The following is a 46,226-nucleotide window of genomic DNA, read 5'->3' on the forward strand; positions in this document are numbered from 1 at the left end:
TGTTATTGATAACCTGCTATTGACAATAAAATTAATCAAATAGCGATAAAAACAAACACAACAACGCAATTATTATAAAGGAAACAATCATGCAAACCGTCTCTCCTCACGAGGCCGGATCGCGTTTATCTGTGATCCAACGTGTTCGCGCCTTGGGGCCGGGCATTATGATGGCCGCTGCCGCCGTGGGTGGTTCTCATCTGGTTGCCTCAACCAAAGCCGGTGCCATTTATGGTTGGCAATTGGCCGCATTAATCCTGCTGGTAAATCTCTTTAAATACCCTTTTTTCCGCGCAGGCGTGCAATACACCGCAGGAACCGGCGAAACCTTAGTAGAGGGCTATGCCCGCCTCGGCCGCGGATATCTGTGGCTTTTTATCGTGCTCAGCGCGGTATCCGGCGTGATCAATACAGCCGCACTGACTTTATTTAGCGCCAGTCTGCTGAGCTATTTTGTGCCGTTTGATCTCTCCCTGACCGCCCTTTCCATCATTATTGTAATGACTTGTTTGGTCATTCTAATTGCTGGCCATTACAAGGCGCTGGATTGGCTCTCTAAAGTGATTATGGCAACGCTCACCTGTGCCACCTTGGTTGCGGTGACTGTGGCAATCGGCAACCCTGTCGCGGTTGAGCCTAATTTTCAGGCTCCGTCCATTTGGTCAATCACGGCGATTGGCTTTATCGTGGTCACCATGGGTTGGATGCCCGCCCCGATTGAAATTTCTAGCATCACCTCGGTGTGGCTAAAGCGCAAAGCGCAATCTGAGCCCATCAATGCTAAAGCGGCGCTGTTTGATTTTAACGTCGGCTATATCGGCACCGCTGCATTGGCAATTGTGTTTCTATCACTCGGTGCCCTGCTGTTGCATGGCAGTGGGGTTGAATTAAAGCAATCGGGGATTGGCTTCTCGCATCAATTGGTTGGCCTGTATGCCGCCACGATTGGTGAATGGTCCCGCTATTTGATCGCGGTGGTCGCCTTTTTCTGTATCTTCGGCAGCACCATTACCGTGATCGACGGGTATGCGCGGGTCGTGTCTGAATCGCAGCGCTTATTGCGTCGCCAGCCACAAGCCTCGCCACAGGTCAATCAAGGCTGGATGTTAATCACGGCCGTATTAGCGCTCGGTATTGTCGCGTTTTGGACCGGTGCATTACTAACCATGCTCGATTTCGCCATGATTGCTGCATTCGTGACCACGCCGTTCTTTGCATTACTCAACTATATTTTGGTGACCAAACACCGCTTACCGCCTGAAGTGACCATGAGTAAGTCGATGCGCGCCCTGGCGATCGTGGGTCTGATGTATTTATTCGGCTTTTTAGCAGTATTTATCTGGTGGAAGTGGTTGATGTAACAAAGTTTACCTTGTTCACGCTTGAAGGGCTGGGTTAACATCCTTTTACAACTTCACCATCGGCGTTGAGCACGGATAAGGTATTATTTGCTTTATAAAAGCCAGTCATGGTTTAGGTTAAGGACGTGGGTAGCTTGAAAAAGTGAACGACTGCCCACATAACTGTCGTATTAAGAAATGGATTGTTAACCCAACCGGGAGAACGTTATGAACGATCGTATCGTTTCGCACAGCCAGTCACAGCAGAGTGCGTTATCTACTAACAAAGTGCTACGTAATACGTATGCGCTGCTATCGATGACACTGATCACCAGTGCTATCGCGGCCTTTATCGCTATCGCTGTCGGCATCGGCCCAATGATGTCGCTAGGTATGACCCTAGGTGCGTTGGCGATCGTGTTCTTTGTGCTACCTCGCACTATGAACTCCTCCGCGGGTATCGTGTGGACCTTCGTGTTCACCGGCCTTCTGGGCGCCTCGTTAGGCCCAACACTGACCTATTACCTGAGCCTGTCGAGTGGCCCAGGGATTGTGATGCAGGCGCTTGCTACCACAGGTATGGTATTCCTTGGCCTGTCGGCTTACGCCATCACATCGAAGAAAGACTTCTCTTTCATGGGCGGTTTCTTGGTCGCCGGTGTGATCGCGCTATTAGTCGCCATGGTCGCGAACATCTTCCTACAGATCCCAGCGCTGAGCTTGGCGATCAGCACCATCGCGGTACTGATTTTCTCAGCCTTTATTCTGTATGACACCAGCAACATCATTAACGGCGGCGAGACCAACTACATCCGCGCCACCGTGTCGCTGTATTTGAACATCTTCAACATCTTCGTTCACCTGCTGAGCATTCTTGGCATCATGAACGACGACTAAGTGCCACGCAAAAATTGTGTATGCACTACCAAAGCCGGCTATTGCCGGCTTTTTTTATGGCGATACGCACAAGCGTGATGAAGAAACCTGTCCGTAATAAACGTCAGTTGCACTCATTCCAGTCGCTCGCTATGCTTTGCAGCCTTATCAACGGCGAGAACATCCGCTGGGATGACGAACAAAGGCAAGACTATGTTGGTGTATGAAGGTGAAACCGTTGCAACGGATGCGCAAGGGTATTTAAAAAACGTAGACGATTGGCACGAAGCGCTGGTTCCCTTGTTGGCTGAGCAAGAAGGCATTGCACTGACCGAGGCCCACTGGGAAGTGATCCACTTTGTCCGCCATTTTTACCAAGAATACAACACCTCACCGGCGGTGCGTTTATTGGTAAAATCGATGGAAAAAGAGTACGGTCCGGAGAAAGGTAACAGCAAATACCTGTTTAAGCTCTTTCCGAAAGGCCCGGCCAAACAAGCGACCAAATTGGCAGGCCTCCCCAAACCCGCCAAATGTTTGTAACTAAGCCGCTTTAAAGACCGTCCTATGACCTACTGAATGGCAAACCCATCCACGGAACGCCATTCAGTATCTTCGTGTTTAACGTGATTCACACTCGCGGTGGGCGGCCCTTGATCTAACCACGCAATAAGAGCATCAACCGACTCTTCGCGGCCACATGCCAACACCTCAACGCGTCCATCTGGCAAGTTCTTCGCGTACCCAGTCAAAGACAGCTTTAATGCCTCGTGCGCGGTGTGATAACGAAAGCCAACGCCCTGAACGTGACCTGTGACATAGGCCTTGACGCATTTTTGAGACATCGGTCACCTCCACTGTATTTCCATTGCATAATGACATCTGTATAACGCTACATGAGACAGTCGTTTGACAGGATTACGTCATGAAAGAAGTAGCGTTTCGATGGATTGATAAATACCTCATCCACCTTCGGCTCCAAGAAAAATTTTACCTTATCTTTTTCCTTCCCCTCCTCGCAATGATAGTGATAGCGCTGACACTCGATGCAGCGTCGGACACGCGAGTGGCAACCAACATGCAAGCGGAAGGCCAAGCCATTCAAGCCCTTGTGGCGAAATACGATTTGCCGGCGCAAGAAGTACGCACGGTGCTACAAAACCAGCAAAGCGGGTTTACGCTTACGCCGTCGGGACAGCTTGACTATCAAGCCGATGGCACCTTGTTCACCTACCTTGGCACGCTCGATTGGAGCTTGCTCCTTGGCATGGTGGTGGTGATTGCGCTGTTGACCTATTACATCATGACCTTTATCGGCGGCGCGATGTACACCATGAATCAAGCTCTCTTAAAGCTAGCAGATGGGGAACTCAGCTACCGAATGAACTTCTTCCCAGTGCGAGATGAGTTCAGCCAGATCGCGATTACCATCGACAAAGTGCTTGAGCGTGAGCAAAACATGGTGAAAGCCATTCAGCAAAGCGCAGAGATGATGGATAGCTTGTCGTCGAGCCTGCAGCAGCGCAGCGACGAAAGTGAATCACTGGGTGAAAGCCAACGTCAGTATCTTGATTCACTCGCCAGTGCCACCGAAGAAATGGCGGGGTCGATTCGTGAAGTGGCGAGCCACGCTACCGATACATCTACCCAGACCCAAGAGGCCACCGAGGCAGCTCAGCAAGGGCGTCAACAAGTGCAGCAAACCATGGCGGCGATTAACGCGCTGGCCAGTGAAATTGCTCAAGCTGCTGATAAGGTGACCGAGTTGAATCAAAATGCTGAGCAAATTGGCAGCGTGGTGACCACCATCAACGCCATCAGCGAGCAGACCAACTTATTGGCCCTGAATGCGGCGATCGAGGCTGCCCGTGCGGGCGAGCAAGGGCGTGGCTTTGCGGTAGTCGCCGATGAGGTGCGCACCTTGGCAAGTCGCACTCAAGAGTCCACGGTCGATATTCAAACCATGATTGAGTCGCTGCAAACGCATACCACTGAATTGCGTCGCGTTATGGAGGGCACAGTCGAAAATGCGTCTGCCAGCGAAGCTGCGGTGCAAGAGATTGATGCCGAGATCAGCCAAATCGCCGCCCGTAGCAGCACGATCTCTGATCGCAGTACCGAAATTGCAGCCGCCGCCGAGCAGCAAGGCAACGTGGCGAGCACGATTTCACAAGATGTGGAACAAGTGCGCAGCCAGTCCACGCAAGTCGCACAAATGCTGCGAGATTCTGCTACCGAAGTCAGTGAACTTGGCACGCAAGCGCAGCAATTGAAAACCTTGGTGGCAGGGCTTCGCACCTAAACCTCTTGGTTCACCGCCCGCATGCTTCCTATTACGCGCCCGACTCTGGGCGCGTTTTTATTGCAATGACACCAGCCTTGCTCGACAATACCCGCCCTTTTTTGCTTTATCCGCAAGTCACGTCATGATGCAGGTGCCTTACTCAGCATTTTGACGTGTTTTGCACCACCAAATTGTTAGGAACGTCCATGACTGCCACTGTGTATCTCGCCAAAGGCCGCGATAAATCCATCAAACGCCGCCATCCTTGGATTTTCTCGCGCGGCATTGCCCGTATCGAAGGGAAACCTGCTTTGGGTGACACGGTCACTGTTTGTGATCATCAAGGTGAGTTTTTAGGGCTAGGCGCCTATTCACCCCAATCCCAAATTCGAGTTCGCATGTGGTGCTTTGAAAAAAACCCCATCGACAGTGACTTTTTCCTAGCCCGTATCCGCGCGGCAAAACCGCTGCGTACCATGCTCGCTGAGCGTGATGGGCTCACTGGTTATCGACTATTGGCCGCTGAGTCTGATGGCGTCCCCGGCATCACCGTCGACAAGTACGATAACTACTTGGTGTGCCAATTGCTTAGCGCCGGCGCGGATGCTCAGCGTGATAACCTCGTCACCGCCCTGCGCACCGAGTTTCCAGAGTGCCATATCTACGAGCGTTCCGACGTTGCGATTCGTAAAAAAGAAGGCCTTAAACCGCGCACCGGCGTTTTACACGGTGAGGAGCCACCTGCGTCCGTCATCATCGAGGAAAACGGCGTGGCGATTGAAGTCGATATTGCCAATGGCCACAAAACCGGTTTTTATCTCGACCAACGGGATAGCCGCGAACAAGCGGTGAAATACATGGATGGCAAACGGGTCTTAAATTGCTTTTGCTACACTGGCGGTTTTGGTTTGTATGCGCAAAAAGGCAATGCTAAGCAGGTCACTAATGTGGATGTCTCACAGCCCGCGCTCGACAAAGCGAAAGCCAATGCGGCGAGAAACGGCTTTGATCTCACCCGTGCTGAGTTTGTGAATGCCGATGTGTTCAAGCTGCTGCGCACTTATCGCGAACAAGGCGAACGCTTTGATGTGATTGTGATGGATCCGCCTAAATTTGCAGAGTCCAAATCTCAACTGACCGGCGCATGTCGCGGCTACAAAGATATTAATATGCTCGCTATGCAGCTTCTTAATCCGGGCGGTGTGCTGCTCAGCTATTCGTGCTCGGGCTTAATGGATGCGGGCCTGTTCCAAAAGATACTGGCAGACGCGGCATTAGATGCAGGTAAAAATGTGCAGTTTATTGAGCGCTTTGCACAAGCGGCAGATCATCCCACTCACAGTGCATATCCAGAAGGTTTTTACCTCAAAGGCTTTGCGTGTTTGGTGCAATAACACACGGTCTTTAACTGGTGTGCGGACGGGTGCAAAGCGCGTCCGTACTTCTGGACACATCTGTCTGATGAATCTACGTTTAAGTAAGTAGCGACCCGACAGGAGTGTTCAGATGCTAAGCCCCATTAAGCCCAACGACGAAGCTCAACGCCTCAAAAAATTACAAGACACTGGCGTGCTTGATACCGAAGACGAAGAGCGCTTTGATCGCATCACTCGCTTAGCTAAACGCCTTTTCGATGTCCCCATCGCCCTCGTCAGCCTCATTGACGATGATCGCCAGTGGTTTAAATCCTGCTTTGGCCTTAACGTACGCCAAACGCCACGCGATATCTCTTTTTGTGGTCATGCTATTTTGGGCGATCAACCCTTTGTGGTGAAAGACGCCAGTCTCGATCCACGCTTCGCTGATAATCCCCTCGTTGCGGGCGAGCCACATATTCGCTTTTATGCTGGATACCCGCTCTCGCTTGGCGACGGGAGTAACATGGGCACCCTGTGTGTGATTGATGATAAGCCGCGCCGTTTTAGCGATGAAGATCTGCGCTTTTTGAAGGATTTGGCCCTGCTCGCCGAGAGTGAGCTCTCCTCAGCGCAAACCGCATATACTGATGATCTCACGGGAATATCTAATCGACGCGGCTTTATGCAGCTAGCCAGTCGCGCCGTACAGCACTGTCAGCGCATGAATTCGCCGTATTCACTCGCGTTTATCGATTTAAACGATTTTAAAATCATCAATGATACTTATGGTCATTCCGAAGGGGATATCGCCCTTCGTCATATGGCTAATCTGCTGCGCGCCAACATGCGCGAATCCGATGTGTTTGCGCGGTTTGGTGGCGATGAGTTTGTGGTGTTTCTCTCCGGTGCTGGGCGTGAAGCCGCCGAGCAAGCACTCGACCGTTTTTCCGGTGTTGTGGAGCGGTTTAATCAAATCAATCGCCACACCTACCCTATCTCATTCAGTTATGGCGTGGCGACCAGTTCCATGTCGACGCCGCGCAGCTTGGATGATCTACTGGATGAAGCAGACACCAAGATGTACCAGCAAAAAAAAGCCAAGGTGTAAGCCAAAAAGCGGGGTGTCCTACCCCGCTTTCGGTTAATGCCCGTGCGAATACCAGCCTATCCCTCTTAGGAAGAAGACAGCGCCGCTGCAATGGTCTCCAAACTGCTCGGATCGTCAATCGTCGAGGGGACTTGGTAAGATTCGCCATCCGCCATCTGACGAATAATACGACGCAAGATTTTACCTGAGCGTGTTTTAGGCAACTTCTCCACGATAACCGCGTGTTTAAAGCAAGCGATCGCGCCAATTTGATCCCGCACACGCTGCACCAATTCCCGTTCTATCTCGCCACCCATAGAGACAAAGCCATCTTTCAACACCACTAAGCCGAGCGGCAATTGGCCTTTGAGCTCATCGTGCATGCCCACCACCGCACACTCGGCGACCGCGTCATGGCTGCCTAATACCTCTTCCATTTCGCCAGTCGATAAACGGTGCCCCGCGACGTTAATCACATCGTCAATCCGTCCCATCACAAACACATAGCCATCTTCATCCATGTAGCCACCATCACCGGAGACATAGTAACCGGGGAATTGGCTAAGATAGCCAGACTCAAAGCGATCGTGGTTGCGCCACACCGTCGGCAGGCAGCTAGGCGGCAGAGGACGCTTCACGGCAATGTATCCTTGCTGGTTTGGTGCGGCAATCTCGCCCATTTCATTGAGAATACACACCTGATAGCCAGGACTTGGCATGGTTGCCGAGCCGGGCTTGGTCGCAAAGCAGGTTAACCCTAATGGATTGCCTGCAATCGCCCAGCCAGTTTCGGTTTGCCACCAGTGATCAACCACGGGTCTCTGGGTCTTTTCTTCCACCCACTCCAATGTCGGTGGATCAAGCCGTTCACCTGCCATAAACACCGTGCGTAACGATGTCATCGGATAGCGCGCAAGGTGCTCACCGTTTGGGTCTTGCTTTTTAATCGCCCGAAAGGCGGTAGGCGCCGAGAATAAGATGCTGACGTTATACTCATCACACACGCGCCAAAACGCTCCCGCATCCGGTGTACCGACTGGCTTGCCTTCAAACATCACCGTAGTGCAGCCGTGTAGCAAAGGGGCATAGACAATATACGAATGCCCTACCACCCAGCCGACATCCGATGCGGCCCAAAACACTTCGCCGGGTTTGACGTTATAAATCACGCTCATGCTGTACTTCATCGCCACCGCGTGGCCGCCATTGTCACGCACTACGCCTTTGGGTTTGCCCGTGGTGCCGGAGGTATAAAGGATATATAAAGGATCGGTGGCATTGACGGGCACTGGCGCCGCAGGCGTCGCTTCAGCTAATAATGCCGCCCAGTCAGCATCACGCGGATTATCTAAATTGGCACGACACATGGCACGCTGATAGACCACCACATGGTCGGGTTTGTAACGACTGTCCATGATGGCTTGATCAACCATCGGCTTATAAGCCAAGGTTTTCGCGCCCTCGATGCCGCATGAGGCGGTGAGCACCACTTTGGGCTCCGCGTCTTCAATCCGTACCGCCAGCTCATTCGGGGCAAAGCCACCAAAGACTACCGAGTGGATCGCCCCAAGCCGTGCGCAAGCGAGCATGGCCACGGTCGCTTCTGGGATCATGGGCATATAAATCACCACGCGGTCCCCCTTTTCAACCCCTAGCCCTGCCAGCATGCCCGCAACTTTCGCCACGTAGTCACGTAAAGCCGCATAGGTATAGGTGGTTTTTTTGTTGGTAACCGGTGAGTCGTAAATAAGTGCAGTTTGTTCGCCCCGACCTTGTTCAACATGCGCATCGAGTGCCATATAGGCAGTGTTCATGGTGCCATCGGCAAACCAGCGCTCAATGCCATTATCGTCTTTGCTAAGAATGGTTTGTGGAAAGGTAAACCAATCGAGCTGCTTGGCCTGTGCCTGCCAAAATCCCTCGGGGTCACGACTGGCCCAATCCGCATGGTGTTGGTAACTTGCTTCTTGCATAAGCGGCTCCTTATCGCCCACCCTTGGCAGGCGATACGTTTGCAGGCAATGGATTCATTCCGCGTGCTTAGTTAATCACAAACAGCGACATAAATTCGTGCACCGGGGTTTTCTCCAGCGCGGCCTGGTCGCTACACAAGGCAGCGATTTTTTCACTCTGTGCGCGCGGGAAACGGGTCGCCAAGTTGGTGCGGAATTTTTGCTCCAGCACGGGGATCCCTTCTTCGCGACGGCGGCGGTGACCAATTGGGTATTCCACCGCGACTTGTTCAGTACTGCTGCCATCGGTAAAGAAAATTTGGATCGCATTGGCAATCGAGCGCTTGTCAGCTTCAAGGTATTCCGCGCTATAACGCGAGTCTTCTTTGATCACCATTTTTTGCCGTAGCGCATCAATACGCGGGTCGGCGTGATGGAAGGCGTCTTCGTAGTGCTCGGCCACTAGATTGCCGTATAGCAGCGGTACTGCCACCATATATTGCAGGCAGTGGTCACGGTCAGCCGGGTTAGCCAACTCCCCTTCTTTGGAAATGATGCGAATGGCCGATTCATGGGTGGTGATTTCAATACGTTCAATCTCATCCACCCGGTCTTTCACCTGTGAATGCAAGGTCACCGCCGCCTCTACCGCCGTTTGAGCATGAAACTCCGCTGGGAAGGAAATCTTGAACAATACGTTTTCCATTACGTAGCTGGCAAAGTCTTGTTTGACACTAAAAGCGTTGCCGTTAAACAGCACATCGTAATAGCCCCACTTAGGTGCGCTGAGCACCGACGGCAAGCCCATCTCGCCTTTCATGGTGATCATCGCCAACCGCACCGCGCGGGAGGTGGCATCGCCCGCCGCCCACGATTTGCGTGAACCGGCGTTTGGCGCATGGCGGTAGGTGCGCAGCGCACAGCCATCCACCCAAGCTTGTGAGACGGCATCAATGATCTGATCGCGATTACCGCCCAACATTTTGGTAACCACAGCCGTTGATGCCACACGCACCAATAAAACGTGATCGAGCCCAACACGGTTAAAGCTATTCTCAAGGGCGAGCACGCCTTGGATCTCATGCGCTTTGATCATCGCAGTCAATACATCGCGCATGGTAAGCGGCGGTTTACCTTCGGCCACGGCCACACGACTTAAGTAATCGGCGGTGGCCAAAATTCCACCTAGGTTATCGGACGGATGGCCCCACTCGGCGGCGAGCCAAGTATCGTTAAAATCGAGCCAGCGAATAATACAGCCGATGTTAAACGCGGCAGTGACCGGATCAAGCTCGTGGGAAGTGCCCGGCACACGCGCCCCGTGGCGTACTGTGGTGCCCGGCACCAGTGGGCCCAGGTGTTTAGTACATTCAGGGAAACGTAGCGCCAGCAAGCCGCAGCCAAGGGTATCCATCAAACAGTTACGGGCGGTGTTGTAGGCTTCTGCCGAGGCAATCGGCGTGCTATCGACATAGTCAGCAATTTGTACCAATAAGGCATCGGGGTCGGGGCGCTGGTTCAGTTCTACGTTGTTGCTCATGGTCAATTCCTTCTGTGATTTCAATCGGGTAAATGCGCGCTGATTAAGAGCGCTGATCGATAGGTAGCCAATCTTGGTGTTCAGGGCCGTCGTAATCGGCACTTGGTCGAATAATGCGGTTATTAGCGCGCTGCTCAAACACATGCGCCGCCCAGCCCGTTACTCGGCTCATCACAAAAATCGGAGTAAACAATTTGGTTGGGATCCCCATAAAGTGATAGGCCGATGCGTGATAAAAATCGGCATTGGGGAACAAGCCTTTCTCGCGCTTCATCACTTGTTCGACCCGCTCAGACACGTCGTACAGCCAAGCGTCTGGCGCGTTTTGCGCTAGCTGTTTCGACCAATGTTTGATAAGCGCATTGCGGGGGTCTGATTCACGGTAAATTGCATGACCAAAGCCCATCACCTTGTCTTTATTGGCGAGCATTTGCATTAATCCTGCTTCGGCTTCGTCAGGTGTGCGCCATTGTTCTAGCATCGCCATCGCCGCTTCATTGGCACCGCCATGCAATGGGCCGCGTAAGCTGCCGATGGCCGCGGTAATGCAAGAGTGCAAATCGGACAAGGTGGACGCACACACACGCGCAGTAAAGGTCGAGGCATTGAACTCATGCTCGGCATACAGCACCAGCGAACAATGCATCACAGATTCATGCAGTGGCGACGGCGTTTCATCAGTGAGCATTTTGAGGAAGTAACCGCCAATGCTTTTCACCTCCGGCTGATAGGTATCGACTCGTACACCATCATGCGAATAGCGATACCAATAGCAGATAATGGCCGGCAACATCGCCAACAGGGTATCGGTTTTATCCGCTTGCTCACTAAAGTCGGTTTCTTGATCCAAGTTACCCAGCATCGAGCAACCAGTACGCATCACATCCATGGGGTGCGCATTGGCAGGAATTCGCTCCAGCACGGCTTTTAAGGCGTCAGGTAACCCCCGCTTGCCGACCAAGGTTTCTGTGTAGTCAGCCAGCGCTTGGCGATTGGGGAGTTGGCCTTTGAGTAGCAGGTAAGCCACTTCCTCAAATTGGGCGTGATTGGCTAAATCGGTAATGTCATAACCGCGATAGGTTAATCCAGTGCCGGTTTGCCCCACCGTACACAAGGCGGTGGTGCCGGCACTTTGGCCGCGAAGGCCCGCGCCGGAGAGTGATTTATCTTTGGGTGCGACGGCGACATTTGTCATGATTGGCTCCTTTCCTTTGATGCCATCAGATTCAACCGCTGCATGAATCCGTGAACGTGGCGATAATTCCAGTGGTGTAACCGACGTTTTCACACCGAGAGTGTGCGTCTGTGATCACTCTTTTCCAAATAGGCGATCCAATTGCTGTTCGTAGGCGTGATACCCCAAGAAGTCATAGAGCGCATCACGGGTTTGCATGGTGTCTACCACGTTTTTCTGGTGGCCATCATCCAGCAAGTGTTGATACACATTGAGGGCGGCTTGGTTCATGGCACGAAATGCAGAGAGCGGATACAGCACCATGCTGACCCCGACGCCCGCCAACTCTTGGCTGGTAAACAGTGGGGTTTGACCAAACTCGGTGATATTCGCCAGCACCGGCACCTTTACTTGCTCGACAAAGGCTTGGTACTGCTCGAGTGTTTGCATGGCTTCGGGGAAAATCATGTCCGCCCCTGCTTCTACGTACGCTCTAGCGCGGGCGACGGCACTGTCCATGCCTTCCACCGCCAAGGCGTCGGTGCGCGCCATGATCACAAACTCAGGATCGGTCCGCGCATCCACCGCGGCTTTAATGCGGTCGACCATTTCAGCTTGGCTGACAATTTCTTTGTTGGGACGATGACCGCAGCGCTTTTGCGCCACTTGATCTTCCATATGTACCGCACCTGCACCGGCCCGCTCCATTTCGCGAATGGTGCGAGCAATATTGAGCGCGCCGCCAAAGCCGGTATCTATATCCACCAGTAAGGGCACGTCGGTTGCTGCGGTGATCCGGCGGACATCTTCCAACACGTCGTTGAGAGTCGTGATCCCCAAATCCGGTAAGCCATAAGAGGCATTGGCAATTCCACCTCCTGACAGATAAATGGCTTGATGCCCCACTCGCTCTGCCATCATGGCGCAATAGGGGTTAATCGTACCGACGACTTGCAGCGGAATATTGTTGCGTACCGCTTGGCGAAAACGTGCACCTGCACTCATAGCATTCTCCTTGTAAATTAGTGACTTAGCGGGACTCACCACCGCACTATTTTTAATTCGTCAGTTGCTATTCAATCAGCAATTTGTTGCTCAATCAGTTGGCGACTGCGCTGAATATGTCGACGCATCAGCATTTCGGCCAACTCGGCATCGCGCTCGCGAATTGCCGCTAAAATTTGCATGTGCTCTTGCAGCGCCTGCTTAGGGCGAGAATGCGCCCGCGGCGATTGAAACCGGTACATCCGCAGCAAGTGGTACAACTCACCACACAACAGGTTGATCAGTTTCTGGTTATGACTGGCTTTGATGATGCAATAATGAAAATCAAAATCGCCTTGTTGGTGAAAGTAGGCCGCCCCGTCCACCCGTTCGATATAGGCATGGTGGGTGTCGAGCACTGCACTTAACTGCTCAATTTCCTCATCGGTGATGTGCGCGCAAGCCAGTCTTGCGGCCATACCTTCTAACGCTTCTCGCACCGCATAAATCTCAGCCAGTTGACGATGCGTGAGAGTCACTACCCTTGCCCCCACATGTGGCACACGCTCTACCAATCCCAGGGCTTCGACCCGCATCATGGCCTCGCGCAGTGGCCCTCGACTGACGCCAAATGCAGCAGCCAATCCCGCTTCCGATACCTTAGTGCCCGCTGGATAAGTGCCGGTGACAATCGCCTCGATAAGTTGCTCGGTTAGGCTGGCTGACTTGGYGGGCTCACGTGGCTCAGCAGGCAACGATTGCGCGTTCTGCGCGAGAAATTGGTCATTTGTCGACAATAAAGACATAAATACCGCCTAAAAACTTCAATATAGCCAGAATAGAACAATATTGTAGACAATGTAGATTAGACTTTGGTCTGTAGCGGCGCCTTTTTATCGTGATCAAAACCACAACGTAAATGATAATGTACGCATTGGATTGTTATTCACTTGTTATCAAACGGGCGTTTGACTCGACCTATTGCGAGAGCGGCGTATGGTAGTGCGGTCGTTTTAATAGGGATAGAACGCAAATATGGATAGAAATCATTCCAAGCGTGAAAACGCACTCGCGCTGCTTATCGGCAGTAGTTTGGTATCACTCGGCATCTTCTTTTTCAACCAAGTAGGGTTATTGACCGGCGGCACCGCTGGATTAGCGCTGTTTTTACAGCGAGTCACTGACTTCAGTTTTGGTGAGCTTTTCTTCGTGATCAACCTGCCTTTTTATTGGCTCGCCTACACCCAAATGGGGAAACGCTTTACCTTAAGTACCTTGGTTGCGGTCAGCATCGTCTCATTTTGCGCCGATCATTTAACCGCTGTGCTCACCATCAACACCATTCATCCTGTTTATGCCGCGCTATTTGGCGGCGGGCTAATCGGCATGGGCATGCTGGTGATGTTCCGCCATCAATGCAGTTTGGGCGGATTTAACACCTTAGCGCTGTTTTTGCAGCAGCGGTTTGGTATCCGCGCGGGAAAAGTGCAAATGGCGCTGGATTGCTCGATTGTGATCTTATCACTGCTGGTGGTCGAGCCTTGGCTCATTGGCTTATCGGTCGCTGCCGCAATCACGACCAATCTCGTCCTTGCCATGAACCATAAACCCGGACGCTACCAAGTTCAGCCGCCCCAAGCCGTATAGCGGGCGTGAATGACACGGAAAACATACATAAGCATAGATAGAGGCGGCCTTCCGCCTCTTTTTTCAATCACTTCCTCTACAACACCTTGTCCCCAATCGTTACGATAGCGCCTTGATATCTAAATACGAATCACTCTTACAATTGATTGCTGCGCATGCTAAATTTCGCCTTTTAGGCGCCAATCATAAGGAGTGTTGATGAACGCGGCCGATCCTAGCTTTGAAGCACCACAACTGCCTGCCGCGGTTGCACTGTCCCCTTTTCCCACCGCATTAGGCTTGTCAGTGATCCCTGATGATGTGCAAGGCTTGTCGCTTCGGGAACAACTCACCACACCACAAGGACTGGCGCAATGTTTTGCCGCGGTAAACTCGACCTATGGCGATGCCGATAGCCGTGCCCAAGGCACGCTTTTTATCGGCGCCTATGCCTATGAGTTTTTGCTTCCAGTGCTGGCTAGCTGGCTTCAGGCTGGACAACTCCCCTCGCTGGACTTAGATAACTGGCAAGTTAAATACCAGCCTACCCGTGTCACCAAACCGAATGGCAAGGAGCTGGTGTATCACAAGCCTCATTTTTATCTCAATGCCTTGATTGGCTGGAAACAACCTGCGGCAGAAGAGTGGCTAACGATTTTGCACGGCGCGTTATTACGTCACTTTTCGCCAATCGTTGATGCGGTCGCGGAACAAAGCGGTATGCGTGAGGGGCCACTTTGGAAAGTGGTTGCCGATTCAATCTGTATTGCCTTTTTGATGGTGGGTAAACATCGTGATTGTGAGCAGGCCGCACGTGACGCGGCGCTGTCGATCGTCCATCAACGCGGCACCCCGCTTTATAGCAAGCGAAGTGGTTTTCACGATGTGACCGTCTACGATCCGAACGACACCCAAACCGTGCTGCAAACCCATAGCTTCCGTCTGCGCGGCGGCTGCTGCCGGATCTTTACCGTTGATGAACACAGTTATTGCTCAACCTGCTGCTTTTTAAAACCTGACGAACAAGCTAAGCGCCTTGCAGAAGTTGCGTGTCAGCGTGAAGGCGTGGCACTGGACACGCAGCCTCGCTAACTCAGCGCCACATCGACCCAAACAAGACGATGATCGGAGTGAACACGCGCATGCTCTTGGCCGTTTTTATCACAAATCAGTGGGTAGTCGGCATCATCAGGGGCAGGCCAAAATACGCCGGAGGCTAACACCGCGAGCTCACACGAAGGTAGGACATAATCGAGGCGCAACCCACCGTTATGGGTAGCAATTGCCCGCCCTTTACCATCGATAAAGCGAAAGGCGTGAGACCGTGCCGCCTCACTTTTTGGCACCTGTGCGCCGAGAGCGACCTCGGGATGCACACGCGGATGATTGAGCAAAGCGCCAATGGCTTGCTTATCCCCATCGCCGTAGCTCGGATCTGCATTTAAATCGCCAATCACCACAAACGGCGTCTCGGGGGAAAGCCCGCCGTGAGCGCCCTTGTCGTCCACCAGCCAGTCGGCGTTATCCAAAAGGCCAATCAGTTGGTGAATTTCATCACTGTTGCGCCGCCAGTTACGCTTTTCTGGCCCATCAAACACGGGCGGTGTGGGATGACAGGCCACCACTTGTATTCGTTCATCACCAACCAGAATCGGCACTGACACCAAGTTTTTCGAGGCGAGACGTAGCGCCTGTTGTGCTTGTTCGGTGTAATACTCCGCTGGGAGTTGATGGTGAGGTAATTGATGCCATGCAAAGTGCTGCCAAGTGCGAATCGCATCGTCTTCGATGGGGTAACGCGATAAAATCACATAGCCAAATTGACCATGATAGTCGCCAAAACCATGACACTGCTGAGCATTCGTTAAGTGTTGATGCTCACTGACTGGCACCGTGAGTTTTAACCCCGTGTTGGTGGCAGGCAAGTAGCGATACGGATAATCAATCGGCATGTCACCGTGTTGCGATTCAGCCAAATGCCGCTCACAAAATGCGGCGAGCGCACCATCGTCGCCACCGTTGCCCGGATGATCAAACTCGCAAAGCACCACCACATCGGGCCGCACACGTTGTAAGGTCGCGGCGAGGTTTTTAATTTGCCGGCTGGGGGTGGGCGCTAACATCTTTGCTTTGATCTCGCCGGCCTGACGTCCCGCTAGAGACAGGTTGAATTGTGCCAACCTAAGGGTTGAAGGTGCTGTCATAACATCCCAACAATGCGCTACATGATGGGCTATTTTAACAAGCTATCGAGGGCACGACGAATTTGTCGCGCATCTTCTTCAGCACGATGCGGTGCTGGCCCCAACGCCTCCATTTCGCGGCTAAAGTCACGCCGATCGAGATCACTGTGCTTTTTTAGCCATTGATTCACCTCCATTAGGGTGAATGAAGGACGCATGTAGCAGGCTTTGTAAAGCCGCCCCATCCAAAACAGATCCCATTGACTATCGCACAAAACATGATCAAAAGGCGCGAGGGTCTGGTTGAGATGCTGGCATACATCGAGCACACTGATGCCTTCGCTAAAAAGGCGTTCACGCGAGATCCCATGTATTCGGGTTTCGGCTTCTTTGTCCCAGTGATTCCAGTGCCCACTGGCGGTGGAAGGGTCAATCAAAAAACTGTTGCTGTCGCCACTTGGCAACACGTATCCCACTTCGATGGGATAAGACGATAACGACAAACCGGATGCTTCAAAATCCAGTGTCACCCACATACGCGTACTCCTTGCTCATAAACTCTCCTGCATGACTAGGCACTTCCTTTGCCTTGTTAGTTAACTGTAGCCTTTTTGTTGCCACTTCGATGGGTTGTCGCGCTACTTTTGCGTGCTTGGTTAACTTGTGACTGAAAATCCTGACGTTTTTCATTGGATGCGTCAGTTTTTTCTTATTATGTGACACTCTAAACAGTGCTATGCCAAGGTTTTGTCAGCGGTACGCTATATTTCACTACCGGATTGAATTAGGCTTCGATAACACCCTGATAAACGCAGTTTGACGTTAAACCGCCATGTTTTAAATAGGAAGCAGCATGAAACAAACGTCTCGCACCATGTCCGCGCGCAAACACATTGCATTAGTGGCCCACGATCACTACAAAGACGCCTTGAGTGAGTGGGTTAAAAAACACCAAGATGTGCTGAGTCAGCATGAGCTTTATGCGACCGGCACCACCGGGCATATTCTTGCGCGCGAAACCGGATTAACGATCACCCCTTTGATTAGTGGCCCGATGGGGGGTGATCAACAACTGGGCGCCATGATTTCTGAACAGAAAATCGATGCGATGATTTTCTTTTGGGATCCGCTCAATGCCGTCCCGCATGATCCAGATGTCAAAGCGCTACTGCGTGTCAGCACCGTATGGAATATTCCCGTTGCCACCAACCGCGCCACCGCAAGCTTTTTGATTACCTCACCGTTATTTGGTCAAGAAGTGGATATTCAAATCCCTGATTATCAAGCTTATTTAGACGAGCGCTTATAATCTTTTACCCCGCACTGTCCGTCGATGACTAATGTCGTCTATGGCTAACAGTGTGGGGACTGTCTCACTGATACCCTTTCAGTTCCGCCACAAACGATGAGGCACGGCCTTTTTGGTGTACAAGCCACACTTGTTTTTGTGCGCGTGTCAGGGCGACATAAAACAGTCGTCGTTCTTCCGCGTGCTCAATCGGCTCTTCATTTTTTCCCAGTAACGCCTCATCGAGTGAGAGCGAACGCGGCTTGGCCGGGAAGACCCCTTCATCCATGCCAAGGATGAACACATAGTGCGCTTCTTGCCCCTTGCTGGCGTGTGCAGTGGTATAGCGAAGCGCCAATGAAGGATACGCATTCTGCCAGCTTTCTAGCGCGTCAGGACAAACGGCATGCGTGCGGCCTAGCAGCATCACACTCACTGCATGCTCTGCTTTGGCGTGCTTTTTAGCCAAACTTGCCAGCGTTTTTTCTAACGTATCGTCCGTGATCACCTTGATCACTTTAGGCGCTTTCGCTGGTGCCTTGTCACGCGCATAATCCAACTGTTTGCTGAGCTGCTTGGGGTTTTGCTCAATGAACTGCTGCGCCACCTTCCCCAAGGTAGACGGATAGCGATAACAGGTGGTCAGCCAGCAAATTTCACTGTCACCGAAACGCTGTGCAAACTCTGTGGTTAAGCTGACATCGGCACCAGCAAAGCGATAAATGGCTTGCCAATCATCCCCCACGGCATACAAGGAGGCGCGTGGTGATTGGGTTTCACTGTCCGCTTTACCGTGACACAGTGCCTCTAACATTGCCAACCGTGCCGGCGAAATGTCCTGGTATTCATCAACCATGACAAACTGGATGGGCGTGGTGAATTTTCGCTGCTGAAACAGCTTGGTGGCTTGGGTAATCAATCCATCAAAGTCTACCGCGTTCTCCGCTTTTAGCGCCTGTTTGTAGGCTTGGTACAATGGCCAAATCACCGCCAGTTCATTTTTTAACGCACTCTGCTCCTCATAGCTTGCCAGTTTATCGGTCAACGCACGCTTGGTGGTATTGGCTTGGATCACCCGTGAAAGGCGCGACCAAACCCAAGTGTGCAACCGGCTGTCATGGGCACACGCAGTCAGTTCAGTGTTCTCATCAAGCGGCAGTGTTTGTTGCTGATGCAGTTTATCCCATGCTTTACGGGGAGAGGGCTGTTGCCACTGTTCGGCAAGTGTTTGAGTCAGCCACGCCGCTTTGGCTGTATCATCACTGGCGAGTGGAGAAATCATCGGCGCCTGCCCTTGGTGCTCGGCAAGTTGCTGGCGAGCAAAGCCATGAAAGGTAGTGACATTCACTTCATGGCCGGTTTTAGTCTTTATCCGCGTTTTCAGTTCTTCAGCGGCATCACGACCAAAGGCCAGCAGCAATAGTTGCTCTGGTTTGGCTTGACCACTTTCAATCAAGTAGGCGGCGCGTGCCACCAATACGCTGGTTTTTCCACTACCGGGCCCCGCCACCACCAAGGTATGAGATTCATCGGTGAGCACGGCGGCGCGCTGCCCGTCATTCAATGGCGATGATTCGATGCGATCAAACCAAGTTTGCCACTGATTGAGCGTCACCGCTTGCCATTGCTGATTGCGCGTCTTGAGCCACTGTTTATCCCCCCGCAAAACGGGTGCCAGTGTCGTTGCCATCACTTCATCTAAGCTGGCCAAGAATGAGGCTGGGATCCCCTCGCCTTCTAGCTTGTCGACTAGGATTTGTTGCGCCGCGCGCAATTGCGATAAGCGAACATAAGCGGGTGTATTCACCAGTGCATCATACTCTGCCAGCAAACTGGGCCGGATCATCGCCAGCCGTTTTTGATAACGGGCAATATAGGCTTGATAACTGCGATAAATGGTTTGCCCTGCCTGCTGGGCACGGTGCCAAGGCAAGCCAAAAACCTCAAAAGGCAGCGGATCGCCCTCGTCAGTATAACCGGTGAGCGAAATCGTTCCCCACAGCAACCCGCGCGACACCGTGAGCTGCCCATCCCATGCCGAAAAAGGAATATATTGCCGATGGTGACGAGATTCGAGCAGTAAGCCGTCATCTTCGAGCTGCAAGCTGTAATGGTCGCCATAAACAAGCCATTGTGCCCAGAGGTTTGCGGAGAGTTTCATACTCATGAGTCAGTGCGTAAAAACGCGCTTTCCAGCCTTGATAAGATGACAGGCATGCTACTGCGCAACTCTCGATAAATCAATTCACTAGCAATATGGCTTCCGCCGCATTACCTATAGCACGCCATGGATTTGACTTGTCGCAAGCTATTTCTAAAAAGCGCACGAAAACGCGCGGATGACGCTTAGTTTTTCAGTGTCTTTCTGCTATCTTGCCCTCATTGTTGGCTTAATCCGTGTTTTTATGTCCTTTTCGTTGCCACGCTTTCCTTCGATGCCACTGACGCTACGTGAATACTGGGCGAACCACCGTATCAATGACAGTATCCGCGTCCTAATCGCTTTAATGGGGGTTGCCCTTTACGCGGGATACGCTGGTCGCACCGATATTGTCACGCCACTGGTGCTCGGGGTCATCGCTTCAGCATTAGCGGAAGTGGATGATCACCTATGGGGTCGGATAAAAGCCTTGGGCGTGACGCTCACCTGCTTCGCGGTCGCCTCTTTCTCGGTTGAATTGCTTTACGATTGGCCTTGGCTGTTTGCATTAGGGCTAACCGTTTCCAGTTTTGGCTTTATCATGCTGGGGGCCATTGGGGAGCGTTATGGCACCATCGCCTTTGCCTCATTGCTACTGGCGGTATACACCATGTTGGGGATGGAGCAAGGCAGTGATCTGTGGCTTCAACCCATGATGCTGCTCTCAGGCGCATTTTGGTACGGGTTACTGTCACTGGTTTGGATTGTGATTTGGCCGCACCGTCCCGTGCAGCATCGGCTCGCAGCGGTCTTTCGCCAAACCGCCACGTACATGGAAACCAAGTCCAGTTTGTTCCATCCGGTTGCCGAATTGGTTCCGCAACCTACTCGTATCGCCGCCGCCAACCAAAATGCGCAAGTGGTAGCCGCGCTCAACCAAGCCAAAGCATCATTACTGGCGCGAGCACGACGCGGCCGTCTGACCCAGCGGCATCAAACCTTGCTGCAAACGTATTTTATCGCCCAAGACATTCACGAGCGGGTTAGCTCATCCCATTATCGTTACCAAGATCTTGCCGCCCACTTTTTCCACTCGGACATTTTGTTTCGCTTCGAAGCATTACTCAATGTACAAGCACGCGCGTGCCGTGAGGTAGCGCAAGCGCTCTCGTTGGGGATCAGCTATCAACATCATCATGCAGGACAGCAAGCATTAACGGCTATCCAGCAATCGATGGCGTATTTGGCTAAACACCAAGACAGCCATACTCGCACCGCATTGCTGAATCAGTTGCAGTTTTTATACAAAAACCTGGAGACGGTTGAGCAGCAGTTGGCGAGTTTGAGTAACCTCGCAGTTGATAGCCGAGCCCAAGAAAATGAATTGGCTGATCCCGATGCGCGCTCTGTTGGTGAGATGCTCTTTCGCATTCGCCAACAACTGACGTTTCGATCGTTGCGTTTTCGCCATGCGGTGCGCTTGTCGTTATCGCTCCTCGCGGGGTATGGCGTGATTCAAGGCCTCTCGCTTGAGCATGGCTTTTGGATCTTGATGACCATTCAGTTCGTTTGCCAAACCAATTACTCAGCCACACGCAGTAAGCTTAAAGAGCGGATTGTCGGCACTGTGGCTGGCTTGCTACTCGGCGTGCCGGCCTTATATCTGTTTCCCGATCCCAGCAGTCAATTGGCCTTGATGGTCGTCACTGGGGTGCTATTTTTCGCGTTCCGCACCGTTCAGTACACCCTAGCCACCTTGTTTATCACCTTATTAGTATTAATGTGCTTTAGTCAGTTCGGGGAAGGTTTCGCAGTGATCTTACCGCGTTTGGGCGATACCGTTATTGGCTGTTTGATTGCCGTTGCGGCGGTCCGTTATGTGTTGCCCGACTGGCAAGCGCACCGTCTCCGCGGGATCATGACAGAAGCCTTGCAAGCCAATCGGGACTATTTAGCCCACGTGATTGCTCAGTACCGAGTAGGTAAACGCGATTCCCTTGCCTATCGAATTGCGCGGCGCCAAGCGCACAATGCGGATGCGGAGCTGACTACCGCGATCAGTAATATGTTGGCGGAGCCCGGCCGCTATCGCACCAACATCGAAGAAACCTTCCGTTTCTTATGTTTAAACAACGCGATGCTAAGCTATATCTCTGCCCTTGGCGCGCATCGAAGCCGGATGGATGATGAAGTCAACCATCAAAAAGTGGCCCAGCTTCACCGTGATATCCACCAAGGGTTAACCCAATTAACCGAGCTACTGGCCCAGCCTACCAACCATGATGCACTGCTGGCGTTACAGACCACTGATGACATGCATCAGACTCACGGCGGCTACGTAGAGCCTGTCGATAACACACCGCTGACGATGGTATTGCAGCAATTACAACTGATTCAGCGCATGCTGCCAGAGCTTAACCAGTTGACACTTACGCTACGCCAACAAGCTCTGAAGCAAAGTCGCGCATAATTAACGGCGGGGCCGAGCTCCCGCCTTCGGTGACTCACCTTGTGTACCAATACTCACGTTGCGTGGGGATACTCGGTTTTCACGCCAACGTTAAGTCAGCGGGACGTCAATTTACAACAATTTACGTTGTTGACGGTTGAAAGCCCAAGATACAGACCGGATATTATTAATACAGCCACCTGAAGTGACTTAACGCTATACCCAAATGACTCGTTTGGAAGCTAGGGTATACACTTATATTTTTAGCGGCTCGTTTAGCCGCATCGCCCGCCTGGAGCAATTATGGCTATTCATGTAGGAATCATCGACTCGGATCCCGTCCGATTGGTCACCCCCGTGTTACACCAGCAACTGCCGGTGAGCAAGTTGGTGTTAATAGGCACCCTTGAGCAAGACCTAGAATTTGAACGCCTTACCCGCGTACTTGCGCCAAAAGGCATCGAAACCGAGTTTTTTGAAATCTCCGATGATATCAATATCCGTGAATTAAAAAGCCAAGTGAAACAACTGGCCGAACAGCTTAGCACCACCTCTGAAGATATCCTTTTTAACGCGAGCTGTGGTCTGCGTCATCAACTGCTGTCTGCTTATGAAGTTTTTCGCACCTATCAATGGCCCAGCTATGTCATTGAACCTTATAGCGATGAATTGTGCTGGTTGTATCCAGACGGGTTGCCACAACAGCAAGTCGAAGACCATATTAGCTTGACCGAATACCTCACGATTTTTGGCGCCCGTTGTGAGCGTCATGATGAAGATGTAGTGGGTTGTTTAACCGATGATATTTATCGTTTGGGCGAAAAATGGGCCAGCAATGCTTATGAATTAGGACCCGGCTTGGCGACACTGAACTATTTAGCCACCACGTGTCGCAAGGAACAGTGCCTTGATGTGACGTTAAGCGAGAAACAGCAAGGCTACCGTGAACTCGGTATGCTGCTTGACGATCTGACTGAAGCTGGGCTCGCAACATACCAAAATGGGGTGCTAACCTTTAGTTGTGAGGAAGCGCGTCGCTTTGCCAATGGTGAATGGTTAGAAAGCTACGTGCATTACACCGTCACGTCCATTCAAAAAGAAATGCCAACCATTCAAGATAATTCACTCTCCGTGCAAGTGTATCGCCAGATTGGCGAGCGCGAAGTGCGTAACGAGCTTGATGTGGCGACTGTGGTCAATAACAAACTGCATATTATTGAGTGTAAAACCAAAGGTATGTCGAGCGATGGCGACGACACCTTGTACAAGCTAGAGTCGCTGCGCGATCTGCTCGGAGGGTTACAGGCGCGAGCGATGTTGGTGAGCTTCCGTCCGTTGCGCCATCACGATATTACTCGAGCTACCGATCTGGGATTAGCACTGATTGGTCCAGATCAACTCGGTAATTTACGTACCCATCTCTATGATTGGTTTGTCGCCGCCGGCGGTACTGTCGCAATTCGCACCAGCTAACTCGCGCGCTCAGATTGGCCATCATAAAAAAACGCGGCGCTCATGATGAGCACCGCGTTTTTTTGATACCGCAATGTCTGAATTACAGCAGTTTACGAGCAGCTTCAACCACAATCTTGATCGAGCGCGCTTCGGTTTCTTTAAGCGTTGCGTGGTCAGGGATCTCTTTTTGGGTACGATTAATAATCACACCTGCTACACAGCCCGCGCGCAGACCGGAGCTAGCACACATGGTAAGTAGCGTGGCGGATTCCATTTCAAAGTTCAGCACGCCCATGTCTTGCCACTCTTGCATCGAGCCTTGGAAGCGACGTACAACGCGACCACTGAAGGTATCGTAGCGCTCTTGACCCGGATAGAAAGTATCACTTGATGCAGTCACACCGGTATGAACCGTTGCGCCATCTTCATCAACCGCCGCTTTCATGGCCGTTGCCACATCAAAGTTAGCCACGGCTGGGAATTCCATCGGTGCAAAATGGGTGCTCGCGCCATCAAGGCGAACAGACCCTGTGGTGACGATCATATCGCCGACATTAATGTTAGGTTGAATGGCGCCGGTAGTGCCGACACGCAAGAAGGTGCGCACACCCAATTGCGCCAGTTCTTCAACCGCAATCGAGGTTGATGGGCCACCGATACCGGTTGAACAAACCACCACAGGCTTGCCGTCTAACCAACCTAGGTACAAGGTATACTCGCGCTGAGAGGCAAGAAAGGTTGGGTTGTCCATCAGGTTGGCAATTTTTTCTACTCGCGCAGGATCGCCTGGAATAATCGCAGTAGTGGCGCCTTGTAGGTCGGCATGGTTAACGCCAAGGTGGAATACAGGGGTATCAGACATAATCAGTCTCCTCGCTGGATGCTGTCAGCAGCATCTTCAAATGATTAAAGGCCTGCCAAAGCAGGCCTGAACTCGAAGTTGTTATGCGTCTAGGATACCCAATTCTTCGGGTATTTATGTGACTTTTATCGACCTATTACACTGTCAATCCTTACAGATTTCAGAGTTTAGAGATCGTTATCACTTTATGACGGCATATGCAGACAAACGCTGTCAGCTTTATTGGCGCTTGTCTCGCAACAGCCGTAATGCGTTCAACGTGACCAGCGCCGTCGCGCCACTGTCCGCTAACACCGCCACCCAAAGCCCGGTGATCCCCAAGACACTCGTGACCAGAAAAACACCTTTTAGACCTAACGCAATGGTAATGTTTTGACGGACATTCGCCTGCGTTGCGCGCGCCAGCTGTAAAATCCCGGGCAATTCAGTCAAACGGTTATGACTTAATGCCGCATCAGCCGTTTCAAGCGCAACATCCGTACCACTTCCCATCGCTACGCCTAATTGCGCCGCTTTCATCGCCGGTGCGTCATTAATACCATCTCCCACCATAGCAACACGATAGTGTTTCGCTAGGGCTTCAACAGCATGAACTTTATCTTCCGGCAATAAGCCTGCGCGAAAGTCGATACCCAGCTCTCCTGCAATCTCTGCTGCCGCAGCCGGATTGTCACCGGTTAGCATCACCGGATGAATACCTAAATCACGTAACTGGTTGACGGCTTGCTTGGCATCGCCCCGCAAGGTATCACGCCAGCCAATCAGACCATGCGGCGCACCCTCGACCATGACGACCGCCACCGTGACACCTCGCTGTGCAATCTCACCGGCTTGGTGTCGCTGATTCGGTGTCAGCATGTCATCCGTCAGTCGGTCGAGTGCGATCAGACTAATCCGACACCCATCGACATCCCCTTTCACACCCTGTCCCGCTTGCGCTTGGATGTTGTGTGCGTCTGGCACTTCAATGCCTCGTTCGGCGGTATAAAGCACCAAGGATTTGGCCAATGGATGATGACTGCCTCGCTCGATTGCAGTGGCATACTTAAGTAAGTCCTTCTCGTCACCTTGCCATGTCAGCACATCGGTAACGATCGGTTTCCCCTCTGTGAGCGTGCCGGTTTTATCAAAAGTGACCGCATTGACACTGGCGAGCATTTCTAACGCCGCACCGCCTTTAATCAGTGCGCCTCGACGCGCTGCCGTCGCCAGACCTGATGTGATCGCTGCCGGCGTTGAAATCACCAATGCACATGGACACGCAATCAATAGCAAAGCAAGGCCTCGATACAACCACTCTTGCCAACTGGCGGCAAAAAACAACGGCGGGACCACAACGACTAATGCGGCAAGCGCAATCATGGTCGGCGTATACCAACGGCTAAATTTATCGATAAACCGCTCAATCGGTGCTTTTTTCGACTCAGCCTGTTCGATTAAGCGTAAGATCCGGTCAATCGCATTTTCGCCTTGTGCGGATGTGACGGTAAGCTGGACCGTTTTATCAGTCGCAAGGCTGCCTGCCATCACAGCATCACCGACCTCAATATCAACCGGGATGGGCTCTCCCGTTAGCGCACTTTGGTCAAAGCTTGCCATTGCCCCCATCAACTGGCCATCTGCAGGCAAACGCTCACCAGCGCTAATTTCAATCACATCGCCCGGTTGCAGTGCGCTCGCCGCCACGGTTTCACGCTCACCAGATGCATGAACGCGAGTCACTGTCTCAGGAACCAAGGCCATCAGTGACTGAATGCCATCTCGTGCCCGTGAGGCAGCATAACCTTCCAGTCTTTCACCAATCAGGAACAGTACCAGCACCATCGCGGCCTCGGTGGTCTCACCCAAGTACAAGGCCCCGAGTGCGGCGATACTCATCAGTGTTTCAATAGAAAAAGGTGATCCGCTTTTTACCAGTCGTATCGCTTTGCCCACGATTGGCGCCAGTCCAACTAAGGTCGCCAAAGTAAACAGCGCCCCCGATAAAGGTTCAGACCAGTAATGGAGCCCCCATGCCACCATCATGACCGCAATTAGCCCGAATAACAGCGCATCTTGCCGCCACTTTTTCCATCCGGTTACCTCAGGTTGGGTTTGGTTGAGAGCGACGAGAGGAAAGCCCGCTTTTTGGGCGGCTTGTTCAACAGCACGCTCGGTAGAAGCCTGTGCATCGGCCGTATAAGTAACACGCAGTTTCTCCGTTGCAAACATCACCTGTGCTTGCGCTACGCCTGACGTTGCCAGAATGGCTTTTTCGAGTTTCGCGGCACAGCTCGGACAGTCCATACCGGTCACGCCCCACTCGTGCGCATTCACTGAATCGATTGATGTACGCTCAGAAGGGGTGTCTGCATTTTGTCGCTGAGCATGCGCGTGGCAATGCTCATCCGGATCATCATCGCCGGCGTTACCCTCGCCCTCCGCATGACTGCTGCAACACCCGCTGTCTGGTGCACATTGTGTGGTTCCAACCGCAGAAGTGGTCGGATTCTGATGGTGATGGGGTTGCTGACAATGATGCGATCCACAGTGTTTACACATAGTCGGCTCCTTATTGACGGTATATCGAACGTTTATACCTACTATAAGGGTTGGAGCCTACTCCAGAGTCAAGCGATGATCTAAACTAATCACATTTGTCTTACGTTGTGGGTCGGGGAAAGTGCTTGAATAAAGGGAAAGCGCTGTGATGTGGGGAAAGAAAGAGAGAAAAGTGCGCTCAGTGATCAGCACTGAGCGCGTTCGGCTTACTGAATAATAAAAATGTAGCCCTGCAGAATGATAAGATTCACAATATCGATGAAGAAAGCACCGACAATGGGCACCACCATAAAGGCTTGAGGCGCTGGGCCAAACCGATTAACAATCGATCCCATATTCATCACGGCTGTCGGCGTGGCACCTAGTCCAAAGCCACAATGGCCACCGGCGATAACTGCCCCAGTGTAGTTACTTCCCATCAACTTAAATGTCACGTAGTAGCTAAATACACCGATTACGATCGACTGAATGGTCAGAATAATCAAGAAAGGGACAGCTAGGTCGAGAATATTCCAAAGCTTCAATGTCATCAGCGCCATGGCAAGGAATAATGACAATGATACTGTCCCGACCATATCAACCGTTTCTGATTCCAACTTTCTAAATTTAAAGATCTCAAGGGTATTAGTAACAATCACACCCAAAAACAAGGCATATACAAAGTCCGGGATCATTAACCACTGAATATTGAAACTATTAACCCATTCTGATAAATAACGCGCGCCCGTAATACAAAGCAATAAGATGAATAAGACTTCGATCACTTTCTTCGCAGTTACTTTGTCTTCTTCATTTTCGTTATAGGTCACCAACTCAGGATACTTCTGATGTGTCGTCGTGCCACGACCATATTCTGATTCTAATTGGTGCTTATTAATCAAGCGTTGAGCAACCGGGCTGCCGATAATGCCACCAATGACCAAACCGAGTGTGGCGGAGGCCATTGCAATCTCGAGCGTGCTCTGGATACCGTATTCATCGGTCAATATCTGTGCCCATGCCGCGCCTGTGCCATGCCCACCAGACAAGGTAATGGAGCCAGCCACAAGGCCCATCAGTGGATCCAAGCCAAGCATCGATGCAAAGCTCACCCCAATCGCATTCTGAATAATAATGTAGACAGAAGCGATAGCGAGGAACCAAAATACTTTTAACCCACCTTTCACCAATTGTTTATAATTAGCCGCTAAACCCACAGTGGCAAAAAACATTAGCATAAAGGTGCTTTTTAACGGCAAGTCAAATTTAAAATCTATACCGTTTGAATGCAGCACTGCAATAACACAGGCAATAATTAATCCGCCGACAATAGGCTCGGGGATATTAAATTTACGTAATGCAGGAATTTTTGAATTAACAAAATGGCCTAGAAAAAGCACACCAATGGCGATCAAAAATGACTCTAGTGCACCAATAGAATTGAGTTGATACATATAACCTCTTTGTTTCTCTCATCACATCCTCCCTGATAATCCAATTTGACCTTTGTCTTTTACCTCATGTTATTCACGTTGAAGTCAATGCTGGCTTCCACATCCCAACGACATCTCAGCATCCTGCTTATCGTTTTTAGTTGTTTGACACTGCGAGTATCGCCAACAGTTGCTTGACGCCTCGGTATGTCTGATTCGCGGCACAATAGCAGAAATCTGTGATTTTGGCACCAAGTATCGAACTTTATGCGTCGATATCGCTGCTAATCATTGAATTAGCAAGGTTATTCACCTCAAAGCCAGTGAGTAATGTTGTCGACATTTTCAGCAAAAATCGCCTACATTCGCATCTGTTGGCGACAAATGACGGAGGCGGCGTCGCAGATCGATCGCTAACCATGCCCCCACAGGTATTGCCAATGCCAAATTAGAGGCCGGATAGGCCAGCCAAACCCCATCCAATTGCCAATATGACGCAAACAGAAACAAAAACGGGAGTTGCAGTACGATATTACCGATACTGATCATTAGCGCGGTTCGCCCGTGATGAATGGCTTGAAAGTACGCGGCGGCAACGACAATAAAGCCATCGAGAAACAGAAGGATCAGGTGCAACCGTAGCCCATTGACTGTGCTATCCAGTAAGGCAGGATTGCCGCTGCCAACAAATACGCGTGCCAAGGTGTTGGGTAAGCCATTGATCACTGCCACAAAGGCAACGCCCGTCACTAAGACACAAGACAACGCCATCAATAAGCACCGCTTTACCCAGTGTGGCTGACTGGCACCCGCATAAAAACTCACTAAAGGTTGCATCCCATTGGCTACCCCTTCGGCTAGCAAATAGTACACAATCACCACATAGCCGATCACGGCATACGCCCCTACCGCCAGTTTTCCGCCGTGCAGCATTAAAAGGTGATTATGCACCGCCACCATCACAGCGCTATAACCGTACATAATCCAACTCGCCGCACCGATTGCACAGATATGCCGTGTGATTGACCAAGCCTGTGACCATGAAGGCCAAATAACTTGCAGCCGACTCCGCCGAGAAAAAAAGTAGCTGACGCCCACCAGCGTCACCGCCGCTTGCGCTAACGCAGTTGCAATCGCGGCGCCGGTTAATGCCCACTCAAGCCAGACGATAAACACCAGATCAAAACCAATATTGAGCAGCGCGCCTAGCATCATCAATCGCGTCGCCAAGCCAGGTTGATCGTCGTTACGCAGTAAAATAGGCACCGCCATCGAACCGAGGGTAAACACATTGGCCCAAACCAGTACATCTAAGTATTGCACCGCAAAAGCCAGCGGCACCTGCTCTGCGCCTTGAAGTGCTAGTAGATATTCGCCCCACGCGACCAGTGCGAAGCTAAGAAAAACACTGAGAAGTAGCACTAATCCGATCGCGACCGCTAGCGTGTGATCTCCTGAGAGATCATGCCCTTTTCCTCGTGCAGCACTTATTTTTGCCCCTGCGCCAACACCGACCATCAAGCCCACCCCCAACATACCCGCGATCAATGGCCAAATTAGGTTAATGCCTGCCAAGCCATCAGCACCCATGACCTGACCGATAAAAATGCCATCAATGACTTGATAAAGGCCATTGACCAACATAGCGGCTACGGTAGGTAACGTATAGCGCCAGAACTGGCGTGACAGTGAATGAGGTTGTACTGGCATTGTCAGATAGTGCGTCAGGGTATGATGACGAGTATCATACCCAATCGCCGATACGGTGCTGAGTTAGGATCAGCACAGTTTGGGATAGCGCACGTGCTGGTGATATTTATAAATTACATTGTTTCCTGACGCGAAAGCACGCAAAGATAAACGCCTTAGCCGCTTCTCCTCTCAAAGAAACAGCACAAGACGCTTGAGTCTTTCATTTAGACAGGATGCGTGAGGCACTCTCCCATTTGAGTGCTGATCGCACGGAGCACGTCTCGCCGAGTGATAATCCCCACCAATTTACCGTCATCAACCACCGGGTAGAGCTTGGGCTTGGTAGGTATCATCATTTCGGCCAGCTTAATGATGCTGTCTTCTGATTGCACTGCGAGTGCATTCGGCGTCATACAATCAGACACAGAGTGGGAGTCTTGACAGTGATAACTGTCTCTGAGCAATTGCTGCAGCATATCTTGCTCGGAAATAAAACCGACTAGATGCTTGTTGGCATCAATCACGGGTCCACCGGTTTGTTGGCTCCGCAGCAATTTTTCCAGCGCACTGGATAATGGCATCTCTGGCGAGAATGTCACCGGCCGCTTGTTCATATAATCTTTGACTTTGATCGACTCCATGTCGCCCCCTCTTCAATGCTTAACTCACGCCATATACCTGCTAACCACGTCATGTCGAAAAGAGTATGCCGCGCAGCACAGCTATGGTTATCCCGTTCTTTAAGTGTTGTCTAAGTTAGCGAAATGTCTAAATCACTTTGAGCAATTTGTGTGATTGGACAAAGCAATGATATGACGTGATTGCTTTATACCGGCTTCACACGCCTCTCAGCCTCATATGCAACAAGACAAGCTCGCACGCCCTTCTCTTTTTGTTTTGTCACAAATTGTTAAATAAAACAGCCATAGGGGTAGCTAGGGTTTCATCGATTTCATACCGTATCAAAAATAAATGGATGGTATTCAAAACGATGGCGATTCACGCATGGGGATGGGAAGAAAACGATGAAAATTATTGCGGTTTACAGTAACAAAGGTGGTGTGGGAAAAACGGCGACGTCGGTGAACATGGCGCATTTGATGGCGGAAAGCGGCTATCGCGTCTTGCTTTGCGATCTCGACCCGCAAGGCGCGTCATCGTTTTACTTTAAACTCAAGCCATCCAAGCATTTAGGACAAGACAGCTTCTTTACCCGTGATAAGAAGTTTAAAAAGTCCATTCAACCCAGCCACTACCCTAATCTTGATGTGGTGCCAGCGCACCATGATTTTAAAGACTTCGATATTTTTCTAGCCTCACAGAAAAGCGGGTCAAAAAGTCTCTTCAAACGTCGATTTAAAGCGGTCAAGGATGACTACGATATCGTGATACTCGATTGCCCACCCACTCTTTCCGCGCTGTCTGATGCGGTATTCCGCCATTGTGATGAACTGCTAACCCCCGTGATCCCGACGACGCTCTCTGAACGCACGCTTGAGCAGCTTTATCAATATTTTATAGCCCATGATTTTGATGTGGCGCGTATTCACCCCTTTTTCTCGATGGTGCAGAAAACAAAGCGCTTACACGTCGACACCATGCATCGGATGCAGAAACAATACCCTGCTATGTTAGATGCCCATGTGCCCTTTAGTAGCGATGTAGAAAAAATGGGCGTGACCTGTGCACCTGTCACCGATATCGGCAAGGGAACCGCTGCGGCCATGTATTATCGTCGATTATGGCGGGAGTTCGCAGCGCGGGTGCTTTCCGATCAACACGCTGCATAGGCGGCGCGCCTAAGCGCGTAACCCTTCGCGCATTACCAACCCAACAAGCGGTATAACTCGCCCGTTCTTACCGCGCGATGAGCCTGCGCAATGGTGCCATCGCGCGCCCACGACTCAATCACCGGCGCAATGATTGGCTGCACTTGGCTCCAGTTTTGTCCGGCTTGTATGTCCGGCAAGTATAAGAGCCGCAGTAACAAGCCGTCTAAGCCCGTTAATAGTTGTTCCGGGGTGCGATCATTAAAAATGGAAGGAAACACGTTATCGTCGTCATTGGGCAGCCCCATGATCTGGGTTAGCTCTTCAACTACACAGGCGACTAACTTACCTTTAGATCGCGCCAAATCAACTGGGATCACGACCGCTGCCCGCCGTATCCAACCATTTTTATCAACGGCAAAATTAGCCGCACAGACCGCTTTGCGTAATGGGGTGACATCGTTGGTTTTAAAGTATTGCCGCGCATCGTCTAAAAAGCGTTGGTGGTTGGTAAATACAATGGTCAGATTAGCGGCTTTGGGGTGCGAAGCCGGGATAAAGTTTATCCCGGTCAAACTTTGCAAATGATCAAGGTGGTAGCGGACGAGTTTATCGTGAAGCTCGCTGTCGCTGACGACATGCGACACGGTATAGCGCACGGATTCTCTCCACTTACGAACACCATGTTCACCTTCTACATATTCACTTTTCAGCGCAATGCGATAAAACGCATCTTGAATATAACTCGGTTGCTGCCAAGGTTGCTCAACAGCAAGCGTACTGAACGAGACCAGCCATACGATAAGCCCGATACTAACTCGACCCTTAAACAACAACGTTCACTACCTCAACCCCGCGCTTTCGATGCCTGTTTAGCGTAGCACAGCAGTTGAAAAACAACTGGTTGAATCGCGTACTGTCTGTTTTTTCTTACCATATCTGTTGAACATGGAATGGGCGTACCATTTTTCTAGACATTTTTTGAACCAGATCCTCAATTTGATAGCGATCACATTTTTAGTTATTGAGTAATGTGGATAGTAACAGGCGATTTGACTCACTAACTCGAGGATTCTATGCGTAAAACACCGCTCGCACTCTTGCTCCCCTTTGCGTTTTCCGCTCAAGCCGCCACCATCGTTGACGCCTCTGATTTGGATCTTAGCCAAGCACTAGACGCCAATACGGCACGCTCAGCGATGACAGCAGCCCCTGCACTCAGTTTTCGTGAAAAATCGCGTCTGCAAGTGGGCAATCAATCACTAGTCCGTAAACAGCAACTGCACCATGGCATCCCGGTTTACGGCTATTCTGTGGTTGAAAACACCGCCGCACGAGGCTTTGCGCCAAGCGTCAAAGGTGACGTTGTCACTGATATCGAACAAGATATTGGTGGCACGCTACCCATGATTAACCAACAGCAGGCCATTGCGATTGCTCAAGGCCAGACAAGCCAAGGTACTCGTCATTTTCACCAATCGGATGCAAACACAGAATTGTTGATCTGGTTAGATGAACAACAAACAGCGCGTCTCGTCTACAAAGTTGACTACCTTGCCAGTGATAACGGTCATCCTTCGCGTCCAATGAAAATCGTCGATGCAAAATCGGGAGATATTTTGGACAGCTGGGAAGGCATCGCGCACCTAGAAGCCGGCGGACCCGGTGGTAACCAAAAAAGTGGACGCTATACCTTCGGCCCAAATACCCAACTGGGCGGCTTTGAAGTCAACCGCTACTGTCAAATGGATAGTCCCAACGTTGTGACAGTCAACATGAACAATCAGGAATGGGGCGGAAGCGTTCATCAATTCAATTGTCCGCAGAATACCTACCGTCAAGTCAACGGCGCCTATGCACCCATGAACGATGCGCAGTACTTTGGACAAAAAGTCTTTGAAATGTATCAAGATTGGCTCGGCGTGCGCCCTATCCGTCAAAAGCTCACCATGCGTGTTCATTATGGTCAGGGCTATGGCAATGCTTTTTGGGATGGGCGGCAAATGACCTTTGGTGACGGTAATGGCAGCATGTATCCGTTAACCACGTGGGATGTGATTGCCCATGAGGTCAGCCACGGTTTTACTGAACAAAATTCAGGACTCGAATATCGCGGCATGTCGGGAGGCATGAACGAGTCTTTCTCCGATATCGCCGCTGCGGCACTCGGCCAGTATGTTTATGGCGACTTCAACTGGAAAATGGGTGAAAACGTGATGAAATATAGCGATGCGATGCGCTATTTCATCAATCCAAGCCAAGATGGGCGCTCCATTGGTCATGTTAACCGTTACTATCCTGGCATCGACGTGCACTTTAGTTCAGGTATCTTCAACAAAGCGTTTTACCACCTTGCCACCAGCGCAGAGTGGAATATCCAAAAAGCGTTTACCGCGTTTGCCACTGCCAACCAATTGTACTGGCAACCTAACTCGAGCTTCCAACAAGGCGCTGATGGCGTATGTGAAGCCGCGAAAGCGCTAAACTATTCAGCCGGCGCTGTCAGCCAAGCCTTTGCCGAAGTTGGCATCCAAACCCAAAGCTGCCAAGGAACCGGTGAAATCCCTACCCCAGATCCAGATCCGCAACCGACGCCTGAAGTGGTACCACTCACTTTCGATCAGCCGGTGGAGCTTCACGGCTACGCAGGCACGGCTCACCAGTTTGTGATTAAGAATGCGCCACGCGGTACGGTATGGCTACAAACATATCGTGGTCAGGGTGACGTTGAGTTATATACGGCGGTTGGCCGTCCAGCGAGTGCCGAAGATCATGACTGTGCGTCCACTAACGCAGGTAACGAGGAATACTGCGGTTTTAGTGAAATTCAGGGCATGGATCTGTATGTCACTGTCACCAGCACGGTGGACTACTCCACAAACGTGATCGCACGCCTTGATGACCGTGGTATCGAGCAAAACCGCTGTAGCAACGTCCCTAGCTGGGGAACTTACAACTATTACTACTCCGGCGTCAGCGTTCAATATCAAGGGCATCTGTTCCAAGCGACGCAAGATAACTGGGGCATTGATCCATTCTCGAACCAATGGGTTTGGCAATATCAAGGAAGCTGCCAAGGTTAGTATTACTGTCTTGTGATTGGCGGCTAGCCACGGCTGGCCGCTTTTTTATGAGAGTTTCGCACACCATTTCCTCACGACTGTGATCACGCCACGATTCTGCCCTCTCCCTGAAAGTGACATTCGCATTACTGCTTCTTTACATCTATGTTAATGATTATTGGCAATAATCAGATAATTGGGCAGATTGAATGCATCTGACGACTTTTTCTAACACATTTCGCGCCAAGCTTGTGGTGCTGCTGTTCTTATTGTGTCCCCCGCTCGTTTGGGCAGCGCAAGCCAATGCTGAGAACATTCAGTATCCTAGTATGATCATGGGACTCCTCGGTGGGCTGGCGCTGTTTCTCTATGGTATGGACAAGATGTCTAATGCCCTAAAAAACGCCGCCGGTAGCCGCTTAAAAACCTTTCTCGCCAAACTGACTACCAATCGCGTCGCCGGCGTGCTCACCGGTGCCGGCATTACTGCGACGATTCAATCGTCTTCTGTCACCACCGTTTTGTTGATTGGCTTTATTTCAGCAGGCCTGATGTCACTTGCCCAAGCGACCGGGGTCATTATGGGTGCCAATATTGGTACCACGATTACCGCACAAATTGTTGCCTTTAAGATCACCAAAGCAGCGTACGTGATGGTCGCTGCGGGCTTTCTCACTCAGTTTATCGCCAAAGCCGACCAAGCCAAACACTACGGCAATATGCTGTTCGGCCTAGGTTTGATTTTTCTGGGTATGAATGTGATGAGCGATGCCATGTCACCGCTGCGAGATTATCAGCCCTTTATCGACGCGATGGCGACCATGGACAACCCTCTACTCGCGATCTTACTTGCAGCTCTGTTCACCGCATTAGTTCAGTCGTCCTCAGCAACAACCGGGATCGTGATTGTCCTTGCAGGACAAGGTTTTATTTCACTGGAAAGCGGTATTGCCCTTGCGATGGGCGCCAATGTGGGTACCTGCGTGACAGCACTTCTCGCCGCTATCGGAAAATCCCGAGAAGCCAAACAAACCGCTAGCATTCATGTTCTTTTTAATATCATCGGCGTCATGATTTGGCTGCCATTGATCTCGCTATTAAGTGATTGGAGCGTCGCGCTCTCCCCAGCTTATCCCCAACTGACAGGGGTCGATCGTTTGGGCGCTGAACTGCCGCGGCAGATTGCCAACGCCAATACATTATTTAATGTAGTCAACACACTGGTTATGTTGCCTTTCGCCGGTGGGTTTGTTTGGCTAGCGAAAAAAATTGTGCCACGCTCGAAAAAACCACTCAGCAGCGACCAGCCCATCATCACGCCAAAATATCTGGCGAAAGAATTATTGTTGACGCCGGATATTGCGATGGATCAGGCGCAACTTGAGATCGGCCGTATTGGACGGCGGGTCTGTAATATGATGAATACCTTGCCGCCACTTACCTCAAAACTGGCAAGCCAGCCACAACGCGACGCAGCGATCGCCGCATTGAAACAAATTGATGAAATCGAAAATCAGGTCGATGCCCTGCACGGACACATCTTGTTTTATTTAGGCAGGCTGCGTAAAGAGCCACTTAGTCACGCGCAAAGCCAACGTCAAATGGCGTTAATTAGCATGACCGACCAACTGGAAAGCATTGCGGATCTGATCACTAACACACTGATCCCAATAATGGAAAAATCCCTCAATGCGGATATCACCATCAGTAATAAGATGCGTACGACGCTGGATGCTATGCAAGATAAAGTGACTCACGCGCTGCTAGATTGTGTTAATGCGATCCGACGAGGCGATGATAAGCGTGCCAAACAGGTCTTACATACAAAACGCGAGCTAAATGCACTGCTTGATAAAGTTCTCGCCCATCAGGCTGAGCGTCTGGTAGAAGATGATGCCAATCGCTTACAGCTATTTAGCATTGAGATGGAGTGGACCGAGTCGCTCAAACGTGTTTATACCGTTACCAAACGGATCGCGAAGTTGCATCTGCGCGAGAAAGAAGCCTAGTGCCATATTTTCTGGGGAATATTGGTGCAAAAATAGCAATATAAACAAAGAAAACGGAACCAAGCCCTAACTTTTGGGCTTTATAACCCACCCATATCGGTAAAATCGTTATAACGGCTCCGCCTAATTATATCTAGGAGCCTGAAATGTATACATTATTCCCTTCCCGACCTAAACCTTTATCAGCACTGATGGCCCTCGCCGCATTCAGCAGCACCAGTGCATGGGCTGATGTTCAATGTAACATTGCCGATTTAGCGGCCAGCAACACGCCGCTTCAAACCATTATGAGTGCTGAACGCAGTTGCTTTACCAGCTGGTATGACACCACGTCTATTCGATACAGCAACGTCTACCAAGAAACTTTTGTAAGCAAAGTGGCACAGCGTTTATCGCAGACCATTGCCAATTATCAGGGTGAGGACGACCAAGCCCGCCAAATTGCTAACTTAGCTGAGTATGTACGTGCAGCCTACTATGTTCGCTTCTATGGTGACAAGGCGAGTCCTGACTATTCTGACTCGCTAGATGATCGTCTTGCGGATGCCATCAATAGTTTCTTACGCTCGCCTTACGCCACGGCAAAGGGCAGCGCCCAAACCGATGCTTTACATGGTTTAACGCTGATGGCCGACAGCATCAAGCGCTTGCCGCAAACCCTAGACCTACAAATTCAACTGCTTGAAAATCTGAAACAAGACCGCTTAGACGAACGCCGTTACGCAGATGCACTCAATAACCTTTTCCGCGCCATGGCGGGCCACCAATCTCGTCAAGCCTTTTACGATGTGCTTGCTGCTGATCTCTCCTTAATTGACCGCCTTTACCAGTTCGTCGTTAATCACCCGCAGCTCTCTAACAGCGACCACGGGGCGTTATTGGTATCAAACACGGTCCGCGAAATGGGACGGCTATTGATGGCCCCCCAAGCCAGCGTGCGAGATCGTGTGATTAGCCATTATCGTGATCTATTACCCCGTTTCCCGCTGGGCGGAAAAAATGACGCTGTTTGGGTGGGCATGGTAGAAATGGTGGATGCTTATGCGTCCGATAAGATGGCCGAATTAGGTTTGTCTGATGCCAAAGCCACGCTGGAAGCCAAAGTAATGCCTTATCGTCACCAATGTGACGGTCCGGCGATCATTCGTTCACAAAGCATGACGCAAGCGCAATCGCAACAGGCATGTGAAAGCCTGCACAACAAAGAAGTGGCTTTCCATCAAACCGTTAACTCAGGTTATCAAGCGGTCGCCGACGATCGGAATGACAGCGTTGAAGTCGTAGTGTTTGATAACCCTTCCGACTACAAAACCTATTCCTCGTTTTTGTTTGGTAACTCGACGGATAATGGTGGTCAATATTTAGAAGGAAACCCTGCCGACCCAGACAACCAAGCCCGTTTTATTGCTTACCGTAATGATAATGGCCAATCGCTTTCCATTTGGAACCTTGAACACGAGTACGTTCACTATCTGGATGGCCGCTTTAATATGTACGGCGACTTCAATGACGTGCTTCGTCACGGTCATACCGTCTGGTGGCTTGAAGGCTTTGCGGAGTATATGGCCCATGGTGATGACTATGCCGAAGCAATACGCTTGGGCAAAGAAGGCGGCTACTCGCTCAGTGACGTTTTTGCCACCACCTATCAGAATGATGTTAATCGCATCTATCGTTGGGGCTATTTGGCGGTACGCTTCTTGTTTGAAAAGCACCCAGAGGCAGTGGAAACATTGCTTGATGCGGGTCGCACCGGGAAATTCGAGCAGTGGGCAAATTTAGTCAAAGACTATGGTCAGCGTTATGATCAGGCATTTGCGCAGTGGCTGACCACCTTGGAAGACACCGATGCCGGTGAACCACCGCGTCCAGACCCTGATCCCGAGCCAGAGCAGCCAGAAGTAACAACACTGTCTCTCGGTCAAACCGTCACCATTAGCGGTCAAGCATACAGTGAGCACCTGTATCAAATTGATCTCGCCCACTCTGCCAGTGCGCTGACCTTTAGTATCGAAGGACAGGGCAACGCGGATCTGTACGTGGCGAAAGGCCGTCAAGCGCACTATTACGATTTTGACGCCACCGAGTGGAACCAAACCAGTAATGAAACCGTGACCCTTAATAATGTGAAACCGGGTCGGTATACCTTAAGTGTCACAGGTCGCGGTGACTTTACCGATGTCACTGTCAAAGTGAATGCTGAGGGCCTAGTGCAACCCGAACCAACCCCAGAACCAGAGCCTGAGACACCGGCAGGCACCGATGACTTGCGCCCAATGCAACTTAACGTCGCTAGCCCAAACAGTATTAGCGTTTATCAACGTCGCTATCTGTATGCCGATGTACCTGCGGGAGCAACCAAGGCGCAAGTGTGGGTCATGGCGGATGGTGACGCTGGAGATGTGAGCGTATTCGCTGCCGAGGACTATTGGCCAACGCAAGCACAAAACCAAGCAGCCTCAGACGCACCGGGCAGCAACCAGTACATCGAAGTTGATTTACGTGACCAGCAGCGTCTGCACTTACTACTTGCAGGTGATGGAAGCCGTAGCCAAACCGATGTGCGTGTTTATTTTCGTTAAGCGTTAAGCGTTAAGCGTTAAGCGTTAAGCGTTAAGCGTTAAGCGTTAAGCGTTAAGCGTTAAGCGTTAAGCGTTAAGCGTTAAGCGTTAAGCGTTAAGCGTTAAGCGTTAAGCGTTAAGCGTTAAGCACCATGTTATTAAGCGCCACCGCCGAGTGGCGCTTTTTTTGATAGCCATAGAAAGGGTAAAAAAGCATAGAAAGAGGAAAAATACTCGAGGGATGATTGCTGTTTTCTCTCCCATCCAGACTGAGATAATGCCTTGATGACTACCTTTGTCACGACATGCACAAATAATAAGGAGAAACCATGACCGAATGGGAAAAAATGTGCCAAGGACTTGTGTTTGATGACAGCGATGGCTCCATTGATATCCGGCGAGACCATGCCACACGAACCTTGCAAGCATTCAATCAAAGCGTAGAGACTGCAACAAGAAAGCAACTACTCAACACGCTATTACACACCATCGGCGAAGGTTCGGTGATCCAGCCGCCATTCTATTGTGAATTTGGCGAGACCATCCAGGTTGGCAGCAATACCTTAATCAACATGAATGTCACTATGTTGGATGGCGCTCCGATCACGATTGGCAACCATGTGCTAATTGGCCCCAATACCCAGTTTTACACTCCCACCCACTCTCTCGATTATCGAAGCCGTCGAAAATGGGAAACATGGTGTAAACCCATTGTGGTCGAAGACGATGTATGGATTGGCGGTAACGTGGTAATCTGTCAAGGCGTCACCATCGGGGCTCGCAGCGTCATCGCCGCCAATGCGGTGGTTAAGCACGACGTGCCACCTGACAGCCTTTACGGTGGCACGCCTGCACGCTTGATAAAGTCGCTTAATCACCACGATTAATCAATATTGCGCCAGCCACTTGGCGCATTAAGCCCCCAGCGAGCAAACTCGACTCCACTGTATATGGCGCGTCCTTGTTTGCCATGAATCACCGAAATAGAGGACGCCTCTTCGCCAGCCAATATTCGATTGACGTACTCTCCCGCCTGAATCCCTTGCGATTCACCAAATAACACTACCCCTCCTGCGGTTTGGCCTTTACCCACTGAAAAGTCCCAGAAGCCAAATAAAGGGATCGCACTATGTTGGTTGGTCCAAGCTAATACCTTATCCGGATCGACGACATTGCCATCGTTATCACGGATAATTTGATAGAGCCCCACAATGATGATGTCATAGCCATCGCTGTCTTTGACTGAGGCTTTCCACGCGTCAAACGTCTCATGGTTTTCAATCGTGGCATCAATCCCCAGTTTACTCTTCAAACTTTGATATTGGTTACTGATATGGTCGGTGGCGATGGTCGCGGTCGTCCCTGCATCAAACATGATTTTGACGATGAGTTTGTCTTTACCCAACATTTGCCCAATCTCTCGCATACTGCGCGCAAATAGCGGGCGCTCGAGCACACCAGTTACTCTCGCCTTACCGCTATATTTGGCCATCAACCGACGTGGGTTAGAATTGATACCTAAAAATACAATATCAATATCCTCATTTTGTAAACGCGGTAACATATAGCCCAACGCATTATCGTCGCCCAGTACCACCACATCTGGCGCAACCTGTTGATACATAGCGAAGGCTTTATCAGCTTGACTGTCATAATCGGCTTTCGGTAAACGTTTAGTGTCCATCTCAAAGGTATGTAAGGTCACATCATCGCCAAGCGTACTTTCGAGCCCACGAATGTAGCTTTCATCCCAGCCATATTCTTTGTGATAGCTCTCAATCAAAAGGACGTCGGCAGCCCATAAAGGACCCACTGAGGCAGCATAGAACACTATAACCAGTAGCCAGTTTTTCATACTCACACTCCGTCTTTTTGTTCTTTCACATTATTAACCCTAGTCAAAGGATGGATACCGAGAAAGCACATAACAGGAGTGAGAGCGCAGTCATGAATCAAAAGGGAAAAAAGCCGCCACGTTCGTGACGGCGGTAGATAAGTGTTTATCGAGGCATAAAGGTATTTTTGTAAAAGCCTTGGAAGCCTGAGTTCAGCACATAGAATTCGACCCCGCCGAATAAGCGCAGCGCTTTCCCCTCTCCTTGGGTCTGTTGCTTAGGTTCGATAGCACCAAAACGTTTATAGCGACTTTGTGTGACGAGAATAAATTCGTGTCTACCGTCATTGTCCCCTTCTGGTGGCGAGTAGTGACCGACAATATGAAGTCCCACACTATGAGCTCCCTCAGGTAGCGGCATATCTTGCAGTAAACGCACCTGAGTAAAGTTGTGTTGTTCATCACGCTCGATAATTGTTTGATATAGGCGACGATCTTCTTCTGCAACACCATCCAGATCAAGCGTATAGAAGATACTCACCATGTCGCCAGTACAAACGAGCGTTAACGATGGGAAGTAGTCATCCGGGTATCCATCGGTAAAATCTTCGCTGATGAGTGACACCTGTCCATCTTTGATTTGATACACATGCTTGTCTTTGCATACCACAATAAAGATGCATGACTGCTGCTGGTGCACCGCAACAATATCAATAACGTCCTGTGTGCGAGATGAAGGAAGCTGAATAATGTCGCTACTTTGTGGGGCATTTTCGATGCCTTGAGTAAAATACAGATACTTCGAATAACTCTTTTCGCATAAAAATAATGCTTGGCTATTCGAGTGACGGTCAACACATTCACTTGCTATTGTGCAGCGATCTATTTGCCAATCTGGGTTCCATTGTTCGTAGCTTAGGCTATCAGTAAACCCATCGTTGAAAAATCGATCGGTGCGGCCAAACTCAGGGTAATCGAAATTACGGCCGAAGTAATAAGTACGGCCCGTTATCTGAGATGACACCATCGCGTCTAGATAGTTGCGGTTTTCACGATCTTCAACTGATTGAATGTGCTCCCAGTCAGTATTCATTGTCTTGACATCAAACGGCCTAAAGCAGGTATGCGCATCCCAATATATCCGAGTGCGGCAAATATACTGACCAACATCGGCATGAATGAGGTCTGCAGGTTGCACCACTTGATTGGTATAACGCTGTATCGGCGAAGGTTCGGGCTTAGGCTGACGTAATGCATCGAAAATCCATTGTGCAATCGCGATCACGATCCCTACGATGGCGACCACAATACCTAGCGGTCCTGCCAACACACTCCCCATCAGTGCCGCGACCGCGAGCCCAAATGCAGCGCCCGATATCAAGAAGTTAACTGAAGCCCACACAATATCCGCGGTATCACCGCTGGCAATCGCTTGACCGAGATTCCATCCGGCAACCCCGACCGCAATAAAGGCGAGCCCCACAAAACATTTACTCACCAGACTCGATACTTTGCCGAGAAATAGTGATTCCGCTATTCGGCGCTCAACGTTCATAAACTTGGCAACCCGGCCGGTCAGTTTGCCTAGAAACTGACTAAATTTAGACATGACTTTCGCGAGTTCATCAGTAATGGGGGTTCCCTTACCGAATAAGAAGTGTGTCACTTTAGTCGCGAGGATTTCATAGCTAATTTGCAACGAGGTTTCGATAAATGCGGCTCCCAGCCCGATGAGCTCAACGGGACTATCCCACTCTTCTCTGTCTGTCGCGGATGCCCAAGTGAAATGTCCCACCCCCAGCAACAAGGTCAGCGAGGATAGAACAACGTCAGTCATACTTCGCTGGCCACTGACCGGCGTCGCCAATTCAGGATATTGCCTTGTCAACGCTTGCTGAGTAGCGTCGTTCCCCAAGGTCTCGTCGCGTAATCCTAGTCCTTTAAACGTGTTCCAAACGGTTTGTACGCCACCGTTGTTGCTAAAGAACTGCTGCCAGAACTGGCTTTGGGTAGACGAGTCATTGTTCTGCAGAATGCGAGCAACGGCGAAGAAATTCTCCTCATTGGCGAGCACGGAATATTCATCACTCTCACTCCCCCAGCGCAAACTAAACGCGACACCGTTGATTACAGTGCCGAATAGCACTCGCTCGATTTCACGCAGGGCGTCCTCGGTTTTGGGTCGGCCTGCCGCAATGTTTAAAGTGCGTATTTTTGCACTCGTCGCATTCACCTTTTGAACCGCAATATTGAAGCGGTTATCAGCATTGTCGTTTACCGCACAATCGTTAAGCAGCGACTCAAGCGTGCTATCTTGCTGGTAGTATGCGATCAGCTCATCTAACCAATAAGACGCATTTTGTTTGTACTGACCCAGTGCATTACCTTGACAATAATTTGTCGCGATCGCGTAAAGCTCATCAATGATTTGTTTGAAGATTTCCCCTTTCTCTGCCAAGTCGATATTGGCATGCGCTTTGATCATGTCCCAACTGTTGTAGGCAAGGCGATCATTAACGTCCACATTCTCTTGCCCTTTGTAGCCATACTGTAAATATTGACTGATGTATTCAGCCATATAGTCATTAAAGTAGGTTTGATAGCGCGCATAAACATCACTCACTGACTGTTGATTATCATGCATGGCTAGTACATCGTCATTTGGCTCAACCGCACCGCCTATGTCGGCGCTCAGACCACCGTGATGGATCCGAAAGTTATGCTTCATCATATTCTGAAACATCACATGCGCGAGGTAGTTAGCTTCGTCTGTGGACGTCTCGAAATCCACTCGGTCTAACCCTAAACCGCGATGTTCTGAGGAATCCGTGTAAAAACTGATCGCATCAAGCTCACTGAGCCCTGCTGAAGTGGTTGGTGCGATCCACTGTGCCGCTTTGACAGATTTTGGTAACACGGCACCCGCCGCTATGGTTAAAACAGCCGCCGACGAATGGGTTAAAAAACGACGACGACTTTGGGAGCGAAGCCCTTCCCAGACATTGCATTTGCTTTTCATGATTGTCCTCTTCTTAATCGGGATTATCTTGAATGGATAAAAAAACCCGCATCTTCGGATGCGGGTTTGAGGTTATTTAACCGGTTTGATGGTCAACTCAGCATTGTCGAAGCCGAGGCTCGCAAGTTCATCGGGGTCAAAGTTAGAAATCAATTCCACCCCATTTGCCTCGCCAGTCGTGGTCATTGGCGAGATGGAACGCTTAACGCGAGTGGAAGCCGCTTTGCCAATCGGCTTCGCTTGGCCAAGTTCAATGGTCCCTGCATACTGAGATTCTGCAGAAAAGTCACCCGACACATAGGAATAGAACGGACGCAAGCTCTTCCCTGTTGCCCACTGCATGCTCTCTAAGCCATATTTTTCAATCGCCCAGCTCCAGTCCCACCATTTCACTTCGCCGGGGATGTAACGATGATGCCACTGGTAAGCGATATCGTGCTCAGGCTTGCTGCTGCGCCCCATCGTAAAGGTATGTCTTGAAGTCGGACGATTTTCAGGGTGCGAATGCCACGCGTTTCCGCTCCAACGCAAGAAACCGTCAAAAGTCACGTCATAACTAATATCGGCGCCAAAGCGGTACGGATAAGAAATACTCGACCGATACAGCTCAACGCGAATAGGGATCTCAGAGTTCGCCGGGACAAATGGACGCGCTTGTAACGTCACCTGCTCACTGCTCGAGCCACCATTGCTGTTAGCAAAGCTTTGATTCGCCTCAAATGAAATAGTGTGCTTGGTTTTGCCTACCAATGGCCACTTAAATTCGTTTTCTGTTTGTACTTTTTGCGCAAATCCATAGGTATTGGTTTTCGACCAATTGGTGGCCTCATCGACTTTGAGATCAACCACCACTTGTTGAGGCTCGTCGAGGTTGTTGCGGGCGACAGCAGAAATCGTTTTGACTAACTGTTTATCGGACTCAACCACATCACCATGCCAGAAGTCACTGTCATTTAAGGTGTAAGCGAAGTTATCGACCTTGATAGTTGTTTTCTCGTCACAGCGATATCCATCACACCCGCCATCATTGTTACCGCGAATCAACCATTGGTCGCCAGAACGCCAAACGTTCATATCTTCACCGATGTAATCACTGTGATTGCCACCTACCCAAGCATAACCAAGGTAATGTGCGAGATAGCTCAGCGGTTTGATAAATTCACTGCGGTTGTTGACTAGGGAATATTGGATATCAAGCTCAGTGCCTTCTGGTATGCTTTGAGCGGCATAATCCGGAATTTCACCCTCATCATTGATGGGGTAACACCATGTATCTTTTGTTTGGCCGTAGTGTTTGATTTCACCGTTATAGCCGCTACCCATGATCGCCCAATCGCCTTCTAGTCCAGCGATTTGCCATTTCCCCATGCGATCCATCAAAAAGTGGCGATGGGTACTTGCCTCGTCTGCCGTTAAGGGCCGATAGTTGGCTCGACATTGGTCATCGCCTAAGGTATCGAGCACAATTTGGTCAGGATAGACTCTCGCCTGTGCAACTCCCGCACTGACGAGTACTGCGATGGTGGAGAGAGTCAAGGTTGTTGTTCGTGAGATTGTCGCCATTTGACGTCTTCCTTTTGTTAGGTGTTATTAGAGTCTGCCGGCCATTCGAAAGCTGACCCTTTGACCTTTCCATAGCCAATAACAAAAACAAAATGAAAAACGATGATTTAAATTCCCTTTATAGTTCATTACGTTAAGCTGAATTCACATTTATTCTCATAACGTA

At 50.6% G+C, this 46,226-nt stretch carries 34 protein-coding genes; 16 read left to right on the top strand and 18 right to left on the bottom strand.

All coding sequences use genetic code 11. From position 1 onward, the window contains the following. The first annotated feature begins 89 nt into the window (after window positions 1-89). The 3 genes from BZG82_RS10540 to BZG82_RS10550 all read left to right on the top strand — a co-directional run bounded on the left by BZG82_RS10540 (window position 90) and on the right by BZG82_RS10550 (window position 2,759). Window positions 90-1,361 (top strand): NRAMP family divalent metal transporter, encoded by a 1,272-nt coding sequence (locus BZG82_RS10540; RefSeq protein ID WP_077678209.1) that lies wholly within the window; start codon window positions 90-92, stop codon window positions 1,359-1,361. 207 nt (window positions 1,362-1,568) lie between these two features. Next, the gene (locus BZG82_RS10545; RefSeq protein ID WP_069588355.1) at window positions 1,569-2,237 is read left to right on the top strand and encodes a Bax inhibitor-1/YccA family protein; all 669 of its coding nucleotides are present in this window, start codon (window positions 1,569-1,571) and stop codon (window positions 2,235-2,237) included. Window positions 2,238-2,429: 192 nt separating this feature from the next. Then, window positions 2,430-2,759, top strand: coding sequence for a TusE/DsrC/DsvC family sulfur relay protein (locus BZG82_RS10550; protein ID WP_069588353.1), 330 nt, complete (start codon window positions 2,430-2,432; stop codon window positions 2,757-2,759). Between the two features lie 29 nt (window positions 2,760-2,788). Here the strand turns inward: BZG82_RS10550 and yccX are convergent, their stop codons facing one another. Then, on the bottom strand, window positions 2,789-3,061 hold the full coding sequence (gene yccX, locus BZG82_RS10555; RefSeq protein WP_077480235.1) for an acylphosphatase: 273 nt from the start codon (window positions 3,059-3,061) through the stop codon (window positions 2,789-2,791). A gap of 80 nt (window positions 3,062-3,141) precedes the next feature. Between yccX and BZG82_RS10560 the strand changes: the two genes are divergently transcribed. From BZG82_RS10560 to BZG82_RS10570, 3 genes are all read left to right on the top strand, one after another. Further along, window positions 3,142-4,518 (top strand): methyl-accepting chemotaxis protein, encoded by a 1,377-nt coding sequence (locus tag BZG82_RS10560; protein WP_077480236.1) that lies wholly within the window; start codon window positions 3,142-3,144, stop codon window positions 4,516-4,518. A 188-nt stretch (window positions 4,519-4,706) separates the two neighbouring features. Beyond that, a complete protein-coding gene (locus tag BZG82_RS10565) occupies window positions 4,707-5,894 on the top strand; it encodes a class I SAM-dependent methyltransferase (protein ID WP_077765812.1) in 1,188 nt (395 codons plus the stop codon). Window positions 5,895-6,006: 112 nt separating this feature from the next. Then, window positions 6,007-6,966, top strand: a complete 960-nt coding sequence (locus tag BZG82_RS10570) for a sensor domain-containing diguanylate cyclase (protein ID WP_077480238.1) — start codon at window positions 6,007-6,009, stop codon at window positions 6,964-6,966. Window positions 6,967-7,031: 65 nt separating this feature from the next. On the opposite strand, the gene BZG82_RS10575 is transcribed toward BZG82_RS10570, so the two are convergent. The 5 genes from BZG82_RS10575 to BZG82_RS10595 form a co-directional block, all read right to left on the bottom strand. Beyond that, window positions 7,032-8,939: a propionyl-CoA synthetase gene (locus tag BZG82_RS10575; protein WP_274532435.1), complete on the bottom strand. Its 1,908-nt coding sequence runs from the start codon at window positions 8,937-8,939 to the stop codon at window positions 7,032-7,034. A gap of 46 nt (window positions 8,940-8,985) precedes the next feature. Further along, window positions 8,986-10,437: a bifunctional 2-methylcitrate dehydratase/aconitate hydratase gene (locus tag BZG82_RS10580; protein WP_077480240.1), complete on the bottom strand. Its 1,452-nt coding sequence runs from the start codon at window positions 10,435-10,437 to the stop codon at window positions 8,986-8,988. 43 nt (window positions 10,438-10,480) lie between these two features. Beyond that, window positions 10,481-11,632: a bifunctional 2-methylcitrate synthase/citrate synthase gene (gene prpC / locus BZG82_RS10585; RefSeq protein ID WP_077640357.1), complete on the bottom strand. Its 1,152-nt coding sequence runs from the start codon at window positions 11,630-11,632 to the stop codon at window positions 10,481-10,483. A 114-nt stretch (window positions 11,633-11,746) separates the two neighbouring features. Then, window positions 11,747-12,616: a methylisocitrate lyase gene (gene prpB, locus BZG82_RS10590; protein WP_046073371.1), complete on the bottom strand. Its 870-nt coding sequence runs from the start codon at window positions 12,614-12,616 to the stop codon at window positions 11,747-11,749. A 71-nt stretch (window positions 12,617-12,687) separates the two neighbouring features. Then, on the bottom strand, window positions 12,688-13,401 hold the full coding sequence (locus BZG82_RS10595) for a GntR family transcriptional regulator (protein ID WP_077765813.1): 714 nt from the start codon (window positions 13,399-13,401) through the stop codon (window positions 12,688-12,690). Between the two features lie 229 nt (window positions 13,402-13,630). On the opposite strand from BZG82_RS10595, the gene BZG82_RS10600 reads away from it, so the two are divergent. Together BZG82_RS10600 and BZG82_RS10605 are read left to right on the top strand one after the other, a co-directional pair. After that, entirely contained in the window at window positions 13,631-14,242 is a 612-nt protein-coding gene (locus BZG82_RS10600; protein ID WP_077480243.1) for a YitT family protein, read from the top strand. Window positions 14,243-14,440: 198 nt separating this feature from the next. After that, window positions 14,441-15,313: a ferric iron reductase gene (locus tag BZG82_RS10605; RefSeq protein ID WP_077480244.1), complete on the top strand. Its 873-nt coding sequence runs from the start codon at window positions 14,441-14,443 to the stop codon at window positions 15,311-15,313. Here BZG82_RS10605 and BZG82_RS10610 read toward each other — a convergent pair. Both BZG82_RS10610 and BZG82_RS10615 read right to left on the bottom strand, forming a co-directional pair. Continuing rightward, window positions 15,310-16,425: an endonuclease/exonuclease/phosphatase family protein gene (locus BZG82_RS10610; protein WP_077480245.1), complete on the bottom strand. Its 1,116-nt coding sequence runs from the start codon at window positions 16,423-16,425 to the stop codon at window positions 15,310-15,312. The genes BZG82_RS10605 and BZG82_RS10610 overlap by 4 nt on opposite strands. A gap of 29 nt (window positions 16,426-16,454) precedes the next feature. Continuing rightward, window positions 16,455-16,940 carry a hypothetical protein gene (locus BZG82_RS10615; RefSeq protein WP_069588330.1) on the bottom strand — a complete coding sequence of 162 codons (486 nt, stop codon included), beginning with the start codon at window positions 16,938-16,940 and terminating at the stop codon, window positions 16,455-16,457. A 317-nt stretch (window positions 16,941-17,257) separates the two neighbouring features. On the opposite strand from BZG82_RS10615, the gene BZG82_RS10620 reads away from it, so the two are divergent. Then, complete coding sequence (locus tag BZG82_RS10620) at window positions 17,258-17,713, top strand: methylglyoxal synthase (RefSeq protein WP_077480246.1); 456 nt, start codon at window positions 17,258-17,260, stop codon at window positions 17,711-17,713. Between the two features lie 64 nt (window positions 17,714-17,777). On the opposite strand, the gene helD is transcribed toward BZG82_RS10620, so the two are convergent. Then, a complete protein-coding gene (helD, locus tag BZG82_RS10625; RefSeq protein WP_158076000.1) occupies window positions 17,778-19,853 on the bottom strand; it encodes a DNA helicase IV in 2,076 nt (691 codons plus the stop codon). 274 nt (window positions 19,854-20,127) lie between these two features. On the opposite strand from helD, the gene yccS reads away from it, so the two are divergent. Together yccS and BZG82_RS10635 are read left to right on the top strand one after the other, a co-directional pair. After that, entirely contained in the window at window positions 20,128-22,302 is a 2,175-nt protein-coding gene (gene yccS / locus BZG82_RS10630; protein ID WP_077765822.1) for a YccS family putative transporter, read from the top strand. 282 nt (window positions 22,303-22,584) lie between these two features. After that, entirely contained in the window at window positions 22,585-23,754 is a 1,170-nt protein-coding gene (locus BZG82_RS10635; RefSeq protein ID WP_069588325.1) for a Card1-like endonuclease domain-containing protein, read from the top strand. 82 nt (window positions 23,755-23,836) lie between these two features. Here BZG82_RS10635 and udp read toward each other — a convergent pair whose 3' ends face one another. From udp to BZG82_RS10660, 5 genes are all read right to left on the bottom strand, one after another. Beyond that, window positions 23,837-24,598, bottom strand: coding sequence for a uridine phosphorylase (gene udp, locus BZG82_RS10640; protein WP_069588323.1), 762 nt, complete (start codon window positions 24,596-24,598; stop codon window positions 23,837-23,839). A 219-nt stretch (window positions 24,599-24,817) separates the two neighbouring features. Then, complete coding sequence (locus tag BZG82_RS10645) at window positions 24,818-27,139, bottom strand: zinc/cadmium/mercury/lead-transporting ATPase (protein WP_077765815.1); 2,322 nt, start codon at window positions 27,137-27,139, stop codon at window positions 24,818-24,820. Window positions 27,140-27,345: 206 nt separating this feature from the next. Next, entirely contained in the window at window positions 27,346-28,572 is a 1,227-nt protein-coding gene (gltS, locus tag BZG82_RS10650; protein ID WP_077481806.1) for a sodium/glutamate symporter, read from the bottom strand. Between the two features lie 324 nt (window positions 28,573-28,896). Beyond that, complete coding sequence (locus BZG82_RS10655) at window positions 28,897-30,261, bottom strand: MATE family efflux transporter (RefSeq protein ID WP_077765816.1); 1,365 nt, start codon at window positions 30,259-30,261, stop codon at window positions 28,897-28,899. 206 nt (window positions 30,262-30,467) lie between these two features. After that, the gene (locus tag BZG82_RS10660) at window positions 30,468-30,884 is read right to left on the bottom strand and encodes a CBS domain-containing protein (protein WP_077481809.1); all 417 of its coding nucleotides are present in this window, start codon (window positions 30,882-30,884) and stop codon (window positions 30,468-30,470) included. Window positions 30,885-31,268: 384 nt separating this feature from the next. Between BZG82_RS10660 and BZG82_RS10665 the strand changes: the two genes are divergently transcribed. Continuing rightward, on the top strand, window positions 31,269-32,033 hold the full coding sequence (locus tag BZG82_RS10665; protein WP_077662930.1) for a ParA family protein: 765 nt from the start codon (window positions 31,269-31,271) through the stop codon (window positions 32,031-32,033). A 32-nt stretch (window positions 32,034-32,065) separates the two neighbouring features. Here BZG82_RS10665 and BZG82_RS10670 read toward each other — a convergent pair whose 3' ends face one another. Next, window positions 32,066-32,845: a DUF2927 domain-containing protein gene (locus tag BZG82_RS10670; RefSeq protein WP_158011489.1), complete on the bottom strand. Its 780-nt coding sequence runs from the start codon at window positions 32,843-32,845 to the stop codon at window positions 32,066-32,068. Between the two features lie 243 nt (window positions 32,846-33,088). Here BZG82_RS10670 and BZG82_RS10675 point away from each other — a divergent pair, with 243 nt between their 5' ends. The 4 genes from BZG82_RS10675 to BZG82_RS10690 all read left to right on the top strand — a co-directional run bounded on the left by BZG82_RS10675 (window position 33,089) and on the right by BZG82_RS10690 (window position 40,531). Beyond that, a complete protein-coding gene (locus tag BZG82_RS10675) occupies window positions 33,089-35,095 on the top strand; it encodes a M4 family metallopeptidase (RefSeq protein ID WP_077765817.1) in 2,007 nt (668 codons plus the stop codon). Between the two features lie 188 nt (window positions 35,096-35,283). Then, a complete protein-coding gene (locus tag BZG82_RS10680; protein ID WP_241837370.1) occupies window positions 35,284-37,083 on the top strand; it encodes a Na/Pi cotransporter family protein in 1,800 nt (599 codons plus the stop codon). Window positions 37,084-37,229: 146 nt separating this feature from the next. Then, entirely contained in the window at window positions 37,230-39,665 is a 2,436-nt protein-coding gene (locus tag BZG82_RS10685) for a M9 family metallopeptidase (RefSeq protein WP_077765818.1), read from the top strand. A 308-nt stretch (window positions 39,666-39,973) separates the two neighbouring features. Then, a complete protein-coding gene (locus tag BZG82_RS10690) occupies window positions 39,974-40,531 on the top strand; it encodes a sugar O-acetyltransferase (protein ID WP_077675968.1) in 558 nt (185 codons plus the stop codon). On the opposite strand, the gene BZG82_RS10695 is transcribed toward BZG82_RS10690, so the two are convergent. The 3 genes from BZG82_RS10695 to BZG82_RS10705 form a co-directional block, all read right to left on the bottom strand. After that, window positions 40,528-41,499: an ABC transporter substrate-binding protein gene (locus BZG82_RS10695; RefSeq protein ID WP_077765819.1), complete on the bottom strand. Its 972-nt coding sequence runs from the start codon at window positions 41,497-41,499 to the stop codon at window positions 40,528-40,530. The genes BZG82_RS10690 and BZG82_RS10695 overlap by 4 nt on opposite strands. Before the next feature lie 145 nt (window positions 41,500-41,644). Beyond that, the gene (locus tag BZG82_RS10700) at window positions 41,645-44,497 is read right to left on the bottom strand and encodes a twin-arginine translocation signal domain-containing protein (RefSeq protein WP_077765820.1); all 2,853 of its coding nucleotides are present in this window, start codon (window positions 44,495-44,497) and stop codon (window positions 41,645-41,647) included. A 72-nt stretch (window positions 44,498-44,569) separates the two neighbouring features. Continuing rightward, window positions 44,570-46,060, bottom strand: a complete 1,491-nt coding sequence (locus BZG82_RS10705; RefSeq protein ID WP_077765821.1) for an aerolysin family beta-barrel pore-forming toxin — start codon at window positions 46,058-46,060, stop codon at window positions 44,570-44,572. Window positions 46,061-46,226 lie beyond the last annotated feature (166 nt).

Origin of the sequence: Salinivibrio sp. PR5 (assembly GCF_001996085.1) — a bacterium.
In the GTDB taxonomy this organism is placed as follows: Bacteria; Pseudomonadota; Gammaproteobacteria; order Enterobacterales; family Vibrionaceae; genus Salinivibrio; species Salinivibrio proteolyticus.

Coding starts and splice junctions, on each gene's coding strand:
- BZG82_RS10540 (WP_077678209.1), top strand. CDS start 90: ATGCAAACCGTCTCTCCTCACGAGGCCGGATCGCGTTTATCTGTGATC.
- BZG82_RS10545 (WP_069588355.1), top strand. CDS start 1,569: ATGAACGATCGTATCGTTTCGCACAGCCAGTCACAGCAGAGTGCGTTA.
- BZG82_RS10550 (WP_069588353.1), top strand. CDS start 2,430: ATGTTGGTGTATGAAGGTGAAACCGTTGCAACGGATGCGCAAGGGTAT.
- yccX (WP_077480235.1), bottom strand. CDS start 3,061: ATGTCTCAAAAATGCGTCAAGGCCTATGTCACAGGTCACGTTCAGGGC.
- BZG82_RS10560 (WP_077480236.1), top strand. CDS start 3,142: ATGAAAGAAGTAGCGTTTCGATGGATTGATAAATACCTCATCCACCTT.
- BZG82_RS10565 (WP_077765812.1), top strand. CDS start 4,707: ATGACTGCCACTGTGTATCTCGCCAAAGGCCGCGATAAATCCATCAAA.
- BZG82_RS10570 (WP_077480238.1), top strand. CDS start 6,007: ATGCTAAGCCCCATTAAGCCCAACGACGAAGCTCAACGCCTCAAAAAA.
- BZG82_RS10580 (WP_077480240.1), bottom strand. CDS start 10,437: ATGAGCAACAACGTAGAACTGAACCAGCGCCCCGACCCCGATGCCTTA.
- prpC (WP_077640357.1), bottom strand. CDS start 11,632: ATGACAAATGTCGCCGTCGCACCCAAAGATAAATCACTCTCCGGCGCG.
- prpB (WP_046073371.1), bottom strand. CDS start 12,616: ATGAGTGCAGGTGCACGTTTTCGCCAAGCGGTACGCAACAATATTCCG.
- BZG82_RS10600 (WP_077480243.1), top strand. CDS start 13,631: ATGGATAGAAATCATTCCAAGCGTGAAAACGCACTCGCGCTGCTTATC.
- BZG82_RS10605 (WP_077480244.1), top strand. CDS start 14,441: ATGAACGCGGCCGATCCTAGCTTTGAAGCACCACAACTGCCTGCCGCG.
- BZG82_RS10610 (WP_077480245.1), bottom strand. CDS start 16,425: ATGACAGCACCTTCAACCCTTAGGTTGGCACAATTCAACCTGTCTCTA.
- BZG82_RS10615 (WP_069588330.1), bottom strand. CDS start 16,940: ATGTGGGTGACACTGGATTTTGAAGCATCCGGTTTGTCGTTATCGTCT.
- BZG82_RS10620 (WP_077480246.1), top strand. CDS start 17,258: ATGAAACAAACGTCTCGCACCATGTCCGCGCGCAAACACATTGCATTA.
- helD (WP_158076000.1), bottom strand. CDS start 19,853: ATGAAACTCTCCGCAAACCTCTGGGCACAATGGCTTGTTTATGGCGAC.
- yccS (WP_077765822.1), top strand. CDS start 20,128: ATGCCACTGACGCTACGTGAATACTGGGCGAACCACCGTATCAATGAC.
- BZG82_RS10635 (WP_069588325.1), top strand. CDS start 22,585: ATGGCTATTCATGTAGGAATCATCGACTCGGATCCCGTCCGATTGGTC.
- udp (WP_069588323.1), bottom strand. CDS start 24,598: ATGTCTGATACCCCTGTATTCCACCTTGGCGTTAACCATGCCGACCTA.
- BZG82_RS10645 (WP_077765815.1), bottom strand. CDS start 27,139: ATGTGTAAACACTGTGGATCGCATCATTGTCAGCAACCCCATCACCAT.
- gltS (WP_077481806.1), bottom strand. CDS start 28,572: ATGTATCAACTCAATTCTATTGGTGCACTAGAGTCATTTTTGATCGCC.
- BZG82_RS10655 (WP_077765816.1), bottom strand. CDS start 30,261: ATGCCAGTACAACCTCATTCACTGTCACGCCAGTTCTGGCGCTATACG.
- BZG82_RS10660 (WP_077481809.1), bottom strand. CDS start 30,884: ATGGAGTCGATCAAAGTCAAAGATTATATGAACAAGCGGCCGGTGACA.
- BZG82_RS10665 (WP_077662930.1), top strand. CDS start 31,269: ATGAAAATTATTGCGGTTTACAGTAACAAAGGTGGTGTGGGAAAAACG.
- BZG82_RS10675 (WP_077765817.1), top strand. CDS start 33,089: ATGCGTAAAACACCGCTCGCACTCTTGCTCCCCTTTGCGTTTTCCGCT.
- BZG82_RS10680 (WP_241837370.1), top strand. CDS start 35,284: ATGCATCTGACGACTTTTTCTAACACATTTCGCGCCAAGCTTGTGGTG.
- BZG82_RS10685 (WP_077765818.1), top strand. CDS start 37,230: ATGTATACATTATTCCCTTCCCGACCTAAACCTTTATCAGCACTGATG.
- BZG82_RS10690 (WP_077675968.1), top strand. CDS start 39,974: ATGACCGAATGGGAAAAAATGTGCCAAGGACTTGTGTTTGATGACAGC.
- BZG82_RS10695 (WP_077765819.1), bottom strand. CDS start 41,499: ATGAAAAACTGGCTACTGGTTATAGTGTTCTATGCTGCCTCAGTGGGT.
- BZG82_RS10700 (WP_077765820.1), bottom strand. CDS start 44,497: ATGAAAAGCAAATGCAATGTCTGGGAAGGGCTTCGCTCCCAAAGTCGT.
- BZG82_RS10705 (WP_077765821.1), bottom strand. CDS start 46,060: ATGGCGACAATCTCACGAACAACAACCTTGACTCTCTCCACCATCGCA.